Below are 48,132 nucleotides of genomic sequence, written 5' to 3'. Positions count from 1 at the left end.
TCGCTTGGTTACGATTCTGACAAGGTAGCGAGAAAATAATGTTTATTCAGGAGTGGGTTTTCTTTTCTTGGCCGGTTTCGGGTGGCTTATGGTAATTGATACTTTTTCCGGCATCACCTTGATCATCTTTGTCCGTGGTGGCGGAGTTACGGAAATCGCGAGCTGGTACTCGCCCGGCGACAGGTTGCCTGCATCAACCTTTGCCTTGATCTGTTCATTGAGATCAATTGAACTGTTGCCCATGCCAAAGGGAAGTTCGAGGTCGACACTGACCTTGTTCGGGGTAATTATATAGGTTGTCCTTTCAGCGCTATGATCAAAGTCGACAAATACATTGGTAAAAGTTTTCTTGACGATTTTTTCGGAAATATTGATCCTGGCGGTGACCACCGACTCGCCGATCAATTCGGCCACCGCATCCTCGAGATCTAATGCAACCTGCATTTCGGCAGGTTCTTTGAGTTGACCGATATCAATGGGTTTGGTGGGGAGGAAGACCTGATTCCCAAGGATGGATTTCGGCCCGTTAACGGTGATTGTCGCCGGGGTAAGGGTGATGTTGTTTAATTCAAAACCTTCAGCAGGTTTACCGCGGGTGACGGGTTTGATTGGCAGATCCTGATGAACGAGACTGTCTAAAAGCAGGGTCATGTGCGAGGGTTGTACACGCAAGGTCCTGATGCCCCGGGGAAATGGGATGGAATCTTCATCATTGCGTACGACAAAAGTTCCGGGAGTTGCATTGGAAAGATCGATGGATCGCGAGATGTGCTGATTGGAAAGTCCACGGACCAGTCCACGGGGTCCGCTGATCGTAACATCCAGCTGTTTCTTGAATTGATTGGAGATCACCAGATTCCGCGGGATATTTACGATCTCAACCGGGATGATGACATTCACATCCACTTTGTCTTCGCCTGCCACAAAGTACCAGAGGAAAATGGCGAACAGCAGCGATACCAGGCGAAGAAACCAGTTTTTCGGCCAGCTCAAGTTCTGGAGACTCGAAAAAATGTCTATGATTTGTTTAACCAGTTTTTCCATAATGCCTGTGTCTGATGATCTTTGGGAATAAAAATCGCGTCAAGCCGGCTTCTAAGCGCCTTCACGTCAAGATTTGAGGTGATCGCGCCATGTTGTACAAGGGAAATTTGCTGCGTTTCTTCGGATACCACAATAATAACTGCATCGGTTTCCTCTGAGAGGCCGATGGCCGCCCGGTGTCTTGTGCCGAGTTGTTTGCTGATGTAGGGATTCTTGGTAAGCGGCAGTACGCAGCCTGCAGTCATGATTCGGTTGTTGCGGATGATAAGGCCGCCATCATGGAGCGGTGAGCTCGTGTGGAAGAGGCTCAGGATAAGAGGTCTGCTGAGGGCCGCGTCAATTGTCTGTCCTGATTCAATAAAATCCTTAAGACCTGTTTCTCTTTCAATAACAATGAGAGCGCCGATTTTTTTCTGGGCCATGTAGTTTGCGGCGCTGACGATTTCTCCGAGAGAATGAATTGTGTCATCATAGGATTTTGTAAAGGGAGTTTGGCCGACCTGGGTAAGGGCGCGCCTGATATCACGCTGGAAAACAATAATGATGATCAAAAAGATTGAACTGAGTAATGTCCCCAGAAGCCAATAAAGCGTGAGGAATTCAAGCTCCCGGGCGCCGAAATATACGACAATTAATACGGTGATGCCGGCCAGCATCTGGACTGCGCGGGTGCCCCTGATGAATAAAATAATCCGATAAATGATGTAGGCGACGATAAGAATATCGACGACATCCTGCCAGCGAAGGGATTTTAATACTTCAAGCATTAATCAACCTCGGACTTACTTCGCCTGCAGGTTTTCTGTATGAATTGGATGGCATAATCGGGAATGCATTCCTTGCATCGTTCAATTACGATGGATCTTTTTATTAATGGACGGTTTTGCCGGGTGACCGGCCTAACAGGCATTAAGGCTCTCAGTAAGCGACTGATTCGGTGCTTTTTTACTCTGTGTCTTGTGCATCATGCCATTCAGTTGATACGGGAGATTGTATGATTCATATATATAAAACAATAATTAGCGATCTTCATCAAGGGGAGATGTTGATTTTTTTTAAAAAAAATGGCTAGTTGTGTCTGTTTTTGGATGCATAAGGGCCGCATGCGATCGGGTCCCGTAGTTTTTGTGAAAAAATAATATACATTTTGCTTGGGTGTTGACATACCTCTGAATTTGATTTATGTTAGCCAATTTTCAAAACTTTGTGTGCGTAATTGCGGCCACGTGGCCGTCTGATTATATATTTCCCGAAACCATATTTTAAATTTAAAAATGAAACCCGTTTGTTTCGGGTAGCTATGAGATTGAGATTGTTAGCGATTAATACAGGAGAGACAACTTGGCTAATCATAAATCAGCACTGAAAAGAAATCGACAGAGCCAGATCCGACGTGAACGGAACAAGGCGAACAAGAGCAAGATGAAAACGACTATCAAGGCAATCACCGCCGCAATCGAGGAGCAATCCGTAGACAAGGCTAAAGACGCCCTGCGCGATGCGATCAAGGTTATTGACAGGACTTCCGTCAAAGGGTCGCTGCATAAAAAAACCACCTCAAGGAAAGTATCCAGATTGACCAGGCGCGTGAATGCTTTTGTAAACAGCATACAAGCGGATGCATGAACTCGGAAGTTGACCTGTCGGATAGAAGGGCGTATGCGTCTTTTTGTGTAAATGCTCTTGGAATAAATCATTTTTTGGTGGATAATCGAAAAATGATGAGTGTGGGACAGTTTTTCATTTGTATTGCGCAATAGCATAAATCTGATTAAAGCCATGGAAAGCTCGTAGAGCCCATGGCTTTTTTTTTTGGGTGGACCTGCTTTCTATTGGTTGAAGCTTGCCGCAGCCCGAAATCTAAGACTTCCGGCTGTGGTGAAAATACCCGGGGCAGTCTTTCCATTACCCCCTTGCGGGGAATAAACGCTCGCAGATAGTGTTTAATGCGGGTGTTATCATTGGGAAATTATTTTTTTATGAAAGTCAGACACCAGCCGGAATTCGGAGATTTTAAAAAGCTGGCAACGGATAACGGATTAATTCCGGTTTTCAGGGAAATTATTGCCGACCTTGATACGCCGCTTACGGTTTTTGCCAAGGTAGCAGGGGAAGAAAAGCATGCCTTCCTCCTCGAAAGCCTTGAGGGCGGCGAAAAATGGGGCCGGTATTCCTTCATCGGTTTCGACCCGATTGTGGTGTTTGAAAGCCGGGGAGAAAATCTCCGGATTTCCCGTGACAATCACACTGATGAATTACACGGCGATCCGCTGAATGCTTTAAAGGATCTGCTTGCATCTTTCCAACTGAAGGGCGACTCGGAATTTCTGCCGCGGTTTTATGGCGGGGCCGTCGGCTATCTCGGGTATGACATGGTGCGGTTCATGGAGCGTCTTCCTGAGCAGAATGCCATTCTCGAAAATTTCCCGGACAGTGCATTCATGGTGCCGCGCATGGTTCTCATTTATGACAACCTCAAGCAGACACTCACCATCGTCAATTGTGTGGAAGTAAGCGCTCAGGCTGATCTCCCGAATCTGTACCGGAAGGCGATTGCCGGTATTGACGGAATAGTCAAACGACTGGCGCGGTCATTATCCTACAGTGAGCCTGCTGATATTACCCCCCATGAATTCACCTCCAATATGGAGGAAGAAACATTTAAGGAAATGGTCAGGAAGGCCAAGGAATACATCACTGCCGGTGATATTTTCCAGGTGGTGCTTTCCCAGCGATTTCATGCGGAAACCACGATCCCGCCGTTTACGCTGTATCGGGCATTGCGGCATATAAATCCCAGCCCCTATCTTTTTTATCTGAAAATGGGCGATATCATTCAGATCGGTTCTTCTCCGGAAATACTTGTCCGTTTGGAAAATGAAGAAATAGAACTTCGCCCCATCGCCGGGACAAGGCCCAGGGGCAAGACCCCGGAAGAAGATCTGGCTTTTGAAAAAGAGCTGCTTGCAGATCCGAAAGAGCGGGCGGAACATTTTATGCTGGTCGACCTCGGCAGAAATGATGCGGGACGTGTTGCCAGATATGGCACAGTCGAGGTCAGGGAGCAGCTGGTTGTCGAGCGATACAGCCATGTGATGCATATTGTTTCCGGGGTGCACGGTGTGTTGGATAACGGCAAGGATCAGTTTGATGTACTCAAGGCCTGTTTCCCTGCGGGGACGGTTTCCGGGGCGCCCAAGATCAGGGCTATGGAAATCATTGAGGAGCTTGAACCCCAACGACGCGGACCTTATGCCGGTGCCGTGGGATATTTTGGTTTTTCAGGGAATATGGATTTCTGCATAACCATCCGGACCTTTGTAATGCAGGGAAAGAACCTTTGGGTTCAGGCCGGTGCCGGAATTGTTGCTGATTCAGACCCGCAGAGAGAATACGAGGAAACCCTTAATAAGGCCAAAGGCTTACGGCGTGCAGTCGCTCTTGTTGAGCAGGGCTTTTGATGGTAATGAACACGATTGTTAATCGTCGGCTGTTTGGTTGGCCCAGGCCTCTGTGCTTCCTGTTTCTGATTTTTGGAATCATTGGGGGCGATAATTCAGCTTTGGATATTTTACGGAACCATCATGATTGTCCTCATAGATAATTACGATTCATTTACCTATAATATTGTGCAGCGTCTCGGCGGTCTCGGGGCGGAACTCACGGTTTTCCGCAATGATCAGGTTGATCTGGCGACCATTGAGAACCTTGCACCGGAGCGGCTGATTATTTCGCCGGGGCCCTGCACACCAGAAAAGGCCGGGATTTCTATTGAGGCCATCAGTTATTTCAGTGGAAAAATACCGATTCTGGGGATTTGTCTCGGACATCAGGCAATGGGTGAGGCATTCGGAGGTAAAACGGTGCGTGCCGGACGTCTGATGCATGGCAAAACCAGCATGATTTCTCATGACGGAAAAGGGGTGTTTTCCGGGTTGCCCGATCCCTTTGAAGCTATGCGTTATCATTCGCTGGTGGTTGAAGAACAGGGAATGCCTGACTGTCTTGAGATCTCTGCCAGGTCGGACCAGGGTGAACTTATGGGACTCCGTCACAAGGAATTTCCGGTGGAGGGCGTGCAGTTCCACCCTGAATCGATAATGACTCCGGATGGTGTACGGTTATTGAAGAATTTCATTGACCCGGGGTATACCGCATTATGGAAATGACAATTTTTTCCTTTGTTGTTTTTGGGCGGAATTCACCGTGTAACACGTTACATGAATTGGAGGACGGCAGTGATTAAGGAAGCAATCGGCAAGGTCATTACCGGCATTGATCTGACCCAGCCAGAGATGGTTGACGTCATGAATGAAATAATGAGTGGGGCTGCCACCGAGGCACAGATAGGTTCTTTTATTACCGCGCTTCGCATGAAGGGCGAAACCATTGATGAAATTACCGGGGCGGCCATTGTCATGCGCCGGAAGGCGGAAAAGATTGACGCAATGCCCCCAAGCGGTATCCTCGTTGATACCTGCGGTACCGGGGGGGACGGCACCGGAACATTCAACGTCTCCACCGCCGCGGCGTTTGTGGTTGCCGGCGCCGGGGTATCCGTTGCCAAGCACGGCAACAGGTCGGTATCAAGTCATTGCGGCAGTGCCGATGTTCTCGAGGCCCTGGGCGTTGATCTCAGTCTCACCCCGGATAAAATCTCACAATGTATCCGGGAAGTAGGGATCGGATTTATGTTTGCACCGCTGATGCACGGAGCCATGAAATACGCAATCGGACCACGGCGTGAAATCGGCGTGCGGACCATTTTCAATATACTTGGTCCCCTGACCAACCCTGCAGGAGCAAATGTTCAGGTCATGGGAGTCTTTGATCCGGGTCTGACGGAAAAACTGGCAACGGTTCTCGGAAAACTTGGGTCAAAAAGGGCCCTGGTGGTCTGCGGCGCTGGCAATATGGATGAAATCACTGTCACCGGAGAAACGACAATAGCGGATTGGGACGGCGAGAAGGTGTCGACCTATCAGGTAAAACCTGAAGATTTCGGGCTGTCCCGGGCGAAAATTGAAGACATTAAGGGTGGAGAAAATGCCCAGGCCGCAGCATCGCAGCTCAAGGAGATTCTCGGCGGCAAACAGGGCGCCTGCCTTGATATGGTCCTGGTAAATGCCGGCGCCGCATTGATGGCCGCCGGAAAGAGCGAAGACCTGAAAGACGGAGTGGAATTAGCCCGTGATATCGTCCGTTCAGGAAAAGCAATGGCTGCACTGGATGCAATGGTTGCTTTCTGCAGAAAATAATTACTGGTTTGTCTTGTTAATCAGTTATAAAAATCATGATAAAAATAGATAGATGATTCTCGATTCGATAGTTAAAGTTAAGCGGTTGGAAGTGAAAGATCTGCTGAATGCGCGAGTTCCAGGTAGGGACATCGGCAAAGTTGATCCGCCCCGGGGATTCAAGCAGGCCCTGCTGGCAGGTAAAGGCATATCGCTTATAGCAGAGGCTAAAAAGGCTTCGCCGTCAAAAGGGGTTATCTGCGCTGATTTTGATCCGGCAGAGATCGCCCGCCAGTATAAGCTTGCCGGAGCACAGGCAATGTCGGTGCTCACCGATGAAAATTTTTTTCAGGGTTCCCTGGATTATATTCCGCTGGTCCGGTCCGTCGTGGATCTGCCGGTGTTGCGTAAGGACTTTATTATTCATGAGTCGCAGATCGTGCAGGCGCGGCAATACGGCGCTGACGCTATTCTGCTCATTGCCGCAATTCTTGATCAATACCAGATGAGGGATTATCTGGAGTTTGCCCGGGAATTATCCCTTGATGTTCTGGTCGAGGTACACGACGAACATGAAGCGGAGATGGCCCTTGCCGCCGGCAGTGATTTTATCGGGATCAATAACCGGAATTTAAGGGAATTTACCGTTGATCTCAACACGACGTTTCAAGTGATGCGGGAAATCCCTGCCACTATTCCGGTGGTAAGCGAGTCCGGGATCAGGAGTAATGAAGACGTCAGGAAACTTGCTGAAGCAGGAGTTGCCGCGGTTCTGGTTGGTGAAACCCTCATGAAGTCGGCAGACAAGGCGGCCGCGGTAAGAGAATTGATGGGCTGGTGAGCCGGTCAAGAAAATCATAATCAGAAACGGATTAACCGGGAGGAATTTTATGACCGCCAGGACGCGGATTAAGGTTTGCGGTATGACGGATATGGCGGAAGCCAGAGGTGCGGCAGAAGCAGGCGTGGATGCACTGGGATTTATTTTTGTCAAACAAAGCCCCCGTTATATTGACCCGGATCTGGCCAGAAACATTATTAGGATTCTGCCGCCCTTTGTAGATGCGGTGGGGGTTTTTGTCAATGAAGATCCTGACGTTGTGGGAGAGATCGCCCAGTATTGCGGGCTTACCATGGTTCAGCTGCACGGGGACGAACCCCCGGAATACTGTCAGAAAATAACCACCAGAATTATAAAAACATTCAGCGTCGGGGCAGGCAGGCAGGCACCGGATTTATCCCCATATGCCGGGATTGTTTCCGGCTTTCTTTTTGACACCTTTCATGAAAAAATCGCTGGAGGGACGGGGGAGACTTTTGACTGGTCTATCCTTGAAGGGATAGAAGCTCCCGGGCCGATAATCCTCGCCGGGGGACTTGCCCCTGAAAACGTCAGCGAAGCAATCAGACAGACCTCCCCTTTTGCAGTGGATGTTAATTCCGGAGTAGAAATTGAGCCCGGCAGGAAGCTGCTTGAAAGAATTCGTATGTTTGTCCAGGAAGTCGGGAAGGCCGACCGGCAATCATAAGGCCGACCTGTTCACAATCCGTATCCTCTGTGAACTATTCGTTTTTCACAACAATAAACCTGGTGTGGTTGTTCCGGTTGATCAGGAACAGAATGTTTTCTGACTTCTTGGTATTTTTCAATATTGCATTATAGGCGTTCAAGTCGCCAACCGGCATCTGATTGACTTCAAGGATCAGGTCGCCTCTTCGCATGCCGGCTTCTGCAGCAGGGGAGCCCGCTTCGACGTCTGTGACCAGCAGTCCTTTCTTTTCCTCAATCCCCAGAGATTCTGCCAATTCCGGAGTCAGTTCCTGGACGGTGAGACCGGCGGTCTGTTGAGGTTCTTCCCCGGCATCTCCATAATTGATTTTCTCTTCTTCCAGTTTGCCGATGGTAACCGATATTACCTGTTCCTTGCCTTTGCGGATAATCGTTATTTTTTCATGAGTACCCGCAGTTGTCTGGGCCACCATGGCCGGCAGCTGGGTCATGTGGGTTATTTCTTTATCCTGGTATTTGATGATCACATCGCCGGGGAGGATGCCGGCCTTTTCTGCGGGACTGTCCTTTGAGACTTCGCCGACAAGGGCGCCGATGGGTCTTGTCAGACCGAACTGTTTGGCCAGTTCGGTGGTAACATCCTGGATCATTACTCCCAGCCAGCCCCGGCTGACCTGTTTATGTTCCTTGAGCTGTTTTATGACCCATTTAGCCATGTTGACCGGTATGGCAAAACCCAGGCCGATATTGCCACCGCTTCTGCTGTAAATCGCCGTGTTGATGCCAACCATTTCTCCGTTCATATTGAAAAGCGGCCCCCCGGAATTTCCCAGGTTAATGGACGCGTCGGTCTGAATGAAGTTCTCGTAAGGGCCGCCACCGATTGATCGACCCTTGGCGCTGACAATGCCTGCTGTAACTGTATGCTCGAAGCCGAAGGGGTTGCCGATGGCCATGACCCAATCCCCGACACGTAAAGAATCGGAATCACCAAATATCGCAAAGGGCAGGGCTTTCTCCGGAGTGATTTTAATCAGCGCAATGTCGGTCTTTGGATCCCTGCCAACTATTTCAGCTTCATATTCCTCTAAATTTGTCAGCCGTACTTTGATTTTATCGGCGTTCTCAATGACATGGTTATTGGTGATAATATAGCCGTCGGCGGAATTGATTACCCCAGAGCCCAGGCTTGTTGTTTTTTTGTCCTGCTGCTGGTGAGGATGTTCGCCGAATTCCTGAGGGGGGATCTCAAAAAAACGTTTGAAGAACTCCGGGATTTCTTCATTGTTAAACGGTTGTTTCTGGGGGTGTCTCTGGAGTTGTTTTTTGGGAGGGCTTAATACCTGTGTTGTATAAATATTGACCACTGTGGGACCGAGTTTTTCAGCAAGATCGGCAAAGGTCGAGTTAGGATTGGTCAGCGCCAGGGCTTCCCGATGCAAAGTAACCGGCAGTATAAATGCCAGTATTAAGAGACCGTGGAATAAACGGATGGGAGAAACGGCTGTCAAGGATGTTGTTATGGCTTTCATCGGTGCTCCTCTGTAATGCATTTCCTGATTGTTATGGATTGTAATACTCAGGGATTGTTTCGGTTTGTCTGATCAAGATAGATATATCGTATTTAATATGGCCTATACATCCTTTGTCAAGGGGGGCTCGCTTCTGTTTACTTAAATAAAAGAATGGGGTCGCATGGCTGGGCAACCATGCGACCCCAGTGGAACCAGGGAATGGTTCCTGAGGGAAGGAGGAGTAAAAAACAATGCTACATGAAATGTTGCATTTATAAATTAGACATTGCGGTAAATGAAAAGTTCCGGGAAAAAATAATTCGTTTAAATATTTTTTGGATTGCTGAAAATGATCAGCAGGGTTTGAACTTTTTTAAGGGGACGGAAAAGAGTGTTGTGCCGGGGTATTGTCATCGCCTGGGAGTTTCAGCTTTTCCGGGGTGAAATAGCGGCAAGCAATGAACGCATAAAAAAGTTTACTTGATCAAAATAGCCACTCGTATGATGTCGCGGTTGTAGCTTGAGAGAATTGCCTGGGCGCCAGGAGGTGATACCTGGACGTGATAATTCTTAAGAGAAAGTTGCAGATGAGGCAGATCCTCGGGGGGAAGAAAAAGTATCAGAAGGTTGCCGTCAAGGACGCGAGGGTTCCACGTTTTTTCAGCAAGGAGAGAATGATAGAGTTTTGTCGGAGGACGTTGGTTTGTGGCTTGGACCGTTATCAGCAGATCAGGGGGTACATGGTTTGTTGAATCGGACCCGAGAAAATTGTTTACATATCGGTTGAGCAGATGATTTCCAGGACGTTGATAAATGCCTCTTGCTGACCTTCCTGTTGAAGCAAAGGAAATATCAGGGGCGAATGCGAGTCCATGGGGAGTAATATTATTCTGGAAAAATCCTGGATATTGTTCGGCCGGGCCATTGTAGATGGAGAAGTTCTGTAAGGGGTTGTTGCCGCCGGAATAAGGGGTCGCATCTGCAACAGTGATGGATGGTCCGTCGCCTGGTTTCTGAGCGATATTCTGCTTCGGGATGGATTGGTTTTCCATGAAAGGCTTTTCCTGAAGCACGGTTTTATAAAGGGCCATGCAGGTAAACGCAATAACGATAGTTGTGGCCGCGGCAGGGATGGTCATGGTGGGATTGGCATGTCGGAACCAAAGGAGGAAGCGCAGGAGCATATTTTTCTTTTCGAGTTTCGCATGGATGCCGGCAAGCATACCCCTTGGGACCGGTTCCGGTTCAATGGAGTGAAGGAGATGGAGAGTGTCCCTGAAATATTTCCATTCCTCTGCGCATTGGGAGCAGGAATCGAGATGCTCTTTTACGGAGGACGATTCCTCTGCATTTAAGTCGCTTTCGAAAAAATCTGAAAATTGATGCTGAATTTTTGTGCATTCCATAATGATGTCCCGGTAATTTAAATCCTGTTCTTGAGTCTGTTTTTAAGAGAGGTCCTGGCTCGGTTAAGTTTTGATTTAACGGTTCCCAGGGGTAAGTCCAGGGTTGAGCTTATCTCTTCGTAGGAGAGTTCTTGAAGATCTCGCAGGATGAGTATTTCTTTTTCGGTTTCAGGCATGTCGGAAATAGTTTCTCTGACCAGGTTGATAATGCGTTTCTTCTCGAGTTCTTTCTCCGGGGATGTATCTGATTGAAGTTGTATAAAAGTGTCCGGGTCATCAATTGATAAGGAAGTGAAAAAGCCTTTTCGGTAAAGCTGCTTGTAACGATTTCTGCATCGGTTCAGGGCTATCTGATAGAGCCAGGATGAGAATTTTGATTCTTCACGCAACTGCGGTAAAGACTTGTAGGCCGCAACAAAGATGTCCTGGGTTAGATCTTTGGCCTCTTCCTCCTGTTTGACGTAATTCAACGCAAGGTTGTATATGGTTGCCTGGCAGAGCAGGACTAATTGGTTGAATGCCTGCTGGTTCCCATTTCGGAATGCCCGGACTATCTCTGCCGTATCATGTTTAAACATTATAAGTGACGCCTGACTCTGAGGCTATCCGGGCTTTTGTGGACAGCAACCAGTTAATCTTTATGACAATGGATAGTAAATAAAAGTTCCAGATGATATTTTTTTTCTCGGTAATGTGAAAAAATACAACTATGCCGTTTGCAACACCGGTCAATATTCTTGATTTGAGCCTCTGTGTAAAACAGAAGTCGGCAGAAAGGCCAATCGGCAACTCCCTGGTTAATCGTATATTAAAAAGTGTAATACGGTTAAACCACAATGTTTTTTTTTTGGGAATCAGAAATATCATTTCACAATTGCATCAATAACTGATTATGTTTTATTTTTTTATAATGAGTTGAACAGGAACAGGGAGTTCATTCCCCGTGGTTCGGAGCACGTGCTTTCCTGCCGCGGGGAGCTTCAAGTGCCGTGGCTATATAAATGTATCAGGGCGATATTCATGGAAAAAATAATAAAAGAATTGAGAAGTGTCTTTCTGTTCAAAGATAACACCCTTGTCGGGGATATTGTATTGATTGTCGCGGAAAAGCCCCAGGCCATGCTCTATGCGCTGGTAACGGATATCCAAAGGGACGAATCAAGGCTCGATGAATGGTGGCATGTGTCACTGCAGGTTCTGTCTTTCCCGCCGAAGAAAACCATGTGGACTCTGCGATTGCCGCAATTCACCGGCAAGGAGTTTTTTACCATGGGAGGTGAAAGTCGTTTCATTCAGGCGATAAGATTTGATTCCCCTGGAGAGGAAAAAGATTTGCAGGTGAAGGGCAAAAAGAAAAAGACTGTTCTGCGGGTGGTAAAATAGGTTCAAGAGATTTAGGGGAGTTGCGGAAAGTTTTGTGATTGATTTTCTCGTGGGGATTCGGTGCAGGGGGAATGAATCAGAAGGCTGATTGATTTTGCATGAGGGGCTGGGTTGCCTGGAGTTTCTCCATGACTTTCCAGAAACATTCAGGGCAGTAGCCGTGTGAAAGTATCATCTTGGGGGGGAGTGGTTGTTTTACCCACCCCTGTTCTTTTTTGGTTTTATTGCATACACAACAAACGGTAGTCACTGGTTTTCTCCTTTTTTTGCAACTGCTTGTGTAAAGACTTATCGGCGGTTTTTATGATAACTTTACTGTTCGCTTGATTTTTTTTTATATATCTCAGGGAGATAGCGTGCTTGTTGGTGATGTGCGGCAGTTTGTCTGAAACAGGTATGGAGTAATATGGGAACTCACTCATCAGAAAGACAACTCATTGAATCGATTAGGAAACAGGTGGATTGTGCTGCTCCGACTCTGGTTCGGGGAATCGGTGATGATTGCGCGGTCTTTATGCATGATAGTCAGTCGCTTTCATTAATGACCGTGGATACCTTGATCGAGTCGGTTCATTTTGACTTGAGCTGGCATCCGCCGGATCTTTTAGGGCGGAAAGCCGCTTCGGTTAACATTAGTGATATCGCCGCCATGGGGGGAAAGCCGCGGTTTGTGCTTTTATCCCTGGGGCTATCTGGAGATCAGGATGACGGATGGGTGGACGCATTCATCAGAGGGTTTACCGCGGTTCTTGATGAGTATGGCGCAAAGCTCATCGGCGGAGATACAGTGAAAAGTCCGGGGCGGATCATGCTTTCGGTAACGGTTTACGGAGAAGTGGACGCTGATAAGGTTTTGTATCGTTCGGGCGCAAAAAAAGATGACTCGGTATGGGTGAGCGGTTTTCTGGGTGAGGCAGCCGCTGGTCTTGAATTGTGCAGGAATCCCCGATTGCGCGGTGGGGCGGAATGGCAGTCGCTGGTTTCAGCCCATATTAATCCCAGCCCGCAGATCCAGTTGGGCGGCCTTCTGGCAGCAAGCGGGCTTGTCAGTGCGATGATGGATTTGTCCGATGGGCTTGCCACCGATCTTGCACATCTATGTACTGCAAGCAATGTTGGCGCCGAAATCGTTTCAAGCCGGATTCCCGTTTCAACACAAATGGCCAGAGCCGCAACTTTGCTGGGGTATTCCCCCTTTGATTGGGCATTAAAAGGCGGGGAAGACTATCATTTACTTTTTACAGCTCCCGGATATGCTGATGATTCATTGTCCCGACTCGTCAAAGATACACTTGGTTCGGATATTTTCTGCGTCGGCAGGATAGTTGAAGAACCTGGCGTGCGACTCATCGAGGAAGGCGGGGCGGTTGAAATCGGCTATCAGGGATTTGACCATTTCAGCCGGTGAAGATGGAAAGCCCCCGAAAGCATGGGGGGCTTGATGGCTCACACTTTTTTAGAACGGCAGGCTTCAATCTGCAAACCCCTGTTCTTCAATTAAAAAAAATACAGTTATTTTTCGCTTTATAGTTTATATTATTGATAATTTTTACGTCTGACTCCCCGCCAAGAATTGGAGGCAGGCCCTGAATTCGGTTTTTCAGCTGTTGGATTCCGCTGATTTGATAAATTCTCCGGGGCTAAAGGAATGGCCCTGGATTTATAAAATCTTTCTATCGATAATGGACTTGATTCTGTCCGGAAAGATAAAGCCATTCATGGTGCCTGTGTTCACATTTCCTTTTCATTTATTTTCAGCATCCTCATACCGGCTTTTTTGGGCTTGCGGCTTTTCAAGGGATATTAATGACGCCTAAAAAAACGAACCGGATCATAGATGTTGACAGTCTCCCGACTTTGCCTTCCGTGGCTATTGAAGCAATCCGGCTTATGGAAGGCGAAGATTCAAGTTTTGAATCAATCGCTGATCTGTTAAAAAATGATCAGGTGCTGACCGGCAGAATTCTCCATTATGCGAATTCCGCTTATGTCGGTGCCCAGCGAAAAATTACATCCAACGCGCAGGCTATATCTCTTCTCGGCTTTAATTCAGTCCGCAGCATTATTCTTTCCGTATCGATTTTTGATTGTTTCAAAGGGCAGTTTTCAGAACACCGGGACAAGCTGGTGAATTTCTGGTTGCACTCCATCGGGGTTGCAGTCACTGCCGAAGCTCTTGCAGAAAAGCTTGGATTTCCATCGCCTGAGGAGGCTTATATTGCCGGGTTGCTTCATGATCTTGGCAAATTAGCGATCTATATTCAATTTCCCAGTGAGTTTGAAGAAATCTGCCTGGAGATTGACCGGAAAGGTGCCTATGCCTTACAAGGAAATCTGCCCCTTGATATTGAATATGCAAAACTTGGATTCAATCACATTGATGCCGGCAAGCAAATCGCCGATTGCTGGCGGATTCCTGAATCACTCGGAAAGGTCATGTGGCTGCATCATCAGCCGGTTTTTGAAACCATAGAACCTGAAACCGCAAACCTTTCCAAGTTGATCCGATTTGCCGATGTTCTTTGTGTTACCCATAATATCGGTTCAAGCTATTTCCTGGCAAGCGGCACCCAATGTCATGAGCATTTTCATTATGCGCTGGAAAATCTTCTGCTGCATCATCATTTTACTTCCAATGATTTGTTGGAAATAATCGAAGAGGTCTCAGGGAAAGTCAAGGATGTCGGCAGTGTTCTCGGTTTCTGGGATGAAGATGAGTACCGGAAGCTTATCAGTTCCGCCAATGTTAGCCTCGGCAGGATGAGCATGTACCTGGAAAAGAACAACCGACAGCTTGAGGAAATGAATCTGGTCTGCGGTGCTACATGCGAAATGACCCGCAGGTTGAAACCAGGCGTTTCTCTGGAGGCGGCGGCGGAAGTGGTTGTTGATTCGGTTATAAAGGCTTTCGGGGTTGAGCGGTGCCTCTGCATGTTACGTGACCCGGAGGCTTGCGCCTATGTCGGGAGATTTTCTGACGGCAGGAAGATGCACACCTTGAATATTCCTGCGCATCTTTCTGAAATGAAAAAGAAATTTTCTGGCAGGGGCAAGATCTCAGAAATTGAAAGCGAGGCGATTGAACGCCTTGAACAGACGGCCATTGACTTATCCAAAGGCGCTATCTTAGAGTCAGGGGTTATAAATATGGTCGCAGGTTCGAATTTTTTAGCGACTTTTTTTGTTTCGGATAATAAATCAGGAATGTCGGAAGATCATATTTTCGGCGAATTGATCGTTGATTTTTCCGAGGACCTTGATATCCGTGGCAGCAGCCTTGAATCTTTAAAAACGAATTTTGAAACCATTGCCCTTGCCGCTGGAAACGCCATTGAACGTCTGATCCTTGAAAAGGATCTCACCCGGCAGACCCAGGAAATGGCCGCCACTTCCCGGAAAATGGAGGAAAGCCAGCATCAGCTTTTCCATTCGCATCGCCTGGCGACGGTGGGCAGGCTTGCAGCTGGCGCCGCCCATGAAATCAACAACCCTTTAACAATCATCTCGTTGAATATTCAGATCCTTGAGCGCATGCTTGCAAAGCAGAAGGATGAGCAACCCGAAATAGTTGACCGACTCAAAATTATTTCCGAGCAGGAGGAAAGGATATCCAAGATTATCCAGGACCTCATGGGCTATGCGCGTCCCACTGAACCCCAGTTCTGCCAGGCATCGGTGGGCAATATCATCAATAAGGTTTTATCGGTGATCGGTGACCGTGTTTCCATGAAAGATGTGAAGGTGGAGAATCAGATCCCGGAGGATATGGCGATGGTGATGGTTGATCCTCTGCAGATCGAGCAGGTTTTCATGAATTTGATGATCAATGCCAACCATGCGATGCCCGCCGGCGGGAAGATTATTCTTTCCGCTGAAATCAATGATGGATTGGTAAACGTTATTGTTGCAGACACCGGGGAGGGAATATCCAAAGAAAATCTCGGGAAGATATTCGATCCATTTTTCACCACCAAGAAGGAAGGCGAGGGCACCGGCCTCGGCCTGGCAATCTGTCATTCCATTGTCGAACATAACGGCGGATATATGCGGGTCAAAAGCGAAGTCGGAGTGGGTACGACATTTATCATCGCCCTGCCCGTGGACAAGAGCAGCAGGCTGCAGAAAATGAAACGGGCCCTGGGTCGAAAAGATTCGGATGCAACGGCTGTCCCTGAAAAATGTCGCATACTGGTAATCGATGATGAAAGGTTCATCAATGACATGCTGCAGGAAAATCTTAAATCCGTAGGGTATGAAGTAGACGGGGCCTATGACGGGGTTGAAGGTATCGGCTTGCTGCGGTTTAAGAGATATCACCTTGTTCTCCTGGATATCCGGATGCCCAGAAAAGACGGGCTTGAGGTATTGAAATTTGTCACAGAAGAATTTCCGGACTTGAAAGTGGTGATTATTACCGGGCTGGCCTCAAAGGAAGAAGTTGCAGAGACCGTCCGTCACGGTGCCTATGCATGTTTGAAAAAACCCTTCAAACTGGAAAGGGTATTGGAAACGGTGAGTGCGGCACTCAAAGATGTGTGTTCCACGTATATGGATGAATAGCCTCTTGTGAAAGAATTATTAAGCATAACCGAGATTTCCCGGGCAACCGGACTTGAAGAAAGTCTGTTGCGTTTTTATGAATCCGAATATTCGCACCGTCTGCCGGATAAGATTCTTCACGGCGATTCCCTGGTATATTCTGCCGATGCGGTCCAGGCCTTTAAGCAGATCCATGCGTTGCATGCCCCGGACAAGAAAAACGTGCCTGAAAGCGCCAACCGCTATGCCCGGGTCATTGCTGTCACCTCAGGCAAGGGCGGAGTGGGGAAAACCAATATCGCCCTGAACCTGGCGATAGAATTTCAGCGCCAGGGCAGTATGAGTCTGATACTGGACGCAGACATGGGCATGGCGAATATCCACCTTCTCGCCGGGCTTAACCCGGGGCGGGGCCTTGCTGATGTGATTAATTCCGGCGTTGATATTGCCGATATTATTGCTCCAGGCCCGGAAGGAATCGGCATTATTCCCGGCGGCGGCGGTATTCTGTCGCTTTCCGACAGTACTCGCGGCGAGCGCATGGAGATCATGCGCTCCCTGGAAAGAGTCGAACGGCAGGCAGATATCATCCTGGTTGACACCGGAGCCGGGATGGGGCCTTCGGTGCGTGATTTTCTGATGTGCGCCGATGAGATTCTTTTTGTCCTGGTGCCTGAAATCACATCTCTTGCCGATGCCTACGGCCTGTTGAAATCCCTGCATCGGGAGAAAATGCGGCAGTGTAAACTGTATTCAGTTATAAATATGGTACAGACCTTGAAACAGGCGGTTGATATTGCCACTAGGTTTTCATTATGCGCCGATGAATTCTTGGGAAGAAAAGTGGAAAATGTCGGCTACATCATGAGGGACTCGGCAATAGGTGCTGCAACTGCCAGAAGAACACCTTTCTCGGTTTTCAAGCCCCAGGCGCGCGCCAGTCGCAACATACATAATATTGCCAAGGTACTGTTGGCCAATGAAATGCCTGAACTTCTTGCAAGTTCCGCCTTCAGGCGATATATGCGAGCGGTGAGCGGCGAGATTCTTGAAAAAAAAATGGAAGTTAACGGCATCGGTTCCGAAGTTACCAGCGGGGCTGCATCAAAAGATGTAACGGCTGCAAACATCGGTCGGATAAAGACCGGAGCCTAATCCAGGTAACACCCATGGAGTTTTATGATGAATATCCTGCCCTGGCCTGACAAATTCGGACTGACGCGAAACCCTTTTAAAGATACGCTGGATACAACACTTTTTTACCGGACCCGGCAGCATGAAGAGGCTTTGGTGAAATTGCGGCTGGGGATTTATGACCGCCATGCCCTGATTCTTCTTTCCGGGGATTCAGGCACCGGGAAAACCATTGTCTCGCAGGCCGCTTTACGCTCTCTCGGTGCAGCAGATGTACTGCCGGTTTTTGTTTTTGTGCATCCTGGAATGGGCAAAGGACCCCTTCTTGGGGCAATTCTCAAGGAGCTTGAGGTTGAGAAAATTGCAAGGTATACCGGTGACCGTCTGGCGCAGTTGCAGGATGCCGCCCTTGGCTTTTACTCCAAGGGGCAAAGGATTGTAGTAGTTATCGATGAAGCTCATTTTTTGAAAGCTGATGCCCTTCATATTCTCCGGACCCTGTCAAATCTTGAGACAGAGCAGGAAAAGCTCATCACCGTAATTCTCGTTGCGGAAAGATCCCTTACTCGTCGACTGAGCGCCCCCTCCTACGCTTCTCTGCGCAGCCGGATCACTTTCGGGATCAACCTTGATCCTTTGACCCCGGAGGAAGCTGAGCAGTATGTAAAATTCCGGCTGCTGAAATGCGGCGCCACAACTGATCTTATCCCCGGCGACGCCTTTAAGGTTTTGCATAAACTGAGCGGCGGCATACCCCGCGAGATCAACAGGCTGCTTTATAATTCTTTTATGGAAGCGATGTCAGGGGATAATTCCCTGGTCAATACGGATATACTCATGAAAGCGGATCGGAAAATTGGAGTTGTTAATGGGTGACATCAGCCGCTTAAGACTTCATGGAGCCCGTTCTTTCAAGCCGGCCGAGAATGAAGGGGTCAACAAAAAAGAACTCGATGTCCTTGATGGTTTGAGTTCCATTAATACTGGGACAAAAAGTGACAGTGATCCACAAAAATCCAATCAAGAAAGGCCTATTCTGGTCTTGAAGAAAAAATAATTTTTTTTTCGCTGATATTTTTTCGTGCACCCTTTTTTGTTCCGGCGTTATCTCTGATATCTCCCATCCCTCATCTGATCACTAGAATTTTCGAGGTTACATCTACATCGATGTGATTTATCTTGCTAACAGCATTTTGACAGTGAAGTCTTTTACCTCAAAGTGGAAAGGAAATGACTACGGAATTTAAACTGGTTTCGGATTTTTTACCTGCAGGCGATCAGCCCCGCGCCATAGATATTCTGACCAGAGGGATTCTGGCCGGCGCCTGCGATCAGGTTCTCCTCGGTGTTACCGGTTCAGGTAAAACCTTCACCATTGCCCACGCTGTCGCAAATGTTCAGAGACCGACCCTGATTATCGCACCCAACAAAACACTTGCCGCGCAGCTTTTTTCAGAAATGAAGGATCTGTTTCCGGAAAACGCCGTGGAGTATTTTGTGAGCTATTACGACTATTATCAGCCTGAAGCATATATTCCGCAGTCGGATACCTACATTGAAAAAGATTCGGCGATTAACGATACCATTGATAAAATGCGCCATTCCGCCACCCGGTCATTACTTACCCGAAAGGATGTGCTCATCGTTGCCAGTGTTTCCTGCATCTATGGCCTTGGATCTCCTGACGAATATCGCAATATGCATCTTTTTCTCAAGACCGATGAAGAATATCCCATGGAGGAAATCCAGCGCCGGCTGGTGTATATGCTCTATGAGCGTAATGACATTTCCTTTCATCGCGGCGTTTTCCGGGTGCGGGGCGATGTGCTTGAGATTTTCCCGGCCTATGAAGATGACCGGGCAGTGCGGGTTGAACTTTTTGGAGATACCATTGACAGGATTTCGTTTATTGATCCGCTGCGGGGATCGGTATTGGAAGAAGTCATTGAGTTGACGGTATTTCCCGGCAGCCATTTTGTGACCTCAAAGGAAAGATTGCAGACTGCAACCGGGACTATAAAGGCGGAATTAATCCAGCGACTGAAAGAATTAACCGACAGCAATCAGCTTGTGGAGGCGCAGCGCCTTGAACAGCGCACGGACTTTGATCTGGAAATGCTTTCGGAGCTCGGCTATTGCCACGGCATTGAAAATTACAGCCGCCATTTCACCGGCAGAAAATCCGGTGAACCGCCGCCGACATTATTGGATTATTTTCCGCCGGATTTTCTGTTGATCATTGATGAAAGCCACATAACCGTGCCCCAGCTGCACGGCATGTATCTGGGCGACAGATCCCGCAAACAGACTCTGGTGGATTTCGGGTTTCGTCTTCCTTCCGCCAGGGATAATCGGCCGTTGCGGTTCGATGAGTTTGCCGCGCGGATTCATCAGACCGTTTATGTATCCGCAACACCCGGTGATTTTGAAATGGACAAGGCTCAGGGGAAAGTCGTGGAACAGGTCATTCGTCCCACCGGTCTCATGGATCCTGAAATCGAGGTGCGTCCGGCAACATCACAGGTTGATGATCTGCTGGGGCAAATACGATCCAGAACATCACAGGGGGATGCTGTTTTGGTTACCACCCTGACCAAGAGAATGGCCGAGGATCTGACGGAATATTACGAAAAACTCGGTGTCAGGGTGCGTTATCTGCATTCTGATATTAAGACATTGGATAGGGTCGAACTCATCCGGAATCTCAGGAAAAGGGAGTTTGACGTGCTGGTGGGGATTAACCTGTTGCGCGAGGGGCTTGATATCCCGGAAGTCTCTTTGGTCGCGGTCCTTGATGCCGACAAGGAGGGATTCCTTCGCAGTGCGCGGTCTTTGATCCAGACTTGCGGTCGGGCGGCGCGTAATGCCGCAGGAAAAGTTATCCTTTACGCTGATAAAATAACCAATGCGATGCAGTATACAATTGACGAGACCACAAGAAGACGTGCGCTGCAGATGGCCTACAACAAAAAAAATGGTATAACGCCGGAGACCATCCGGGCTAAGATTAAAGATCTTGTCGGAACAATTTATGAGCAGGATTACGTTACCGTGGAGCTTGAGGCGGCAGAGCCTGGATATGGCTATGGGGTATCCCGCAAAAAACAGTGGGATGGGGTTGAGGAATTGAGAAGGGAAATTAAAATAGTTGAAAAGGAGATGTACTCTGCTGCGGAAAATCTTGAATTCGAGCTTGCCGCAAAGCTTCGCGATCAGCTTAAATCTCTCAGAAAAAAGGAACTCGAGTGGCTCTGAAAAAGAAATTTATTTATGATTTCTTGTTGTTGTTTGTGCCGACCATGTTTATCTGGCTGACCAGAATTTTATTTGCAACCTGTCGAGTTGATTACAAGGGTTTCAATAATTTGGAAGAATGTGAAAAAGGTTCAAGGCCTTTTATCGCGGTTTTCTGGCATTACTCGGTTTTTTTTGTCATGCATTTTTGCCGGGGACGTTCCTGGGTTGCCATGGTCAGTGCCAGCAAGGACGGCGAATACGTCTCTCATCTCCTCAATAAACTGGGAAATGAAACGGTGCGCGGTTCCCGGGGCAAAGGCGGGCTCAAGGCGCTCAGGGAGATGGCGGCGCACATGCAGGAAGGGAAAAATGCAGCTATTGTGGCGGACGGGTCAAAAGGTCCGGCCCTGGTGGTTCAGGCCGGGATGATTCTGCTTGCCAGCAGGACTGGGGCGCCGATCCTGCCGTTTATCTGCGCGGTGGACAGGTACTGGGCGTTTACGAGCTGGGACCGGACTATTCTGCCAAAACCCTTTGCCAATATTATTTTTACCTGCGGTGAAGCGATGCAAGTTCCACCGGATATCCGTTCCAAGGATATTGAAGTCTACAGGCTCGAACTGGAGACTAGGTTGAATGCCCTTTATTTAGAAGCCTGGAGTGAGTTCGGTAAGGAGCATCATTGATTTCAATGTTTGTAGTGGTTGAAAAATATGCTACATTACATTTAATTAAATTTTATTGAGCTGTCGGTCTTGCTTGGAGGTTCGATTCATGAGTTCGGCGCAGCTGGCCTTTTAATGGAAAAGGTTGAAAATTGTAACCTCTGATGGTTGGAGTGGTGAGTCGCATGCCTGTGAAAATTCTTATTGTAGATGACGAAAAAGAAATCCTTGCCTGGATGAAGATCTCCCTTGAGAATATCGGATTTCATGTGAGATGCTCGATTGATGCGAAAGACGCTTTAAAGGCCTACGATGAAGAGAAGGCGGACCTGATTATAACCGACATGGTCATGCCGGGAATGAGCGGCTTGACCTTAATCATGGAATTAAACAAGATTGATCCTGAGGTGAAAATTATCGCCATATCAGGGGGAGGGATAATAAACGGTCAGCGGTATCTTGCCCTGGCCAAGGAGATCGGCGCCGATCTCATGCTCCCGAAACCTTTTGGAGAGAAAGAACTGCACCTGGCAATAAAAGAAGTTTTAGGCTAGGCGTGTTTGACTCCTGAAATATCCGGAGTTACTCCTTTCATCAAGTGAAGTTGAAACGCAAACAGGCCGATGGGATTTCCCATCGGCCTGTTTGCGTTATAATGCTAATTGGCAACTGTTCAGGTGAATAGTCTGTAGGTGTTTAGTCTTTCAGCAAACAAAATATCAAAGCAAAGCGCTCATCACTTCAGGAACGATTCGGCTTATGTGCCATTCATATGCTGACAGTCTAAACAGCTAATCAACCTGATTAGTTAAGCTTTTTCATGATTGCTTCACTTACTTCGTTAATTGACGATCGCCCGTCAACGGATATTACCTTGGTTTTTCCGCCCAGAGTTTTAAAGTAATTGACCGCAGCCATTGTTCCGGTTTTATCGTCGTAATAGATATTGTGACGTTTGTCGATGGCCGCATCATCTTGATCATCAGCCCTGGTATTCAAAGCACCGCCGCATACCCGGCAAACAATTTTGCCGTCTTTTTCAACGGGTTTGATGGCTTCAAAGGCAATATGGTTTGGATGGTTGTTATCATTGACGCAAAGTCTCCGGCCGGTAATTCTGAGTTTTGCGATATCCCGCGGCAGGACGATTTCTATGACGTAATTCAGGGCGATTCCTGCATCTTTGAGGGCTTTTGCCAGGGTTTCTCCCTGGACCTTGTTCCGCGGAAATCCGTCCAGGATCCAACCCTTTTTGCAGTCGTCTTCCTTGAGGCGATTGAGGATCATCGGGATAGTGATATCGTCTGGAACCAGATCGCCTCGATCAATATACTCTTTGGCCTTTTTGCCGAGTTCCGTGCCGCCGCCGATGTTCACTCTGAAAATCGCCCCGGATTCAATGTGGGGCATGTTGTATTTCTTTTGAACTATGGCGCCTTGCGTGCCTTTGCCGCTTCCATTGGGACCAAAAACCAGAATGTTCATAAATCTCTCCTTTTGTTGTATTTAATGATCGCAATATGCCTAATCATATCCGGGTGTAATATGCGCAAAGGAGGCTGTTGCCATGTCGGTCGGGACAGAAGGCTACGTTTGAAAAAGCTGAAAATCGACCGCCGGTTCTTGGAGCCGTAGTACTGTATTCCAGGAAAACTGCCAGAAATTGACTGCTCTCTCCCCACACAAAAGTGTGGAAAATATAATCCAATTACCGGTCAATGCCAACAAAATATCTTCGCGGCTGAGAGTGTTATAAAGTATGTTTAGTGATGCGTGTCAATGCTTTCCCTTTATTTTTTTTATTTTTCCGGAGATGTTGCTGCAAGTATTGTCAAATATTATGCAATACGGCAGGAATAATCTCTTCAAGGTAAGGAGCCGATGAACTCACTCCCCTGTATAATCAGAGCGTTGCTGTTGCTGTCGATGATCCTCTGGGGAGGGATTATCTACTCAAACACCTTGGACGTGCCGTTTTACTTTGACGATACGTCAAATATTGAGGAGAACCGTGCAATCCACCTGCGTGATTTCAGTCTCTCGAGCCTGCTGGGGGCAGGAGAAAAAAGTATTCTTCCCAAGCGGGTGGTGGCCAATATAAGCTTTGCCGTCAACCAGTATTTCCATGGTAACGCTGTTCCAGGATATCATCTTGTCAATATAGCCATTCACCTGATCACAACTCTTTTTCTGTTTTTCTTTGTCAGGTCAACTCTTGTTCTGAATGCCCAATGGGACAGGTCAGAAAGTACGAATCCTGATACAATTGCCTTTGCTGTGGCGTTTCTATGGATGGTTCATCCCCTGCAGGTGCAGTCGGTAACCTACATTGTTCAAAGAATGAACAGCTTGTCCGCAATGTTTTTTATTGTTGCGATGTATGGTTACGCCCAAGGCCGCATTTCAGAAACAGGGCGGGTTTCCCGTCTATGGTTTCTGGGTGCGTTTATTTCCGGGCTCTTTGCCTTGGGCTCAAAGGAAATTGCCGCCACCTTGCCTTTTTGTATATTGCTGTATGAGTGGTTTTTCTTCCAGGATTTAAGTCTTGCCTGGTTAAAAAAGAAAGCCCCGTGGCTGCTCGGTGTCTTACTTTTTCTGGGAGCTGTGGCCTTTTTTTACCTGGGAAAAGATCCATTCCGGACGATATTGGCCACCTATCAGGTCAGGGATTTCACACTTACTGAAAGAGTTTTTACAGAGTTCAGAGTAATTGTCCATTATATTTCGTTGCTCTTTTTTCCTCATCCTTCAAGGCTGAGTCTGGAATATGATTTTCTGGTTTCACAGTCTCTTTTTGAGCCGCTGTCAACCTTGTTTTCCTTTGGATTGATTCTGGTTCTGTTGCTTTTTGCGGCAATCAATGCCAGAAAACATCGGCTGGTGGCTTTCTCAATTTTCTGGTTCCTGGGAAACCTGGTAATTGAATCATCATTTATCGGGCTCGAGATTATTTTTGAGCACAGGACCTATCTGCCTTCAATGATGTTTTTTGTGCCGGCAATGGTGTTTTGCTGCCGAGAGATGCGGAAAGACTGGCTGCTGATTTCCGGGCTGGCAGTCGCCATTGTGTTTCTGTCTTTCTGGACTTATGAAAGAAACAGCCTTTGGCTGAATCCTGTTGTCTTCTGGTACGATTGCACGATAAAGGCGCCGCAGAATCCCAGGCCTTATAACAATCTGGGCCTGGCATTAGCTGAAGCGGGGAACAGTGACGCGGCAATTAAGAATTATCAGAAGGCGTTGGTGCTCAAACCGTCTTTTGTTGAGGCCCATAATAACCTGGGAATTGCTCTCAAGAACATGGGCATATTTGATGAAGCGGTTCTCCATTTCAGGCAGGCATTGATATTCAACCACAACAATGCCAAGGCCCACAATAATCTCGGCAGTCTTCTTGCGCGTCAGGGGAATTATACCGAAGCGCTTTATCATCTGCGCGAGGCGTTACGGTTCGACCCTCAATATGCCGAGGCCAGCAATAATCTCGGTAATCTCATGCAACTTCTTGGAAGATATGATGAAGCCGTGCAATACTACAGGCAGGCCCTGCGCATCAATCCAGATTATCCCAGTGCCCAGTACAATATGGGAATAGCCATCAAGCGCTCCGGAAATCGGTAGCTGATCATAATAAAAGTTCCAAAGCTCACTCTGCATTCTGAATTATAACCTTTAACATTTACCTTTAGTCATACGACGAAGGTTTTCAGTTTGCTTACCTGAAAGATCCGAAATTAAAAAACTAATATTCTTATATTGTTATCTGTCTACTTTATTTGACAAAGGCGTTTGTTTCTGGTTTATTAGACTGTAGCTGTTGTAACAGTTGGTATAAGTGGTGAACTGGGTCAATAGGCTGCCGTTGTTTTTCAAGCCGTTTAACTCATTTTGCTGCTTCAAGAGCAGGGGCAGTCGCAATGGATTGTTGTGATCAGATTAATTTTTAATTAATATTTTCTTAAAGAAAAACCTAATGGCACAAATTCTTATAGTCGATGACGACCCGTTTCTGAGTGAAGCTCTGAGACGCAAGCTTGTCCGTCTCGGCCATGACGCTTCAATCGCCAAGACTCTGGCGGATGGCTATTCCACGGCAAAATCAAAAGATTTTGATGTGATATTGCTTGATGTCACCATGCCGGACGGCAATGGTCTGGAGTCTTTACCCAGGTTCAGGGATGTGCCGTCGAAACCGGAAGTTATGATTATCACCGGTCTGGGAAACCCTGATGGCGCAGAACTTGCGGTCAAACATGGCGCATGGTGCTATCTTGAAAAGGCGGCAATCAGCAGGGAGATAGAGCTGCCTCTTACCAGGGCTTTGCAGTTCCGGGAGGAAAAGGAAAAGACCTCCCGGGTCCCTGTTGTATTGAAACGGCAGCACATTATCGGCAACAGTAAAAACATCCTCAAAAGCCTGGATCTGCTTGCCAAGGCCGCCGCCAGTGAAGTCAATGTGCTTATTTTTGGTGAGACCGGCACCGGCAAGGAACTTTTTGCCCGTGCAATTCATGAAAACAGTACACGAGCAGCGCAGAGTTTTGTGGTTGTTGATTGTGCGGCGCTCCCTGAGACTCTAGTGGAAAGCACACTTTTCGGGCACGAAAAAGGGGCCTTCACCGGCGCTGTTCAATCCAGGAAAGGGCTCATTCACCAGGCAGACCGGGGGACTCTTTTTCTGGATGAGGTGGGCGAACTGCCCATTCATGTTCAGAAATCATTTTTGCGGGTTCTCCAGGAAAAAAGGTTCATCCCGGTGGGGGGAAATAAAGAGGAAGGAAGTAATTTCAGACTGGTGGCAGCAACCAACCGGGATCTTGAAAAAATGGCAGATGCAGGCAAGTTCAGGAAAGATCTTCTTTTCAGGCTGAAATCAATGGCAATCCATCTGCCGCCTCTCCGGGAAAGGATTGGAGATATTCAGGAACTTGTCCAGCATTACGTGGCCAAGTTCTGCGAACGCTATAATCAGGAAACAAAGGGGTTTGCTCCGGAATTCATATCTGCGCTTACTGAGTATCACTGGCCGGGGAATGTCAGGGAACTTATTCAAACCCTGGAAAGAGTCATCGCCGTGGCCCAGCATCATCCCACCCTTTACCCCAATCATTTGCCAGATGGAATCAGGGTCCAGTTGGCAAGGGCGGCGGTAAAAGGCGGTAAAAAAGCTGTTTCCGGAGATGAAACCAAAAGCTCTTACACCTCTTTGCCTGTATGGCGGGAGTTCAAGGACGCTCTGGAAATAGATTACCTTCACAAACTTATTTCGCGGTGTGGCGGAAACATCCAGGCCGCCTGCAAATATTCAGGACTTTCAAGAGCCCGGATTTATCAACTCCTGAATAAGCACGGGATGGTACAAAGATGATCCGGATTTTTACGTTTCAATGCCAGAGCAGGTAGATACAATTTTTGCATTGCAAAGGTGATATGACGCCTGAATGTTTTTTCGGACAACATCCTTTGCAGTCAAGAATCTCAACTGTAATTGCCAATTTTTCCCCGCCTGAAAAAATCATCGGTCACATACACTGATTAGTCAGTTTTTCTCCCATCGTAGCCTTTTGAAAAAGCTCAAACGCCTTTTATAATAAGCTATTTATCGGGATTGTCCATTTTCGGATCTGAAAGGCTCACCAACGCCGATTGGGTCCGCTCTTGGTGCGTTTCAGTGGATCTGGGATAGTCGACCGTAAATCAAAATTTGTCACAACGAAATCCTTTGGCTTTTCTTAATTGAAGACTGTCTAATAAATTAGACCGCCGGGTTGGGGGTTTGTCTATATTCTTAGACTTAAGGGCTTCGGTTGAGCCTCGCTTTTATGAGTGCAGAAAAAATAATTTTAATAATATCATTTAGTTTGATCAATTTGTAAGCTGCCGAGTTGTGGCAGGCACAGTATTTGCTCATAAAGAGGGTTAAAGGCATTTTGCCGTATATATCTTTCTCGGCTGCAAGACTTCGTAATAGTTTTCAGGCGTAAAGGTTTGAGGGATCTCGTTATGAAACTCCTGGTTTTTTCTGCCGGCAAGCGGCAGACCGGTGAAAAACTTGCCGCAGTTGTTTTAAAGAAAATTGCTACGGAGGAGGTAGAGGTTATTGATGAGATCGGTCGATTTGCCCAGAGACTCATTGACCATAAATCCGATGCCGACTTCGCGGTTATCATCTTGACCTCGACAGGACAGGACCTTGAAACCTGTTTCGCAGTGCAGGAGCTACTGTATGATGTCAGGCTTATTATCGCACTTCATGCCTGTGATGATGAATCAATAGCCCGGGCACATCTTTTCAGGCCTCGGTTTTTGACTTCAAATGATGCGAATGATTTCAGCGATATTCAGGCTGTACTCGTAAAAATGCAGAACACTATGACTGTCTCGGCTTTTCATTAGTTCATAGCCGCACGGCGGAGTTTGAAAATCAGTTCGGGTGAACAAATTAAACGTCAAATCAAAGGAACATCCCCTGGTTGGCGAAAATCAGGCCCATGGGAATAAAGCATGGGCGATTCATTTTTTATTAATTTAACTGACTTGAGGTAAGATTATGGGAACAACGGCATTACTTGAAAAACATAAAGGGATTGCACGAATCGATCAGGTATCAAAAAGGACACATGGCTGGTATGCCCGTGTTCGTTACCTGGGTGAAACACATGCTAAATTTTTTGCCGATAAAAAATGTGGTGGAAGATATTCCGGTCTTCTTGCAGCCCTTTCCTGGCGTGACACAACTGAAAAGAAATTAGGCAAGGAAAGGACTGACAAACATGTTGTAACCGTCAGCAACAATAATACCGGTGTTGTCGGTGTGCGGTTCAATAATGAATTAAATCGTTATGAAGTGAGTTGGCTCACACCGGTTGGAAGACAGGGCAAAACCTCCGTGTCAATAAGAAGGCATGGAAAGAAAAAGGCTTTTGCCCTGGCGTGTAATATCAGAAAGGAAAAAGAAGCAGAAAGGCTCGCTTCCTGATTTTTTCCAGGTTTCTCCCTGGTGTTTTAATAATACTTCTTTTTTGTTCGGATTTTTCCGAAAAGCAGTCCAACGAGGAAGACCCCGCCGCCAGCGAGGAACCAGCGAATGGTTGTATTCTTTTTCATTCGTGAATTTTCCTGGCGAAGGGTTGTAACTTCCTCAACAAGTATTGTATTATTTTTCCTGAACTTATCGCGGTCATTGATCAGTTGCAGGGTGTCCTGACTCTGCTCGGAGAGGGTTTCGTATTTATCGGCAAGGAAATTTAATTGTTCGTTGAGCTGGGCTATTACCTGCTGGGCTTCGGCAATTTTTTGTTCGGACTCCTTAGCGTTTTTTGCGTGTTGCAGTTTTGATTCCTCTAAGGTTTTTTGGAGGGGGGGCAAGTCCTGTTCGAATTTTTTGAGTTTTGATTTCAGCCGGTCATTTTCAGTGCTCAGCTGATCAATGATTTTCATTTTTGGCAGGTCAACGGTCATGTATTGTTTGAGTATCCAGCCTATTTCCCCGGTTGAGGCTTTAGCGCGGATATATTGTTCATCTTCTTCCAGGACCTCCACTGGTGTATCGGTTTTCAGGGTTTTGATGATTTTATGGTCCGGTCCTTTTCCATCCCTGAGGGTGACAATCAGAACATCGGAGACATACATGGTTTTTGCCAGAGCAATTGTCGGTGCGGTTGCTATGGCAACTATCAAGGCAAAAAACAGTGTGAAAAAACTTAAGAAGCGATATCTCATGGCTGTACCCAGGGACCAGAATGAAGATTTGGAAAAAGACGCTAGCGAGAACTAAGGGAATAATTTTTTTCTCAATAGCATATTTGTCGATCTCGCAAAAAAAAAAGTAAGATCGACGCAGTTCATGTCACAAATAATTTGTTTCATAATTTACGCGAAATAGTTTTTCAAAGCAAGTGGGTTTGCATTGTTGGGAAAGTTAAGCAGATTTTAGCATACCTTGTCGGGGATTGATGTACTCATACTCCGAATGCATTTCGTTTTTCTCCATCAGCATTCAGCACAGAGCAAGCAGAATTCTCGGACGAGTAATTTTCGTGCCTGCAGATCAAGTCTGAAATAAAAAGGGCTTTTCATCAGTATTTTTATTGCCTGTTTGTGTGTCATCTCTTGTAATCCTTATGCGCTATCCTGCATTGATCTTGTTGTATATTACTCTTATCGGTAACAATTCATTATACCTGAATAGCACAGTGGGCTTTGCAGGGGTGGGTCCGTGTTTTTTTTGAAACATAGGGAAAAACCTGCCTTTGAGGTTTGGCTATTATTTGCAAAACAACATTCTTGATGGCGAAAGCATGGCATGGAATAAATAAAAAAATTTACACTAAAAGTATAACGCTTGGAAATCGCTGAAAAATATGATTATTTATAAATGTCGGAACAAGCAAGGGAGTAAGAAGCATTTCTTTGAGGAATAGTATTGATACTGATTTTTTTTCAGCCAAGGATAGTTGAATGAAAAAAATTGTTATAAGCAGTGCACTGCTTCTACTGATCCTGCTTTTCGGTACTTATGGGTACATGTTCTTAGAAGGCTGCAGTTTTAGCGACGGTCTCTATATGACCATGATAACCATAACCACGGTCGGCTACGGTGAAGTTGTGCATTTGACCCCGGTGGGTAAATATTTCACTATGCTGCTCATCCTCATCGGGGTGGGATTTGTTCTATACCTTGTCAGTAAAGTTACTGAGGCCGTTGTTGAGGGCGGTTTACGGAGGATTTTTGGGAGGAGAAACATGGAAAAGAAGGTTTCCAAATTAAAGAATCATTATATCGTTTGCGGTTTCGGTAGGATCGGTAAGGTTATCTGCAAGAACCTCCAGGAGAACCAGAGGCCTTTCGTGGTAATCGATACTGATCCTCAAGAAGTCACCCGGGTTGATGAACTGGGTTACCTGGTTCTGGAAGGTCAGGCTTCCGATGATGATGTGTTGATGAAAGCCGGGATCATGGAGGCAAAGGGGTTGATTGCAGTTGTTTCTTCGGATGCCGATAATGTTTACATAATCCTTTCAGCCAGGGGATTGAACCCAGCTCTGTTTATCATGGCCCGCTCAAGTGGCATTGAAGGCACGGAGACCAAGTTGCTTCGCGCAGGCGCCAACAAGGTGATTTCGCCGTATCATATCGGCGCGGTAAGGATGGCGCAGTTGGTTGTCAGGCCAACGGTTGTGGATTTCCTGGACTTGACCGTTCACGGCGGGGAACTCGGATTGCGTCTTGAGGAGTTAAGGGTCACGGAAAAGGCCGGATTTATTAACAGTGCCTTAATGGATTCCGATATTCGCAAAAAATATGATCTGATAGTTGTGGCAATAAAGCGTGAACATGGTGACATGCTCTTTAATCCGAATCCTAAAACGAATATTCTCCTGGGGGATATCCTTGTTGTCCTGGGAACCCATGACAACATAGCCGGACTTGAAAGTGAGCTGTAAGATGGAGTAAGATCAAAAAGTGGGAGCAGTCGGGTACTTTTGTTGCCGCAATCATTTTGGTTTAGGGAATAATCAGATTAATGGCCGAAAACAGTGTATTGATCAAACAGGGGGTAATGGTTTTTGCCAACCGTTTTCTCTTGAAGTTGAGTCGCGACAAGCTCGAAGCCACTCTGCTGCCCAAGGACGAATTGGGTATGAAGGCGGTTGACCTGATTCAGCTTTTCAAGGAGATCAGTGGAAACGGTGTTGTTTTCGGTTTATTGTCTGAGCCAGAACTGCAGGAGGATGGGACCTATTGTGTTGCCAGGGGAACACCTGCCGAAAAAGGTAAGGACGCAAATGTAAAGCTCCACATCAAACCGGCTTTAGTATCCACGCCCAGACAGCACCAGGGCGAAAATGCCAGAGTTGATCATCGTGAACTGCAGAATATTGTTAATGTGAAGAAAGATTTGCTGCTCCTCGAGAAAATCCCCCCCACTTCCGGCACTTCCGGTCATGATGTTCTCGGTCGGGAAATTAGCACCCGACCAGGAAAGGACAGGAAATTAAAAGTCGGTCCCGGAGTTTACCTGTCTGAAGACGGGAGCAAGGTGTTTGCTAAAGTTGATGGCAAATACCTGATGGAAGGCGGCAAACCTGCAGTGTATCCGGATCATATCATTAACGGTGATGTTGATATGAGTGTCGGTAATATTGTTTTTGGCGGGCAATCCATAAGCATCAGCGGCGAGGTGCATCCAGGCTTCCAGGTGAAATGCCGGGGCGATATTGAAATTCTTAAAGGAGTCAACAGCGCCCAGATTATTGCGGGAAGCAATCTGATTATCAAGGGTGGGGTGATCGGACCCGATGCTCTGGTCAGGGCCAAAGGTGACATTCATGTGGATTTCATGGAAAATAATTGCGTTATAGAGGCTTTCGGTAATTTTTTTCTCAATGATTTTCTTGTTCAATGCACCGGCAGAGTCAATAAAAATTTTATTGGGCCCATTAAAGGTGGGGTGATCGGAGGAGAGTTGGTCATCGGCGCTTCAATGTATGTCAATGACCTTGGCTCTGATGCCGAAGTGACAACTCAGGTTGGTGTCGGGGTGATTCCGGGCATCATGAAGCAGAAAAAGGAACTTGATGCGGATTTTGCACTCTGGTCTGAAAGATTAAACGAAACCATCAAGAACATCAGCGGCTTCGAGAAAATAAAGAAAGAACAGGGGGATGAATTCCCCGAAGAAAGGCTTGCCAAGCTTACCAAATATAAAACCGTTATGCCGAAATTGATGGAAAAGGTTGACGGACTACAGGCCCAGGTTGAAGAACTGCAGGAAACTCTGGACCGGATGGTAACCGAATGTATTTATGTGTATGGCACGGTGTTTCCCGGAGTTACAATCAGGATCGGCAAAGGGGTGAGGATGACGACGGCGACGGAAGAGCAGGTCGTAATTTTTTTTGATAAGCAATCCCAGCAGATACTGATCCGCAAAATGCAGCGTGAAGAGCTTGACGCCCGTCAAGATATCGCCCAGGGCAAGAAATTACTTCCGCTGGACAAGGACCAGGACTAGGAGCCAGAGAAATTGATGGGTATTGAAACGCTATTCAGCCCCGAAAATTTTTCTTTCAGGACAGGCTTTTCTCAGAGCAGGGCCAGCATGTCCCGCACCGCCTGATCCATCCCCACAAAAATCGCCCTGGCCATGATTGCATGGCCGATGCTCAGCTCGTCAATACAGTCAATCTCCGCAACCCTTGTGGTATTACGATAATTGAGACCATGTCCGGCGTTGACTCGTAAGCCCGCTTCAAATGCCTCTTCAGCAGCAATAACGATTAAACCGAATTCCTTATTCACCTCTGCATCGGTGCGCGCATCACAATATCTTCCCGTATGAATCTCTACAAATGTCGCGCCGACCTCTTTGGCTGCCGTTATTTGTTTCGAATCCGGGTCAATGAAAAGACTTACCGGGATGCCGGCCTTGTTCATTTTGGTAATAGTCTGCCTGATTTTCTTTTTCTGGCCGGCAACATCAAGACCGCCCTCAGTGGTCAGTTCTTCTCTTTTTTCAGGAACCAGGGTGACCATGTCCGGTACTATGTCCAGGGCCAGTTTAATTATTTCATCGTAGGCAGCCATTTCCAGATTGAGTTTTGTTTTGACCGTTTCCCTGAGGATTCTGACATCGCGTTCCTGTATATGGCGTCGATCCTCGCGAAGATGGACGACAATGCCTTTTGCTCCAGCGAGTTCGCAGATTCCCGCTGCAAGGATCGGGTCTGGTTCGTCAATGCCGCGGGCCTGCCGAAGGGTTGCAACATGATCAACATTTACAGCGAGTATGGCCATTGTCAGATCTCCTTTATTATCAAATCAAGTTCTTTGATGATTTTTTTTTCTTCAGCCCTCATGAAATCATCCTCTTCATCGGATCGTTCATGATCATGACCCAGAAGATGCAGGAAACCGTGGATAAGAAGTTTCACAATACGTTCTAGTGGGCTGATGCTTTCCTGTGCGGCCTCCCTGATTGCCGTATCGACGGAGATGACGATATCGCCAAGCATGGTCTGGGAGAGTTTATCAGGTTCGTCATCCATGGGAAAGGCTAAAACATTAGTCGGCACCGGTTTTTTTCGGTATTGCCCGTTGAGTTCGGCCATCCGTTGATCCGAGACCAGCAGAATGCTGAGTTCCCAGTCGGTCCTTTTGGATAAATTGAGGAGTTTTTCGGCTATTGCTGCAAGAGCCTGGAGACTGAGATTGTAAGTATTCAGGTCTATTTCTGACGAGATGAGGACAGGCATAATCTATGTTCTTAGCTTTTTTTGTGGTTTGGTTTTTATCCAATGACCTGGATTATTTTGTTGAAGATTTGGATTTTTTTTCGTAGGCGCGGATTATATTCTGCACCAGGGGATGCCGCACCACATCAACATCAGTAAAGGTGCAGAAGGAAATCCCTTTGATACCCTTGAGGATGCCGGTGGCCTTGACCAGCCCGGATTTCTTGGTGGAGGGCAGGTCTATCTGAGTGATATCGCCGGTTATTACCGCTTGTGAGTTAAAGCCCAGGCGGGTGAGAAACATTTTCATCTGCTCGTTGGTTGTGTTCTGGGCTTCATCGAGAATTACAAAAGCATTGTTTAGGGTGCGTCCTCTCATGAACGCCAGAGGGGCGATTTCAATGACCCCTTTTTCAATGAGGTCGGCACTTTTTTCAAGACCCAGCATGTCGTTTAATGCATCATGGAGCGGGCGGAGATAGGGGTTCACCTTCTGGGCCATATCGCCGGGAAGGAATCCGAGTTTTTCGCCGGCTTCAACCGCGGGTCGGGCCAGGATGATCTGTTTTACCTGGTCGCTTGCAAGAGCCGATATCGCCATGGCCACCGCAAGGTAGGTTTTGCCGGTGCCGGCCGGGCCGATTCCGAAAACAATATCATTATTCCTGATGCTTTCTATATACAGTTTCTGATTAATACTCTTTGGGGATACGACTCTCTGACTTGCGGTTATATAGACCTTGTCGAGAAAAATGTCTAAAAGGTCTGTTCTGGGAGAACGTTCGATTATCCGCAAGGCATACACGACATCGGCCGGATAAACCGGGTAACCGGTCTTGATGAGTTTATACAGCTGATTCAGTGCGGTTTGGGCAATTGCCGTCTCATGTTGCAGGCCGGTAATTGAAATGGATGCGCCTCGCACCTTAATTGTGACGCCTGTCGATTTTTCAATAGCGGTGAGATTTTTGTTAAGGTCACCATAGAGAAGCTTGGCAGCTTCGTTGTCTTCAAAGGTAAGTTTAGTCGTTGTCAACGTTAATGGCTTCGATATTGGAAAGAGGTTTCAACTTCGGTTTTTGTGTAAATGATAGCTGAAAAGGCCATGTCCGTCCCGGAGTTGTCAGCATTTTTAATCCTCCGGTCCGCCTGGAGGATTAAAAATGCTCTTGCCGGTTTTTGGATGAGGGTCGGTGAAACAGAGCTCCATCCTATTTTTTTGGGGGCTTTGCCAGCTCCCGGTCAATAATTTGTTTGAGTCCTGCGGCTGAATTCGATTTGAGCTTTCTGCCGTTAACATAAAGAGATGGGGTGCCGCTCACCATAAGGGCGCGGCCTTCGTTGAAATCATCCCCGACATATTCTTTTATTGCAAGACTGGTGCTGTCTTTTTTGAATTTATTTATATCCAGGTCCAGTTTTTTTGCGAGTTCTTCATATTTTTCGTCAGTAAGAGAATTCTGGTTTTCAAACAAGAGATCGTGAAAGGCCCAGAATTTCCCCTGCTGATGAGCGGCCATGGCGGCCCAGGCAGCGGGACGGGCTTTCGGGTGATTCGGCAAGGGGAAGTGCTTGAAAACCAGGACAAGCGAGGTCGGGTATTGCTGGGTCACCTGTTCCATCAAAGGCTTTAATCGTGCACAGGCAGGGCACTGGAAATCGCTGAAGACCGTAAGCACAACCGGTGCATTTTCCGGCGTCATATCGGGAGGTCCCATAAATGGCGCGCCTTTGGTGTTTATCTGGACGACAAAGTCGAGGATGATTTCCTGGATTTTTCCGGTTTTGCTGCTGCTTAAAACAAGTTTGTCGGGTATTCCCGCAACGCTCAACCCCGACACGGCGATTCTATCCATGTCCTGGCCAACGTCAAGGGTATCTTCAAGTACACCGCTGTCCGAATACACCGAGATTTTGCCCCCATCAGTGAGAACATAAATCCATTTGCCGTCAACGGTGGATGCAATATCAATGGGCTTTGCTTCACTCTGAATAGTGTGAAGGGTCTGCCATTCAATCTCAGCAAGGGCCGCGGCTGCAAACACTGTAAGCAGAAGTAATGTCAAGGAGATGCAATTGATAATTTTGTTCATTATTTTCAATCCTTATGAGGTTTTTTGTGTGTTGTCCGGGCCATTATACTCCTTGATTTATTTTCCGCAAGCCCGCTATGTGATCAAAATCCACCGTTAATCGGGATCATCGGGAATCTGATGCGGTGCATATTGGCTGTTTCTTGACATACTCAGGAGCCGGAGATAAGTTCTTCAAGGAGTACGGCCAGGTGTTTTACCGGCGTTGATTTGTTCGTTTCCACCAGGCTTGTCTGGAGTTGGATCAGGCAAGCGCTGCAGGTCGAGGTCAGCGTGTCAACCGTAAGGGACTCGAAATCCTCCATAAAAACATTCCTGATGTTTTTGGATAATCTGGGCCGCGCGAGATGGAAAAGGCCGCCGTGCCCGCAGCAACGCGGCCCGTCAGGCATTTCAACGATGATTACGCCGGGAATGCTATTCAGGAGTGTCCGGGGTGCTTTTGTTGATTTATCATTGTGGCGAAGATGGCACGGGTCATGATAAAAGATTTTCGTTGATACGAATGTTTTTTTCTCGTGCTTATCCCCACTTCCGACCTTGTTATCCTGAAGCAGAAAAGCAGAAAATTCCAAGATCCGGTCTGCAAAATCTTTTGCACGGCCTTGCCAATCCGGATCATCGGCCAGCAGCTCCGGATAATCTTTCAGATGTTTGAAGCAGGACCCGCATGAGGTGAGAATCGGCTTCTGGTTTGATTCAAATGCAAGGATATTTTTTTTTGCAAGATTTTGCGCTTCGGATAATTTGCCGGCTGAAAAGGCGGCAAGGCCGCAGCAGTTCTGGCCTTCTTGCCTCACCAGAGTTTTTTTTCGTATCGAGCGAGCGAGATTCGCGGTTGCCACGGAAATGGCCGGACAAAGATAGGTTGCCATACAGCCGCTGAAATAATTGATTGAGGTCTGTTCGTCAAACGCAATTGTCTCATGGGGGAGTTGCGTGTTGTTCTTTTGGGGTTGTGCTTTCCACTGGGCAAGGGGAAGTCGGAGGCGGAGACCGCTAGCAGCAGGAAGGTTCCTGGTGAGTTTATCAAGGGAGACCCCCATGGCGGAAATGACCGCCAGCAGGTTTGATGATGAAAGAGATTTGCGCAGGAGATATTGGAGAAAAGGGTGTTCCCCGGATGTTTTGGGGATTTGATTCCGGGCCTTGGCCAATAATAGGGGCGGATTGATTTTTCTGGTGCAGACTTTAGCGCAGGCGCCGCAGAGCAGGCATTTCGACAGAATTTCGGCGTAGACTTCGGAATCGCTGTGCCCTGGGAGTTTCGAAATCAGGTGCAGCTTGCCCCGGGCGGTATGAGCCTCGTTGCCGGTAATTTGATATACCGGACAGACAGAAGTGCAGGCGCCGCATTTTGCGCAGTCATTGTTGCTTTTTTCAGTCATGCTGTTTTGCTAAACGTGCTTTGAACGATAATTTATTGATAATACAATGCGGCTTTTAATAATTCGCAGATGTTTTATGATTTCCTGAAGGGACCCTGCGGCCGGCCTGAGCCCCGAAGCGATCAGGTTCATGGTTGCCAGAGAAGATATGACTTGATGAATGGGTCAATGTTGCCGTCGAGGACGGCGTCGACATTGCCGATTTCATGGTCAGTCCGGTGATCTTTGATCAGCCTGTATGGTTGCAGGATATAGGAACGGATCTGACTGCCCCAGGCAATTTCCTTTTTGTCGCCATGGAGTTTCTGCTGATCTTTTTTCTGTAATTTTTCTTCGTGGTCGTAAAGACGGGTTTTTAACATCTTCATTGCCGTATCTTTATTCCGGTGCTGGGACCTTTCATTCTGACATTGTACGACAATTCCTGTGGGCAGATGGGTAATCCTGATCGCCGAGCTGGTTTTGTTTACATGCTGACCGCCTGCGCCGCTTGCCCTGTAGGTATCGATGCGAAGGTCTTTATCGTTGATGTCGATGTTGATTGTGTCGTCAAGTTCCGGGAAGATGAAAACAGATGCAAAGGAGGTATGCCTTCTGCCGCTGGCATCAAAGGGCGATATGCGAACCAGTCGATGAATGCCCATTTCCGATCGCAAAAGTCCGTAAGCGTTTCTGCCGGTGATCATGATCGTCACACTTTTTACCCCGGCTTCGTCTCCTGGAAGATAGTCCAGTATCTCGCTCTTGAAATCCTTTTGTTCTGTCCATCGGAGGTACATGCGCAAAAGTATGCTGACCCAGTCCTGAGCTTCCGTGCCACCGGCGCCGGCGTGGATGGTCAGCATGGCGTTATTGGCGTCATGTTCGCCTGAGAACATGCGTTCAAGCTCGAAGGAGGCAACCTTTGCATTCAGATCGGCAATGATCTGGGATGCTTCCTTTTCAGAGTCAACGTCCTTTTCTTCTATGGACATCTGTAAAAGCAGATCAGCCTCCTCCCAATTCTTAAAAGAGGTTTCCCAGTCATCAACTGGTGCCTGCAGACGGCCGATTTCTTTCTGTATTTTCTGAGCTTCCTCGACATTTTCCCAGAAATTGGGTGAATGTGTCTTGTGTTCGAGTTCCTGGATGAGCTCTTTTTTATGATCTAATTCAAAGATGGTCTCGGAGGGCAAGGAGGCGTTCTTGAAGGTCTTGAAGCTTTTGTTTGAGTTCGGCAGACATATCTGTGTTCTCCCTGATTGTTAGTGGGGGTTATCTAAAAATACAGAAAAATAAAGGCAGTACTCTCAGTCATATCTTGTTTCAGGTCCGTAAGCCTTAAAGACAGTCTGAAATGCTTCAGCCTAAACAATTAATATAATCGTTATTTATAAAATTTGCTTTTGTTTTGAACATCCATACTGCAGTGTATTTCCCTTGGCGCGGGAAGTTCCAATCTTTCATTGGTTGACTGTTTTAGTTAATTATGGGAAACAATTTTTTTTCGCGCAAGGATAATTATCAGAACAAGGAGTGCCATCAGGCATAGAGGCGCAAAATAATGACCGATCCTGGTAAAGAATGTTGAGTCATCCATTAAAGGAAGGCGGTCGACCAGATACAGCGCCTCGAACAGGGGAGACTTTTGAGTGATCCTGCCAAGGGGATCTATGAATCCGCTGATCCCGGTGTTTGCGGCACGAGCGAGGCTTCGTCTGTTTTCAACGGCCCTGAATACAGCCATGGAGAAATGTTGTTCCGGAGCGCTTGATCTCCCGAACCATGCGTCATTTGTGATGTTGACCAGGATATTTGCGCCGTCTGCGGCCTGTTTCCTGGCAAGATCCGGGAAGATGCTTTCGTAGCAGATCAAGGTTCCTACCAGGGCATTATTGCCGGCAAGCAGTGATGGTGTTTGGCCGGCGGAGAAATCGCCGATTGTCTGGACCAGCGGCGCCAGAAAGGGCAGGAATTTTCGGATCGGCACATATTCTCCAAAGGGCACAAGGTGTTGCTTGTCGTATCTGCCCGTGATCCCCGACGAATTGATCATGAAGGCGCTGTTGTAAAAATCACGTTTGGTCAGAGAAGGCGCGGTCTGCCGGTGAGGGGCGCCGGTGAGCAGATTGACTTTTTGCCTGTTAAGCAGCCGCTTGAGGAGTTCAGGGTAATAATGGCTTTCCAGAGGGTAGAAGGGAAGCGCAGTCTCCGGCCAGATAAGAAGATCAACAGTTTCCTGTTTCAGGGCTGATTCTGAAAGGCTGATATAGTCATTTAATGTTTTTCGCTGAAATTCCGGCACCCATTTTTTATCCTGCGGCACATTTCCCTGGACAACGGCGACGGAGATTGATTCTGCCGACTCGAGCTTGTCTGCGAATTGATTGAAGCGTACAAGGTTATATCCCATAAAAGCGGTGAGGATGATCAGGCCGATGAGGATTGCCCGCCTATGATTCGTGGCCGCAGGTTCGTTTCGCCTTTCGATGAAAAGCGAGCAGGCAGAAAAAATAATGCAATTGGCGACAAGGATCAGAAAGGTAAGGGCGTGATGCCCGAAAAGATCGGCAAGCTGGATGATAACCGGGAACTTGAATTGGGAATATCCCAGATCCTGCCACGGGAAACCGGTAAACAGCAGGCCCCGCAGGTAATCAAGGGCGACCCAGAGAGGTGGCGCGATAATCAGTACCTGCGTCCTTTTCATCGCCCAGCTGCAGATCCCCGCAAAGGCCGCAATATAAAGGCTCAGATAAAAAGCAAGCAGCAGGAGGGCCGGGATCGAGATCCACAAGGGAAGATAGCCGTATTTGCCCAGGACGATGACAATCCAATAGAGGAGCAGCGTATAAAAGACCATGCCGCAGATCAGGCCGTAAAGGGATGCCCGTTTGGGTTCGGCATTCTTGATGATCAGCAGCAGAGGAACAAGTGCCCCCCAGGCAAGCGGCGCAAAGCCCACGAAGCCCGGAGACGAAGCATATAACAGCAAACCCGAAAGGACGGCCGGCAGGCTTGATTTAATGGTTATGGTGGATTTCAAATAACTAATGGGCGTGGCTCGCTGGTGGACAGACAGTAATTAACTGGTTCCCATCCGGAACCTATAGCTTCCGGATGAATGCTAACTGATTTTTTGAATTTTCAAGGTGAGTATTCGGCGCTTAGTTGCCGCGATGACTTGAATATGGAGGCCATCAATTTCAATCTCGGTGCCTTTCAGCGGGACACGGCCGAGTTTATGGATGACCAGGCCGCCAATGGATTCATAGGGGCCTTCCGGAAGCTTGTTTTTAAAAAATGATTCAATGTCTTCAACATTTACCTTGGCGTCGGTGAGTATGGTGTTGTCTTTGATGATTTTCCAGGGTTGCTCCAGGGTGTCGTATTCATCATTGATTTCGCCGACGATTTCCTCAAGAACATCCTCAAGGGTAACCAGTCCGCGCACCCCGCCGAATTCATCGGTTACAATGGCCATATGGTTTTTATTGTTCTGGAAATCACGCAGGATATCGACAATTTTCTGCTGTTCGTGAACAAAAGACGCCGACTTGGCCATTTCTCCTGCACTGGGTTGAGGTTCGGCAAATATACCGGTAAGCAAATCTTTTGCATGGAGAACCCCGATAATTTCATCAGGTTTATTGTCCGTGTATATTGGGATACGCGAAAACCCACTCTCGTTGATTATGGAAATAATTTTACTGATGGGTTCCGAAGCTTCTGCTGAAATAATTTCAGAGCGCGGCGTCATTATTTCATGGACAAGGGTATCCCGGAATTCGAGAATGCTGCTTATCATCTGGCCTTCCCGGGAAGAGATGAGGCCGGATTCTTCGCCTTCTTCAAGAAGTTCGTGGATTTCCTGTTCCAGGTCTTCCGCAGTATCAGGGGAACGGTTTATGCCGATATACTGAAGCAGGCGTTTAAACAGTGATGATTCACCGGATTCGTGAGCAGGGGGATTGTCCATCAGGTTTGATGAAGTGCTTGGTTTTTATTTGTAAAAGTCGCCAGGAAGCATGAGTATCTGCACACCGAAAAGCATGATTGCAAAAGGGACTTCGTCAGGATACGATTCAATGTGTCTGGACCTGTTGATTGTTGCGAGACTTTCAGCGATTTAATCAAATTTAAACTTTTTATAATTTATGGTATAGGTGTATCTTGTCCGAATCGTGATTCCGGAGTCTCGCAGAGCGCGCATGCCGCGAAGTCTCGTTACTTTCGTTTATCAACGATGCCGATATCGTAATAAGGCCGGTTCCGAGGCAGAATGCGGTAATCTGGCAAGAATACCGTGCCCTGTTGATCGCGGAGAGACTTTTTGCGATTTTGTTATTAGTTTTGCAGGACTTGGTTCGTCATCATGGTTTTTATAACATGATTTTTATTACTGAATCAAGGTGGTTAGTAAAGTTCATGGCTAAGAGAAAAACGACAGCTTGTCAAGAAAAAAAATTGACGTCTTGCGCTAAAATCGGTATAACGCCGTCCTTTATTTTTATTTGTGGTTATTGTTTAAAGACGTAATGTCTGACATGGATATCGATTTCTCTTTTTTCCAGGAGTAATTAAAAATATTTATCATCCGTCCACAAATGATTTTCGTGTAACTGTCAGTAAATAACCTCCCGGAAGGATCAGGCTGGCGGCACTCTGAGACACCGGGACGTTAATCTTTGTTGAAACTTATTGAAATAATCCTATACGATAGTTTAATTTGTCGGCATCGTTAGAAAGCACAATGCCGACGCGTAAGCCGCCTCTGAATTTCAGATATTCCTTGGGGCGATAATTCAGATTCGATTTTTGACGAGGGCAGGATAACTTGAAAGATAAAGTCTTAATAGCCAACCGGGGAGAGATCGCCCTCAGAATCATGGAAGCATGTAAGGACCTGGGCCTTGATTATGTCCTGGTTTATACTGATGCGGACATGGATTCGAAACATGTTCGTCTCAACCTTGACAGTAAGAAGAACCGCGACAAGGTCTGGCGGATTTCAAGCTACACCGATCCCAATGATATCCTTTCAGTTGCAGATCACACCAAATGCACAGCCATTCATCCGGGTTACGGCTTTTTTTCAGAAGATTATCGTTTTGCAAGACGGGTGACTGTCCGTGACCGGCCCCTTACCTTTATCGGGCCGAAATGGGAAGTTGTCCGGGATCTTGGTGATAAGATAAATACCAAGCGGGTTGCGAATCGCCTGGGAATTCCGACAATCCCGGGAACTGACGGCCCTATTTATAATGAAATCGAGGCTGAGGAGATTGCCGATCAATTACTCGATGACCAGATCGCCAGGAAGATCGAAAACCCGTCCATACTGGTAAAGGCCGCTGCAGGTGGCGGTGGCATGGGCATTGAAGAGGTCAAGCGCATCGAGCAGTTCCGGCGGGTTTACCGCCAGGTGCAGAATTATGCCAAACGGCAATTCGGCGACCCCGGCGTGTTGATTGAGCAATGCCTGAGGGATTATAATCACCTTGAAGTGCAGTTGACCTGCAGCCGGCACGGCGAGCGGGTGCATTTCGGCACCAGAAACTGTACCATCCAGAGCACCGGCCGCCAGAAACGTCTTGAAGCGGCGCCCGGTTTTGACGACGGCTGTTTCGTCTATGATTTCAATGCATCCGAAGTTCTTGATAAAATTGTCGAGTATTCCCTGCGTCTTGCATCCCATGTCCGATACGATAATGTCGGCACCTGGGAGTGGATTGTCGCCCGCGACGGTCAGCCCTATCTCCTTGAGGTGAATACCAGGATACAGGTTGAAAATGATGTGTCCGGACGGTTCAGTTATATTCACGGCAAACAGCCGAATCTTATCCGGGAGCAGATCCGCCTGGCCCTTGGTGACAGACTGGGCTACACCCAGAATGATATAGAGTTCAAGGGGGCAACCATAGAATTTCGCATAGTTGCCGAAGATACGCAAAGAGGGTTTGCGCCCTGGATTGGCACCATCTCAAAATTCCTATATCCCAAGCACAGTTGGTCGGCGGTTTATACCCACGTCCCTTCGGACCGGCCCTATGTCATCCCCAGCGACTATGATCCCAATCTCGCGCTGGCCCTTGTCTGGGGAGATTCCATAGACGAGGCGAAGCAGAGAGGCCGTCGGTTTCTCGATGAGATTATAATAGAAGGACAGAACGCCGCCGGCAATCCGATAATTACAAACCTCTCCTATCTTCGTGCAAATATTGATAGGTTACTTACTTTTTGACAAACGGAAACTAACTAGATGGAAGATTTAAGAAAGCGGCTCCTCAAAGCTGAAGAGCGGATAAACTACCTTTCCCAGATTAAGGAAGGCAGTGAATGGGGCAACCTTGCTGGCCTTGTAAGTAAAATCAATCAGCTGCGGGATTCTTTCTATGATCATACAGTTGAAGGTCTTGCGGAACAGGTGCGGGCTCTTGAAGATTCCCTGTCTTTTCTGGAAGATCGCTGCGAAGAAAACCTGACCTCCATGGAAAGGGTGCGGATTGTCCGTAATCCCCAGCGCTTTTCTCTCAAGGATATTCTTGAAAACGTCTATGACGATTTCACCGAGCTTGGCGGCGAGGAGGATATCAATATCGATCCGGCCATGGTTGCTGCCCGGGCGAATATATTGCGCCGCTTTAAAAACCGGGTTGTTACCCGGCAGGTCATGGTCATCGGCCATGAAAAGGGTCATGGCGAGGAATACCGAAACGGCGGTTCCGCCAAACCGTGGGGCAATGAAAAGGCCCTGCGCTACATGCGGGTTGCCGAGACCGAAGGCATTCCCATCCATTTTTATGTATTTACCCCGGGAGCTTTTCCAGTGGAGGACTATCCCGGCGCGGCCCAGCAGATTGCCAGAAACCTCTATGTCATGGCAAAATTACGGGTACCGATGATCTCGGTTACCTCGGAGGGCGGTTCCGGCGGCGCCGAGGCCATTGGTATGGCCGACCAGCGCATGATGTTCTCCCATGGTTATTATTCGGTAATATCTCCTGAAGGCGGCGCGGCCATTGACGGAAAATTCCGCGAGGGAGAAAAAGTCCCCAAGGAAATGATCGAGGCAACCGCCGAGCGTTTGCGGATTACTGCCGAAGATAATCTGCGCCTTGGAACCATTGACCGGATAATTCAGGAGCCTCCCCTGGGAGCAAAGCGCGATGATTTTGTTTTTTTCAAGCGGTTGCGGTTTGAGATAATTCGCGCCACCGATGAAGTGGTGTTGAAGACCAAGAGTCTGCGGGCCTTCAGAGCCTATGAAGTGAAAATGAAAAAGGTCGAGGATCCCACCGTTGAAAAACCGCATCTCAATATTTCCTGGGAATTGCAGAGCGATGAAGTGAGAAGGCTTCTGGCCCAGCGCTCCAGGAAATACCGGAATATGGCGACCCACGCATTTGACGGTAAAAAGGGAGCCAGCTCAGCTTTTTTTCGGACAGTAACCAAACTTGCGGCCAGGGTCTATTACTCTTTTCGTTATGATGTTCTCAAAAGCCAGCAGAAGCAGGTGCGCAAAGTGTTTGAGGATGTGCACGGCGAAGGCTCTGTTTTAATCAAACAGGTTTCTGCGCCGTTCAGTGCGGCATATAATTTCATATCCAGAAAACCGGAGAATAAGATCGTCAAGGCGGTTGCCGGCCGACCTGCCGGAGCCGAGGAAGATTTGAAATTCGGCGAGCAGTATACAAGCCATCTGGCCAATGAGGACAGAACCGTGTCCTGCCCCAATGCTGAAAAGCACGGGTGCAAGGATCTCTGGGTGCCGGACCTTTATGGTGAATTCTGCGGCGTCTGTGAAAACTGCGGGCACCATTTTCCTCTTGAGTACGAATGGTATCTGAAAAATCTATTTGATCAGGATTCCTTTCGTGAGTTCAATGCCGATATCTGCGCCAAGGACCCCCTTGGTTTTTTCGGATATGAAAGCAAGCTGAAAACCGCGTGCAGCAAGACGGGCCGCAATAGCGCAATCATAACCTTTGATGCGCAGGTCATGGGGGTCGATCTGGTGGTTGCTCTGCTGTACAGCAATTTCAGAAACGGCACGGTGGGCGCTGCCGAAGGCGAGAAATTCGTGCTGGCCTGCGAGTCAGCCAAGATCCGCAGACGGCCGCTTCTGGCCTATGTCCACACAACCGGCGGCATCAGAATCCACGAAGGGACCCTGGGTGTCGTACAGATGCCGAAATGTACCATGGCGGTGCGGGAATATATAGATAACGGTGGATTGTATATCGTTGTGTATGATATCAATTCCTATGCCGGGCCGGTGGCCAGTTTCCTGGGTTGTTCGCCCTATCAGTTCGCCATACGGTCAAGCCGCATCGGTTTTGCCGGAGAAGGGGTGATCAGGGAGACCACCGGTGAAGACATTCCACCGGATTATCATAAGTCCAGGAATGCTCTGAGAAGAGGACATATACAAGGTATCTGGGACCGCCGGGAGTTCAGGCGCAATCTGCACAAGTCTCTGCTCACCATGGGTGGTCGGAATCTTTATTACAGGTAACTGTTCAGGCTGACAGGCTGTGGGTGTTTTGTAAAAGAAAGAGACGGTTTTTTTGTATTCCGGTTCGATCACTGGGTAAAGTTAACAGCCTTCAGGCTATAGTCTAAACAACCTCAGTAGTTACTATTATAGGTGATTTGAGTGAGTATGGCCGTGGATGAAATGGAGCAGGAAATAGATTTTGATGAGGTGCTGACCAAGTACCGCTCTGACCCGTATGATTATGTTGATATCCATACAACCCATACGGGAAGGATCAGATTTAAGGTAAGCAAGGGCGATGCTGTTGAAGGCAAAAGCGGCAAGTGGACTCAGAAACCCGGTTCGCTGTTGTTTATTCTGCAGCGGGAAAGAAATCCCAAATCATTTTTTTCATCGACCAACGGTGAAGTCTCGTCGATCAGGGATGATCTTGAAGGGCAGTTTGTTGAGGCCGGTGAAAAAATTCTTACCATCCGGCATCCTCTGAAGAAGAAGGAAATCATTGAAAGCATCCTTAAAAAGGTCCTGTTTCCTTTTGTCGCCCCTGAACGGGCGAAATATTTTTTCTCGCTGGAAACGCAATCAAAAATAGAAAAATACGGCCAGCGTGGAGTGACGGTCAATCCTGGCGATGAAATTCTCGTCATGTCGTTGATGAAGCGGGACACACCGGTCTATTATACAGGCGAGCCCGGAATCATCCATTCGGTGTATTTTAAACCCGGAGTCAATGTTGATCAGGGTGAACCGCTGATCGGGGTCTGCTCTTCCGAGAAATTACCCCTTATCCAGAAAATTATCACGCGTGTCAAGGCCGAATGGGAGTAGACGTTTCTCTTTCTCCAGCACTTGTTCGGCAGATCATAGTTGATGAAGAGATACCCCTGCGGGTGAAGGGTTCGCCGCGGCAAACGGTTGAGGTTGTTTTCCGTTACGGCGGTCATGTTGGCTCGATCATCGAAATGCATGAAAGTCTTGCCCGGGGCATGGATCATGCCAGGGGGTTGATCAGAATTCATGAGAATGAAGAGACATCCTTCCCCAGCGGCATGGCAATCCTTGCCGACGAGCTTACCGGCGGCAAGGGGCGGTTCCGAAGAAGCTGGCATGCCCCTGCCGGAGGTGTCTGGCTCACCCTGGTTCTGGTCAATACCCTCCTCCCCGAAACCTCCCGATTATATCCCCTTGCTGCAGGGGTTGCCTGTTGTGAAACCCTGCGTCGCTATGACCTCGATGCGACGATTAAATGGGTCAATGATGTCCATGTGCAGGGGAGGAAAATTGCCGGAATCCTTGCGGAAACCGCCATCGGTCATCTGCACAGGGAAGAATATGTGCTCATCGGCATCGGCATTAATGTAAACAATACGGTTTTTCCCGACGAACTTGCCCCCCATGCTGTTTCATTGAAGACCATTCTGGGAAGGGAGGCAGACCTCAATTTGTTTGCCGCACGCCTCCTTGCTGCCCTTTCATGGAATATCGGTTTGTTGCATTTTGAAGAACAACGCCTGCTGCAGGAATCCGATGACCGCGACCTGCAGAATCCAGCGGATCATCTGCTTTTCAGAAGTTGGCGCAAATTGAGTGATTCAATCGGCCGGCGGGTTCGTTTCGGATTCAATGTCTTTGAAAAACCCCAGTTTGAAGCAAGGGTTGTTGATCTTGATAATTCAGGCGGGCTGGTCCTGAAACTTGATGACGGCACGACTCATGTCGAACATTCCGGCGAGATTGTCTATCTGGATTAAGAGAATAGTGCTGAGGGCTGAGTGCTGAGTGCTGAGTGAGGGGTGAGGAGAATAAAGCTGAACGCTGAAAGCTCAAGGCTCAAAGGTGAAGGGATTGGAACAAACTCCAAGCATAAAACCTGCCGTCAGTATCATCATTCCCACGTATAACCGAAGCGCTTTTTTACAGGAAGCCATAGACTCGGTCCTGGCGCAAAGCTATTCGCCATATGAGATAATCGTGGTGGATGACGGTTCGGCTGATGATACCCCGGAAGTTGTCAAGGCTTACGAGAGCAAGGTCAGATACATCCGCCGGGAAAATTCCGGCCCCGCCGCAGCCAGAAACACCGGGATCAAAGCCGCCCGCTCAGATTACATTGCCTTTCTCGATGACGATGATCGGTTTGATAAGCGGAAGCTTGAAATCCAGGTCAAGGCCATGGTGGACAACCCCGGATTCCTGGTTTCCCACACTCAGGAAATCTGGTTCCGGCGCGGCAAGCACCTGAACCAGAAGATCAAACACCGCAAGG

The 48,132-nt window shown here is 47.7% G+C and carries 41 protein-coding genes; 26 read left to right on the top strand and 15 right to left on the bottom strand.

Annotated features, from left to right (window positions below):
* Positions 1 to 42: 42 nt before the first annotated feature.
* The gene (locus KKE17_11435) at positions 43 to 1,044 is read right to left on the bottom strand and encodes a YbbR-like domain-containing protein (protein MBU1710607.1); all 1,002 of its coding nucleotides are present in this window, start codon (positions 1,042 to 1,044) and stop codon (positions 43 to 45) included.
* Positions 1,017 to 1,811 carry a diadenylate cyclase CdaA gene (cdaA, locus tag KKE17_11430; GenBank protein ID MBU1710606.1) on the bottom strand — a complete coding sequence of 265 codons (795 nt, stop codon included), beginning with the start codon at positions 1,809 to 1,811 and terminating at the stop codon, positions 1,017 to 1,019. The genes KKE17_11435 and cdaA overlap by 28 nt, the downstream gene beginning before the upstream one ends.
* Before the next feature lie 574 nt (positions 1,812 to 2,385).
* Between cdaA and rpsT the strand changes: the two genes are divergently transcribed.
* The 6 genes from rpsT (at position 2,386) to KKE17_11400 (ending at position 7,810) form a co-directional block, all read left to right on the top strand.
* On the top strand, positions 2,386 to 2,670 hold the full coding sequence (rpsT, locus tag KKE17_11425; GenBank protein MBU1710605.1) for a 30S ribosomal protein S20: 285 nt from the start codon (positions 2,386 to 2,388) through the stop codon (positions 2,668 to 2,670).
* 353 nt (positions 2,671 to 3,023) lie between these two features.
* Entirely contained in the window at positions 3,024 to 4,505 is a 1,482-nt protein-coding gene (gene trpE / locus KKE17_11420) for an anthranilate synthase component I (protein ID MBU1710604.1), read from the top strand.
* 123 nt (positions 4,506 to 4,628) lie between these two features.
* Positions 4,629 to 5,213, top strand: a complete 585-nt coding sequence (locus KKE17_11415; GenBank protein MBU1710603.1) for an aminodeoxychorismate/anthranilate synthase component II — start codon at positions 4,629 to 4,631, stop codon at positions 5,211 to 5,213.
* Between the two features lie 69 nt (positions 5,214 to 5,282).
* A complete protein-coding gene (trpD, locus tag KKE17_11410) occupies positions 5,283 to 6,302 on the top strand; it encodes an anthranilate phosphoribosyltransferase (protein MBU1710602.1) in 1,020 nt (339 codons plus the stop codon).
* A 52-nt stretch (positions 6,303 to 6,354) separates the two neighbouring features.
* Positions 6,355 to 7,122: an indole-3-glycerol phosphate synthase TrpC gene (gene trpC / locus KKE17_11405; protein MBU1710601.1), complete on the top strand. Its 768-nt coding sequence runs from the start codon at positions 6,355 to 6,357 to the stop codon at positions 7,120 to 7,122.
* 49 nt (positions 7,123 to 7,171) lie between these two features.
* Positions 7,172 to 7,810, top strand: a complete 639-nt coding sequence (locus KKE17_11400; protein ID MBU1710600.1) for a phosphoribosylanthranilate isomerase — start codon at positions 7,172 to 7,174, stop codon at positions 7,808 to 7,810.
* Positions 7,811 to 7,844: 34 nt separating this feature from the next.
* Here the strand turns inward: KKE17_11400 and KKE17_11395 are convergent, their stop codons facing one another.
* The 3 genes from KKE17_11395 to KKE17_11385 all read right to left on the bottom strand — a co-directional run bounded on the left by KKE17_11395 (position 7,845) and on the right by KKE17_11385 (position 11,289).
* Positions 7,845 to 9,323: a DegQ family serine endoprotease gene (locus tag KKE17_11395; GenBank protein ID MBU1710599.1), complete on the bottom strand. Its 1,479-nt coding sequence runs from the start codon at positions 9,321 to 9,323 to the stop codon at positions 7,845 to 7,847.
* A 458-nt stretch (positions 9,324 to 9,781) separates the two neighbouring features.
* On the bottom strand, positions 9,782 to 10,711 hold the full coding sequence (locus KKE17_11390; protein ID MBU1710598.1) for a zf-HC2 domain-containing protein: 930 nt from the start codon (positions 10,709 to 10,711) through the stop codon (positions 9,782 to 9,784).
* A gap of 17 nt (positions 10,712 to 10,728) precedes the next feature.
* Positions 10,729 to 11,289: a sigma-70 family RNA polymerase sigma factor gene (locus KKE17_11385; protein ID MBU1710597.1), complete on the bottom strand. Its 561-nt coding sequence runs from the start codon at positions 11,287 to 11,289 to the stop codon at positions 10,729 to 10,731.
* Between the two features lie 442 nt (positions 11,290 to 11,731).
* Here KKE17_11385 and KKE17_11380 point away from each other — a divergent pair, with 442 nt between their 5' ends.
* The 9 genes from KKE17_11380 to KKE17_11340 all read left to right on the top strand — a co-directional run bounded on the left by KKE17_11380 (position 11,732) and on the right by KKE17_11340 (position 22,223).
* On the top strand, positions 11,732 to 12,094 hold the full coding sequence (locus KKE17_11380; protein ID MBU1710596.1) for a hypothetical protein: 363 nt from the start codon (positions 11,732 to 11,734) through the stop codon (positions 12,092 to 12,094).
* A 406-nt stretch (positions 12,095 to 12,500) separates the two neighbouring features.
* On the top strand, positions 12,501 to 13,502 hold the full coding sequence (gene thiL / locus KKE17_11375) for a thiamine-phosphate kinase (GenBank protein MBU1710595.1): 1,002 nt from the start codon (positions 12,501 to 12,503) through the stop codon (positions 13,500 to 13,502).
* A 398-nt stretch (positions 13,503 to 13,900) separates the two neighbouring features.
* Complete coding sequence (locus KKE17_11370) at positions 13,901 to 16,654, top strand: HDOD domain-containing protein (protein MBU1710594.1); 2,754 nt, start codon at positions 13,901 to 13,903, stop codon at positions 16,652 to 16,654.
* A gap of 6 nt (positions 16,655 to 16,660) precedes the next feature.
* On the top strand, positions 16,661 to 17,788 hold the full coding sequence (locus tag KKE17_11365; GenBank protein MBU1710593.1) for an AAA family ATPase: 1,128 nt from the start codon (positions 16,661 to 16,663) through the stop codon (positions 17,786 to 17,788).
* A gap of 24 nt (positions 17,789 to 17,812) precedes the next feature.
* Entirely contained in the window at positions 17,813 to 18,643 is an 831-nt protein-coding gene (locus KKE17_11360) for an AAA family ATPase (GenBank protein MBU1710592.1), read from the top strand.
* Positions 18,636 to 18,824, top strand: coding sequence for a hypothetical protein (locus tag KKE17_11355; GenBank protein ID MBU1710591.1), 189 nt, complete (start codon positions 18,636 to 18,638; stop codon positions 18,822 to 18,824). The genes KKE17_11360 and KKE17_11355 overlap by 8 nt, the downstream gene beginning before the upstream one ends.
* A gap of 173 nt (positions 18,825 to 18,997) precedes the next feature.
* Entirely contained in the window at positions 18,998 to 21,022 is a 2,025-nt protein-coding gene (gene uvrB, locus KKE17_11350; GenBank protein MBU1710590.1) for an excinuclease ABC subunit UvrB, read from the top strand.
* A 44-nt stretch (positions 21,023 to 21,066) separates the two neighbouring features.
* Positions 21,067 to 21,690 (top strand): lysophospholipid acyltransferase family protein, encoded by a 624-nt coding sequence (locus KKE17_11345; protein MBU1710589.1) that lies wholly within the window; start codon positions 21,067 to 21,069, stop codon positions 21,688 to 21,690.
* Between the two features lie 164 nt (positions 21,691 to 21,854).
* Positions 21,855 to 22,223, top strand: coding sequence for a response regulator (locus KKE17_11340; protein ID MBU1710588.1), 369 nt, complete (start codon positions 21,855 to 21,857; stop codon positions 22,221 to 22,223).
* A gap of 250 nt (positions 22,224 to 22,473) precedes the next feature.
* On the opposite strand, the gene KKE17_11335 is transcribed toward KKE17_11340, so the two are convergent.
* Complete coding sequence (locus KKE17_11335; protein ID MBU1710587.1) at positions 22,474 to 23,154, bottom strand: adenylate kinase; 681 nt, start codon at positions 23,152 to 23,154, stop codon at positions 22,474 to 22,476.
* Between the two features lie 396 nt (positions 23,155 to 23,550).
* Here KKE17_11335 and KKE17_11330 point away from each other — a divergent pair, with 396 nt between their 5' ends.
* The 4 genes from KKE17_11330 to KKE17_11315 all read left to right on the top strand — a co-directional run bounded on the left by KKE17_11330 (position 23,551) and on the right by KKE17_11315 (position 28,648).
* Positions 23,551 to 25,290, top strand: coding sequence for a tetratricopeptide repeat protein (locus KKE17_11330; GenBank protein MBU1710586.1), 1,740 nt, complete (start codon positions 23,551 to 23,553; stop codon positions 25,288 to 25,290).
* 352 nt (positions 25,291 to 25,642) lie between these two features.
* Positions 25,643 to 27,037: a sigma-54 dependent transcriptional regulator gene (locus KKE17_11325; GenBank protein ID MBU1710585.1), complete on the top strand. Its 1,395-nt coding sequence runs from the start codon at positions 25,643 to 25,645 to the stop codon at positions 27,035 to 27,037.
* Between the two features lie 635 nt (positions 27,038 to 27,672).
* Entirely contained in the window at positions 27,673 to 28,065 is a 393-nt protein-coding gene (locus KKE17_11320) for a hypothetical protein (GenBank protein ID MBU1710584.1), read from the top strand.
* A 154-nt stretch (positions 28,066 to 28,219) separates the two neighbouring features.
* A complete protein-coding gene (locus KKE17_11315) occupies positions 28,220 to 28,648 on the top strand; it encodes an AP2 domain-containing protein (GenBank protein ID MBU1710583.1) in 429 nt (142 codons plus the stop codon).
* Positions 28,649 to 28,674: 26 nt separating this feature from the next.
* Here the strand turns inward: KKE17_11315 and KKE17_11310 are convergent, their stop codons facing one another.
* Positions 28,675 to 29,391: a TIGR04211 family SH3 domain-containing protein gene (locus KKE17_11310; GenBank protein MBU1710582.1), complete on the bottom strand. Its 717-nt coding sequence runs from the start codon at positions 29,389 to 29,391 to the stop codon at positions 28,675 to 28,677.
* A gap of 738 nt (positions 29,392 to 30,129) precedes the next feature.
* On the opposite strand from KKE17_11310, the gene KKE17_11305 reads away from it, so the two are divergent.
* Both KKE17_11305 and KKE17_11300 read left to right on the top strand, forming a co-directional pair.
* On the top strand, positions 30,130 to 31,116 hold the full coding sequence (locus tag KKE17_11305) for a potassium channel protein (protein ID MBU1710581.1): 987 nt from the start codon (positions 30,130 to 30,132) through the stop codon (positions 31,114 to 31,116).
* 80 nt (positions 31,117 to 31,196) lie between these two features.
* Complete coding sequence (locus tag KKE17_11300; protein ID MBU1710580.1) at positions 31,197 to 32,687, top strand: FapA family protein; 1,491 nt, start codon at positions 31,197 to 31,199, stop codon at positions 32,685 to 32,687.
* 71 nt (positions 32,688 to 32,758) lie between these two features.
* Here the strand turns inward: KKE17_11300 and KKE17_11295 are convergent, their stop codons facing one another.
* The 8 genes from KKE17_11295 to KKE17_11260 all read right to left on the bottom strand — a co-directional run bounded on the left by KKE17_11295 (position 32,759) and on the right by KKE17_11260 (position 41,345).
* On the bottom strand, positions 32,759 to 33,469 hold the full coding sequence (locus KKE17_11295) for a pyridoxine 5'-phosphate synthase (GenBank protein ID MBU1710579.1): 711 nt from the start codon (positions 33,467 to 33,469) through the stop codon (positions 32,759 to 32,761).
* A 2-nt stretch (positions 33,470 to 33,471) separates the two neighbouring features.
* Complete coding sequence (gene ybeY / locus KKE17_11290) at positions 33,472 to 33,927, bottom strand: rRNA maturation RNase YbeY (GenBank protein ID MBU1710578.1); 456 nt, start codon at positions 33,925 to 33,927, stop codon at positions 33,472 to 33,474.
* 52 nt (positions 33,928 to 33,979) lie between these two features.
* Positions 33,980 to 34,942 (bottom strand): PhoH family protein, encoded by a 963-nt coding sequence (locus tag KKE17_11285; protein ID MBU1710577.1) that lies wholly within the window; start codon positions 34,940 to 34,942, stop codon positions 33,980 to 33,982.
* A gap of 175 nt (positions 34,943 to 35,117) precedes the next feature.
* Positions 35,118 to 35,999, bottom strand: a complete 882-nt coding sequence (locus KKE17_11280; protein MBU1710576.1) for a DsbA family protein — start codon at positions 35,997 to 35,999, stop codon at positions 35,118 to 35,120.
* A gap of 152 nt (positions 36,000 to 36,151) precedes the next feature.
* Positions 36,152 to 37,387 carry a (Fe-S)-binding protein gene (locus KKE17_11275; protein ID MBU1710575.1) on the bottom strand — a complete coding sequence of 412 codons (1,236 nt, stop codon included), beginning with the start codon at positions 37,385 to 37,387 and terminating at the stop codon, positions 36,152 to 36,154.
* 128 nt (positions 37,388 to 37,515) lie between these two features.
* A protein-coding gene (gene prfB / locus KKE17_11270; GenBank protein ID MBU1710574.1) for a peptide chain release factor 2 occupies positions 37,516 to 38,611 on the bottom strand; the annotation gives its coding sequence in 2 pieces (ribosomal slippage) (positions 37,516 to 38,541 and positions 38,543 to 38,611; 1,095 coding nt in all).
* Positions 38,612 to 38,849: 238 nt separating this feature from the next.
* Positions 38,850 to 40,412 carry an apolipoprotein N-acyltransferase gene (gene lnt, locus KKE17_11265; protein ID MBU1710573.1) on the bottom strand — a complete coding sequence of 521 codons (1,563 nt, stop codon included), beginning with the start codon at positions 40,410 to 40,412 and terminating at the stop codon, positions 38,850 to 38,852.
* Positions 40,413 to 40,493: 81 nt separating this feature from the next.
* Positions 40,494 to 41,345, bottom strand: a complete 852-nt coding sequence (locus tag KKE17_11260; protein ID MBU1710572.1) for a hemolysin family protein — start codon at positions 41,343 to 41,345, stop codon at positions 40,494 to 40,496.
* Between the two features lie 858 nt (positions 41,346 to 42,203).
* On the opposite strand from KKE17_11260, the gene KKE17_11255 reads away from it, so the two are divergent.
* The 5 genes from KKE17_11255 to KKE17_11235 all read left to right on the top strand — a co-directional run.
* Positions 42,204 to 43,610 (top strand): acetyl-CoA carboxylase biotin carboxylase subunit, encoded by a 1,407-nt coding sequence (locus KKE17_11255; protein MBU1710571.1) that lies wholly within the window; start codon positions 42,204 to 42,206, stop codon positions 43,608 to 43,610.
* An 18-nt stretch (positions 43,611 to 43,628) separates the two neighbouring features.
* Positions 43,629 to 45,884 carry an acetyl-CoA carboxylase carboxyl transferase subunit alpha/beta gene (locus tag KKE17_11250; protein MBU1710570.1) on the top strand — a complete coding sequence of 752 codons (2,256 nt, stop codon included), beginning with the start codon at positions 43,629 to 43,631 and terminating at the stop codon, positions 45,882 to 45,884.
* 162 nt (positions 45,885 to 46,046) lie between these two features.
* Positions 46,047 to 46,694 (top strand): hypothetical protein, encoded by a 648-nt coding sequence (locus KKE17_11245; GenBank protein MBU1710569.1) that lies wholly within the window; start codon positions 46,047 to 46,049, stop codon positions 46,692 to 46,694.
* A complete protein-coding gene (locus KKE17_11240; GenBank protein MBU1710568.1) occupies positions 46,685 to 47,617 on the top strand; it encodes a biotin--[acetyl-CoA-carboxylase] ligase in 933 nt (310 codons plus the stop codon). Before KKE17_11245 ends, KKE17_11240 begins: the two co-directional genes overlap by 10 nt.
* A gap of 112 nt (positions 47,618 to 47,729) precedes the next feature.
* Positions 47,730 to 48,132, top strand: a 403-nt coding sequence (locus tag KKE17_11235) for a glycosyltransferase (GenBank protein ID MBU1710567.1), incomplete at its 3' end; no start/stop codon positions are given.

This window comes from Pseudomonadota bacterium, assembly GCA_018823135.1.
Lineage (GTDB): Bacteria > Desulfobacterota > Desulfobulbia > Desulfobulbales > CALZHT01 > JAHJJF01.
This window is presented reverse-complemented; position numbering and strand designations above follow the sequence as displayed.

Excerpts from the sequence above, each read along its gene's own strand:
- trpC (MBU1710601.1), top strand. The coding sequence starts at position 6,355 with ATGATTCTCGATTCGATAGTTAAAGTTAAGCGGTTGGAAGTGAAAGAT.
- KKE17_11335 (MBU1710587.1), bottom strand. The coding sequence starts at position 23,154 with ATGAACATTCTGGTTTTTGGTCCCAATGGAAGCGGCAAAGGCACGCAA.
- KKE17_11385 (MBU1710597.1), bottom strand. The coding sequence starts at position 11,289 with ATGTTTAAACATGATACGGCAGAGATAGTCCGGGCATTCCGAAATGGG.
- KKE17_11390 (MBU1710598.1), bottom strand. The coding sequence starts at position 10,711 with ATGGAATGCACAAAAATTCAGCATCAATTTTCAGATTTTTTCGAAAGC.
- KKE17_11345 (MBU1710589.1), top strand. The coding sequence starts at position 21,067 with ATGTTTATCTGGCTGACCAGAATTTTATTTGCAACCTGTCGAGTTGAT.
- KKE17_11360 (MBU1710592.1), top strand. The coding sequence starts at position 17,813 with ATGATGAATATCCTGCCCTGGCCTGACAAATTCGGACTGACGCGAAAC.
- KKE17_11400 (MBU1710600.1), top strand. The coding sequence starts at position 7,172 with ATGACCGCCAGGACGCGGATTAAGGTTTGCGGTATGACGGATATGGCG.
- KKE17_11300 (MBU1710580.1), top strand. The coding sequence starts at position 31,197 with ATGGCCGAAAACAGTGTATTGATCAAACAGGGGGTAATGGTTTTTGCC.
- KKE17_11305 (MBU1710581.1), top strand. The coding sequence starts at position 30,130 with ATGAAAAAAATTGTTATAAGCAGTGCACTGCTTCTACTGATCCTGCTT.
- KKE17_11395 (MBU1710599.1), bottom strand. The coding sequence starts at position 9,323 with ATGAAAGCCATAACAACATCCTTGACAGCCGTTTCTCCCATCCGTTTA.
- ybeY (MBU1710578.1), bottom strand. The coding sequence starts at position 33,927 with ATGCCTGTCCTCATCTCGTCAGAAATAGACCTGAATACTTACAATCTC.
- KKE17_11320 (MBU1710584.1), top strand. The coding sequence starts at position 27,673 with ATGAAACTCCTGGTTTTTTCTGCCGGCAAGCGGCAGACCGGTGAAAAA.
- KKE17_11315 (MBU1710583.1), top strand. The coding sequence starts at position 28,220 with ATGGGAACAACGGCATTACTTGAAAAACATAAAGGGATTGCACGAATC.
- cdaA (MBU1710606.1), bottom strand. The coding sequence starts at position 1,811 with ATGCTTGAAGTATTAAAATCCCTTCGCTGGCAGGATGTCGTCGATATT.
- KKE17_11295 (MBU1710579.1), bottom strand. The coding sequence starts at position 33,469 with ATGGCCATACTCGCTGTAAATGTTGATCATGTTGCAACCCTTCGGCAG.
- KKE17_11435 (MBU1710607.1), bottom strand. The coding sequence starts at position 1,044 with ATGGAAAAACTGGTTAAACAAATCATAGACATTTTTTCGAGTCTCCAG.
- KKE17_11260 (MBU1710572.1), bottom strand. The coding sequence starts at position 41,345 with ATGGACAATCCCCCTGCTCACGAATCCGGTGAATCATCACTGTTTAAA.
- KKE17_11325 (MBU1710585.1), top strand. The coding sequence starts at position 25,643 with ATGGCACAAATTCTTATAGTCGATGACGACCCGTTTCTGAGTGAAGCT.
- KKE17_11280 (MBU1710576.1), bottom strand. The coding sequence starts at position 35,999 with ATGAACAAAATTATCAATTGCATCTCCTTGACATTACTTCTGCTTACA.
- KKE17_11310 (MBU1710582.1), bottom strand. The coding sequence starts at position 29,391 with ATGAGATATCGCTTCTTAAGTTTTTTCACACTGTTTTTTGCCTTGATA.
- KKE17_11250 (MBU1710570.1), top strand. The coding sequence starts at position 43,629 with ATGGAAGATTTAAGAAAGCGGCTCCTCAAAGCTGAAGAGCGGATAAAC.
- KKE17_11240 (MBU1710568.1), top strand. The coding sequence starts at position 46,685 with ATGGGAGTAGACGTTTCTCTTTCTCCAGCACTTGTTCGGCAGATCATA.
- KKE17_11330 (MBU1710586.1), top strand. The coding sequence starts at position 23,551 with ATGAACTCACTCCCCTGTATAATCAGAGCGTTGCTGTTGCTGTCGATG.
- KKE17_11380 (MBU1710596.1), top strand. The coding sequence starts at position 11,732 with ATGGAAAAAATAATAAAAGAATTGAGAAGTGTCTTTCTGTTCAAAGAT.
- KKE17_11370 (MBU1710594.1), top strand. The coding sequence starts at position 13,901 with ATGACGCCTAAAAAAACGAACCGGATCATAGATGTTGACAGTCTCCCG.
- KKE17_11245 (MBU1710569.1), top strand. The coding sequence starts at position 46,047 with ATGGAGCAGGAAATAGATTTTGATGAGGTGCTGACCAAGTACCGCTCT.
- KKE17_11415 (MBU1710603.1), top strand. The coding sequence starts at position 4,629 with ATGATTGTCCTCATAGATAATTACGATTCATTTACCTATAATATTGTG.
- trpE (MBU1710604.1), top strand. The coding sequence starts at position 3,024 with ATGAAAGTCAGACACCAGCCGGAATTCGGAGATTTTAAAAAGCTGGCA.
- KKE17_11275 (MBU1710575.1), bottom strand. The coding sequence starts at position 37,387 with ATGACTGAAAAAAGCAACAATGACTGCGCAAAATGCGGCGCCTGCACT.
- uvrB (MBU1710590.1), top strand. The coding sequence starts at position 18,998 with ATGACTACGGAATTTAAACTGGTTTCGGATTTTTTACCTGCAGGCGAT.
- thiL (MBU1710595.1), top strand. The coding sequence starts at position 12,501 with ATGGGAACTCACTCATCAGAAAGACAACTCATTGAATCGATTAGGAAA.
- KKE17_11340 (MBU1710588.1), top strand. The coding sequence starts at position 21,855 with ATGCCTGTGAAAATTCTTATTGTAGATGACGAAAAAGAAATCCTTGCC.
- KKE17_11355 (MBU1710591.1), top strand. The coding sequence starts at position 18,636 with ATGGGTGACATCAGCCGCTTAAGACTTCATGGAGCCCGTTCTTTCAAG.